The following is a 51633-nucleotide window of genomic DNA, read 5'->3' as shown; positions in this document are numbered from 1 at the left end:
GGCTCCGCGTGGGGGGTGACCCCCCACCCTTGGGGCGCCGGCGTCGCACGCGGGCCCGGGGTCTGCGCTGGTCACGGTCTGGGGTCTGCCGTGGGGGCGCCGGCGCGTCGGTGCCTATCCCCCGGGTGACCAGCTGCTCACCGTTCCGGGCCCTACCGTCACAGTGACGTATCTGTTAGGTCGTCGGGTGCACCCCTGTGACGGTGGCGTGTGAGCGTGTGAGCAGCTGGTACGGCCGTGGGTCTGCGGCGTGTGCGCTGGTCACGGCCCGGCTGGTCACGGGCCGTGACGAATTAGGTGCGCGCATCCCCTTGCGCCCTCCGGTTGCGCGCGATACCATTGGTCCATGACATTCTCCCCCGCCCCCGCCCCCGCTGGCAGTCTGTCGCGTGCCGCTGCACGTCTGGCTGCCATGCCTCACGTCTCTCTCGAGTGTGTCGCGCGTGATCCGCGTGTCACTTTCTCGCCGTGCGCTGGTGAGCGCACACCGGGTCTGCTGCCCACGGACGCACGTCGTGTCCAGTCGGTGGTCATGATCTGCCGTGCGGCGTACGGTGTCTCCGTCGTCACGGAGCGTGGTGACTACCCGCGCCGCCCCCGTCACGCCAAGCACTGACCTTCTATAGCGCGCGTCCGACATGGCGGACGGCACGCGGGTTCGACCCCCGTGGCGCGCACGACAGCTGCACATGCCCGTGCGAGCTGCATTCCCACCGAATCGGGTGATTCCCCATGGCTACCGTTGCCGTTGGCGTGTTCTTCCTGATGCTGGCTGCGATGATCGCGGCTGCATCTCAGGCGAATCGAGTGCACGCATGAAGGTCTACTACCCGCGCGTCCTGATGGATGCCACCGATACGCCATACAACAACACTGCACAGCGCCTGATCGAGGCTATCGCGTATGAGGCTGCATACGTGGATACCACGTTGTGTGAGTTGGACGACGCACTGAGCGATGTCGACGCGTCTGACGATGACTCGACGTCCACACTCGATGAGATTGAGGCCATTGCTGCCGTTGAGGGGTGGCGGATCGAGTCGGATTCCGACTATCCCGGCCTGTGGTGGATCGAACGCTACTGATCCACCAGCGCGCAACGGTTGGTCACGTGAGTTCGATTCTCACGGCGCGCACTACCGGTCTGTCGTCCGACGGCCGTTGTCCTGTCTCAGATTGGAGCCCGTCATGCCACTGAACCTCAAATTGACGCGCGAACGGTACGACGTCGAGCTTTCTCACCGTGCGCTGGTCGGTGGCGAGAAGTTCCAGACGTACGAACGCAAGTCGTGGTCGCGCCGCACGCTGCAGCGTCACGTGAACGCCTTGGCGCGTGAGGCATACGACCGTAGCGGCTATGTACGCGACACCACTCAGATCGACGGCACCGTGATCTTCGCGCGCTACTGCTCCGGCGTGGTCAACGAAACCATGCTCACCATTCACGACTTCGATTGATCCACTCGCGCGCAACGGTTCGGTTGCCACGGTTCGATTCCGTGGGCGCGCACGTTCTGACACACACCACACTCACCGATTGGGGTACAGCCATGTCCTTGCCGGCTTTCTGCATCGACGGTTCCGCGCGCACGTTCCCGTGCGCGGGTTTCGCCGAACCGTGGAATGGTTTCGCCGTCCCGCTTGTCTCGGCGCAGACGTTGTACGACTTCATCGCCGAGCTCAATACGCTGCAATCGGACGTGGTCTACGGCATCGCGCGCGCGGAAGACAGTATGACGCTGCTGGACATGGCGTCCGACGGTGGCTGCAACGACATGCTCGGATATTTCCAGCGCGTCGCACCTGACCTGTATGCCGTCGACGGCTTCCGGCTTTGGGTGGTCGACCATGAGTGAGCCGCGCCCGGTATCGCTGCAGGAGCTCGGTACCGCGTGGTGGTACTACGCCGAGTTCAGCGACGGTTCACGCCGCTCTATCAGCTATCCGGAGCTGAAGCGCCGCTACGGCATAGAGCCACGGCAGGACATGCCTGTAGCGCCGTGGGAACCACCACCACGCCGCTGAACACCGAACAACAAATTGGAGATAACAATGATTGACCTGACACCCGAAAACATCGCCAAGATCACGAACGGTAACAGAGTTATTCCGCTCGATACCCCATTTCCGCCCGCGCCCGGGGTGCGCCTGTATGGCCTCACCGACACGGATCAAATAATCCGCGTGATGACGGATAAGCACCTAAGTGATGTGCGCCTCATGTGGGTGGGCGGGGGACTCACCGAATATCTGGCATCCATCGGCTGACCACGCCGCTGACTCACCTAGCGCACAACGGTTCACCTACGGGTGACGCGGTTCGATTCCGCGTGTGCGCACGCAATTCCCCTCAATCCAATCGGAGGCAATCATGTCCATCAAGGTGATCCCCTTGCGCGCCGGACGCGCTGACGTCACGGTCGACGGGCGCCACGTCGGTTTCGTCGAGCGTCACGACGTCGACGTCTACGACCGCCCCGGTCACATCAAGACTTTGCATGGCTGGCGGTATGTTCTGCCGTCGCAGATGGCGCAGTGGTCCGCCGGCGACGCGCTGATGCTGCCGTTACCGACGCGCCGCGCCGCGGTATCCGCCCTCGCGGGAATGTGAGGAATCAAAAATGCGGGTAACCAACCGTGATCTGTACCGTGCGTTCGAGCGTTGGGTGGTCGCTGGTAGGCGTGTCGGTGCGCTGAACCCTGATACGCGATACGCGCTCGAGTTCGGTAGCAAGACGAACGGTGTCTCGTTTCATGTGGTCACGGTCGACGCGGACAACCGTCGCCACGTAGAGCGGAGCATTGTTCCGCCGCTGGGATTCACGACGCGCTCCACATTCGACGTGCTCACCGCGATGACGCACGCGTGGGGGATGATTCCGTGAGCGCCACCGTGTAGAAGCGTCTGACCCACCTAGCCCGAACGGCATACACCACGGTTCGAGTCCGTGGACGGGCGCGCGCAATTCCATCCCCGCACACAAGAGCGACTAGCAGACAGTAGGAGACATATATGTCAAACTGTGCCGACGCCTACGCGCCGATCAATCAAGCACCTGATGTATGCGATGTGGCGGTGCCACTGTGAACGTCCAAGATGCGTTGGCCGAGTTCGGCATACGCGCCGAGCTCGCCGGCGTCACTGAAGGCCCACAGGTGATCCGCTACGCGCTGAAGCTGGCACCCGGTACACGGGTGGCGGCATTCAAGGGTCTGACTGAGGATGTTCAGCGCGCGCTGGGTGTGGATTCCGTGAGGCTGCTGTCGCAGATCCCCGGCACCAGCTATGTGGGTGTCGAGGTTCCCAGGGCTGAGCGGCAGGTCATTCCACTGTCTGAGGTGGCCGTGCACGACCGATACGGCGTCACCCTGGGTGTCGGTGTGGACGTCGACGGAAACACCGTCCTGATGGACTTGGCCGACCTTCCGCACCTACTCGTGGCCGGCACCACCAACTCCGGGAAGTCGAGTTTCCTCAACTGCGCTTTGTGCCAGCTGGTGAAGCGGAAAGACGTCGCCCTATTCCTGATCGACCCCAAGCGCGTCGAGTTCGCGCCGTACCGCGAACGCGCCCACTCCGTGAGCACTGACGTGTTCGAGGCGACCGCGGCACTACGGCAGGTGACCCGGCTGATGGACCAACGGTACGAGCGGCTGGAAGCTGCTGGATACCGGAACATCTCCGAGTACAACGCTGCGCAGATCGCCAGGACTGAGCCGATCTGGCCGCGACTCGTGGTGGTGGTCGATGAGCTTGCGGACTTGATGATGGACGCGAAGAAGGTCATCGAGCCGCTGCTCGTGCGTCTGGCGCAGCTGGGACGTGCCGCCGGTGTGCATCTGATCCTGGCGACGCAGCGACCGGAAGCGAAGGTGCTGACCGGTCTGATCCGCGCGAACGTGCCGAGTCGACTCGTGTTCACCGTCGCCAACCACACCGATTCCGGTGTGGCGCTGGACCGCACCGGCGCGCAGAACCTCACCGGGAGGGGCGACGCCCTGTTTCGTCCGGTGGGATCACGTGAGCCTGTGCGGCTGCAGGTGGCGTGGGCGTCCGACGCTGATGTACGTGAGGCGGTGCGTCAGTAGCATGACCATCATGGAACTGTCCGAGTTCGCCGATCTGGGCCGAGAGCGCATCGAGGCGCAAGAGTACCTGGAGCATCTGTCCCAGCAGGTCGCGGACAAGGTGTACGAGTACGCGATCTGGTGGCGGCAGTGGAACATCGACCACGGGTTGCCGCCGCAGAAGTGCGCCAACCAGACCGAACTCGCGAAGACGCTCGGCGTCCAGAAGGCCACCATCATGCGATGGGTCGACAAGGGAGATGCCGAGCACGGCACTCAGGTCTGACCCGACATCGGTTGGCGCCCCATCTCATTCGTGAGGTGGGGCGCCTTCCGTCGTTTCAGGGATTGGTTCCGAGATTTCTCGGCAGACCGCTTGCATTCTGTCGCACTTTGCGACATACTTGATGCAGAGCGCGGGACAGGCACCAAGGCCACACCCGCCACCCACCAAAGGGGAGATCACCATGAACGCCAACACCACCGCCCAGCTTTTCCCCGTCGAGCTGCGCATCGACGACGCCGGGCACTGGGACTACCTGATCGTCGTCGGCGGCGGCAGCGAGGACAACGAGCACGCGAAGCCTGTCGCCGACGGCGCCGTGAGCGTGTGGAACGACGACACCGAGGCACTGGACCTGTGGATCGCCGTCGCACCGTCCGAGGACCGCGCACCGTACGACGACGCGCTGCGGGCCGCCGGGTTCGAGCCCGTCGGCGACGACGCCGCGCGCCGCGCATGAGCGACGACAGGCTGACGGCCGCCGAGGTCCGCGCGATCCGCGAGGGCCTCGGCGTCACCGCCGAATGGCTCGCCAACCACCTCGGCGTGCAGACCCGCACCGTGCAGCGGTGGGAGTCGGGCCAGTCGGCCGTGAAACCGTTCGCAGTCGCCGCGATTCGGCGCCTAGAAGCTCACGCGGAGGAGGAGGTTCGGCGGTTGACCGAGGCGTATCTGCGCGACGGCAGCAAACATGCCGTGCTGTTCATCGAAGCCGGCGGCGTGGATTCGGTGCAGGATGCGCCGATGAGTGGCCTGCGCGCGATGGTGGAGGACGGACCCTCTGGATGGCAGCGGATGATCGCGTTCCGCGTCCGCCAGCAGATCCCCGGCCTGCGGATCATCGACACGCCATGAGGCCGCTGCGCGCGGTCTCGATGCCCGGTGTGCGTGCTGACCTGGCCGCCGAGTTGCGCCGGGAGACGCGCGTCTACCGCGAGCACCACGGCGAGGCCCAGGTCGAGCGCATCGCCGACCTGTGGCGTCGGCAGGCTGAGGCGATGGCAACCGCGTCACTGTGGTGGGTGGCGCCGGACATGGCGACGCTCGCCGCCGATACCGGCCTCTCCGGCGACGAACTGCCCGAATGGGACCGGGACACCGAATCACGGACGGGCCTCCTCGTGTGGGACGGCGGTCTACCGATCCGCGTGCTGAACCGGACACGCCGCGGCGACGAAGCACTGGTGAGCATCGATGCGGTGTCGTGGGCGCCGATCCCGCAGTGGTCCCAGGACCCCCGCATGGGCGGTGTGCGGATCGAACTGTGGACCCGCGTCGGCGCGGGAACGACCGGTCCGCTGGAACTGATCACCGTCAGGTTCGGTGACGGTCGAGACGATACGGTGCCGGTGGGCGACGAGATGGTGTCGCCCGAGTACGCGGTCTGGCGGATTCTGTGCGCGACGATGCTGCTGTCCCATCAGCCGAAGGTCGGGTCGACGCGCCCCGCCAGCTATGCCGCCGACGGGGCAGCGAAGGACACCCGCACGCGGGAAGTGCCCGAGGTGACGGTGATCGACCTCCGCACGGTGCGCGACTGGACCATCGGCCCCGACGGCACAGCTGCCGGTGCCGGCCGCGACTACAGCCACCGGTGGATCGTGCGTGGGCACATGCGCACGTATCACGTCGGCCCACGCGGACAGCAGAGGGCCGAGAGGCGGTGGATCGCGCCGTACGTCGCCGGGCCGGAGGGAGCGCCGTTGATCCCCAGAGAGCACGTGTGGGTGTGGCGCCGATGATCCGCTGGTCGGTGCCGAGACGGCGGGTGACGGCCGATCTACCGCGCCGAGAATGCCTCCACCGGAGACGAATGGAGTGAGGCTTCTGGGACCTCACAACATGTGGAGATGCGTACCCCCGGTACACGGTCGTCCGGCCGCGTCCGAGGGCTCCGACTTCCCTAGTCTCAGCGAAAAGGGCATCGCCTAAAGTATACCACCGGTCATGATGACCTGAGCGTGGTTGCGCCACAAGGGAATACTTAGATTTCGGGAATTAGCCGGTGCGGCCTTTTCGTCATCGAGTGCACCAGCGCCACGATCGACGTCCGCTCCGACGGCGTGAGCAACTCCGCCGCCTCGGGGAGCTGCACCGCGAGCATCGACCCCCGACGCTGCACCGCACACATTTCCGTCGGTCGCTAAATCGCCGTTGCTGGCGTCTTCCAACTGAGCGGCATCGGCCCGAGCTTGTGTGCCTTGCGCACCATCTCGGGCCGATCCGTCCCGATGATCGACTGGCCGTCCTCGTGATCGACCAGGCTGGGCAACGTGTACGCCACCGGGATCTTGTGGCTCGCGAGCCATTCCCCCATGCGCTCGTCGTAGGGACGGCGGATCTCCGTAACCCCGTCGAGCATCGGCTTCACTATGTCCGCGCGCAATGCCACGCCTACACCCCACAACAGGCCGGGATTCGTCAACCAGACGTTCCCGGCCTGTTCTGCTGCCAGGAGTGCGCGGATGATTCGCCGACCGAGTGGTCGCCCCGTACCGACGTAGAAGCTCACTGCGACGCTAGGGGCGTAGGCCAGGGCGTCCGCGGCGCGGTCCAGGAAGTCCCGACATGGGACGGCATCGTCCTCCAGCACGATGAGCCAGTCTGCGTCCGAGCGGTCTGCCAGCTGGTGCCACGCAAGGTCGTGGTTGACCAGTGATCCGCGGGCGCCGGTGTCCATCGTGATCTGACCATGCACCTGTTCGCCGAGCTCCAGCGCAGCATCTGCGCGGTCGACATGGGCGCATATCTGGACGTCTACAGTTGGCCGAGTTCGATGCGTAGGTGCCATATCTGCACCATCAACTTTCGTCGCTCTGGACTACCGATGGGGTAGTTTTCAGCGTGCTCGTAAAGCCCTCGGAGTTGCCGGCGGATGGTCCAGCGCTTCCACCAGACCCGAACGGACTCTTGGATGCGTACCATTCCTTCCCCTCCCAAATAGGCTGCCGTGCGATGCCTTCGTCGCCGACGCGGCGTTCGAGTGCGGTCAGCCGGTTCTCCGCCTCGCGCAGTCGGCGCAGCACGTTCTTCATTTCATTGTTCTCGCGGCTCATGCCACCACCCCTACGATGTGTCCGATTCCGTAGCTGACGGCCATCGCCAGTGATCCGCCGAGCACGATGCGCAGCACTGCGCGCTCAGGTTTGGTGTCCGTTCCGTGCGCTGCCGCGTAGCCGGTGAGCGTCAACGCGACGAGGGCGGCCAGGAGGGTCACCCAGCCACGCAGATACGCCGGCGAGACGATCACCGACACCGCGGGCACCAGACCGCCGAGCGTGAAGCTCACCGCCGAAGACAGGGCGGCTTGCACGCCTGAGACGGTCGGAGCCTGACCGGCGGCCAGCTCCCCGTCCCGTTGGGCTGCGACGCTCACCCATTCCCCTAGCGCCATGCTCAGAGCGCCGGAGACGATCGCTGCCACCGACGCCAGCACCAGGTAGCCGCGATCACCCGTGGCTGCAGCTACACCGAGGAGTAGTCCGCTGACGCTGACGATGCCGTCGTTGGCACCGAGGATCGCGGCACGGAGTCGATTCAGGCGAGAGGTGAGAGTCACGTCACCACTCCGTCAGGTTCGGCTGGTCGTACCCGGCACGAATCCTATTGCCGCGCTTACGATTACACTCGGCGTGCACCAATCTGGTGTTCAAGGACTCCTGCCGACGCGGATCCCCCGGCGCCAGCTGCGACAACGGGATGATGTGGTCCATGTGCGGATACAGCGGACTGCGCCAATCGTCGAAGACGAACGCCTCACCGCAAAGAGGACATGGTGTTCCGGCCGCCTGAACCTGCTTCACCAGCTTCGCCCGCTGCTTCTTCCATCGGCCATCCGACCGGCCCGCGCGCTTACTCATCGACATGGGCAACCCTCCACGCCTTGTATCGAGGGTTGTCCTCGAAGATGTGCTCGCCGTACTTCTCGTTGAAGATGCGAATCTGTGCCCACATCAGATCGTCCTTATCGGATGCGTGCTGCAACGTCTGAGACCCCAGGTGCGTGACCTGCGCGAGGGGTACCAGCATCGGCTGCACGCCGATCTCCTTCAGCTGAGCGACCACGCAGTTGTCGCTGGCCCAGAACGACACGCATTCGTCCCAGCCGCCGACCTTCTCCCAGATCGCGCGCTCACTGAGGAACGCCCACCCGCTGAAGTGGCGCCCGACCTGATCGCCCCGGGTGTTGCGCCGGATCATGCGCTGACGTGGATCACGCGGGCACTTCGGTGACACCACAGGATGATTCGCCGCCAACAGACGCCTGAGCCATCCGGCGCCGAACAGGAGGTCGTTGTTGGCGACCATCACCCACGGCGCACCACCCATCCGAATCCCGCGGTTAGCCTCGCGGTTGTAGTTGAACGCCGGCAACTGAAGCACCGTGGTGGCGCGCTCGTACTCGATGTCAGGCTGGCCCTCCATCACGATCACGTTCACCCGGTCCGGCCGCGCCTGGTCTATGCAGGTGTCGATGGCCTTCTGAGTCATCGCCTGCTGCTGCTCGGTCTTGCCATTGGAGAGGATCACCACATCGGCGAGATACGGCGCCTTCGCGGCCGTCTCGCTCGTCTCGTCCGAGAAGTCGTAGTGGTACAGCACTCGGGGGATCTGGTGCTCCGTCTCCAAGAGCGGAAGCAGATTCCGGGCGTAGTCGGAATCCTCGCCGAAGCTCTTGTCCGGGAAGCCTGCCTGCATCGCGAGCTCACGCTTGACGGCCATGAGGTGATTGGGCAGCCGTAGGTATTCGGTCGCGGTGTTTCGGTCCGAGCGGAAGTCCTTGGAGTACCGGCAGACTTTCGGCTTGCCGCCGTTGAGACTGACGCTCGCGCGGTAGCAGACCACGTCCGCGTGGGACTCGATGATCCCGTCCAGGACGGACTCGAGCATATCCGGCTCGATGCGATCGTCGTCATCGACGAACATCACATACTCACCTTGCGCGATGGAGACGAGGGACTGCCGTTTCCGGCCCACCGTCATACCTTTGGCGTCGGTGAGAACCAGGATCTCCACCTCGTCGGCATCCAGCATCAGATCCCGCTGGCGGAACAACTCCTCCTCCATGCGGACGCAATGCGTGTCGTACCTGGTGTCCGTGGAGAGCATCAGGACGGAGAGCTTCATTCCTCGCACTCCTGGCAGACATGCGCGCCGCAGTGCACAAGCAGCCCGTTCGTGGCCCACGGCGACTGCTTAGTGGGTGAGAAGCGCACCGATCCGCCGCAGTTGTTGTCACCCCTGATGCCGACCAAGAGCGTCCAGGCGTCGGGCCAATGCATGCCGCCGCTCGGGCAGTCCTCCGTGGTGTAGCTGACGAGGTTGCAGATGGCGGTGTCCAACGCACTCATCAGATCCTCGAACTTCTCGTCGGTCACGACGCCTTCTCCTCCTGCGCGAGATGCGCCTTGATCCTGTGCGGCACGTTGCCGAAGAAGACACCCACCGGGTCGCCGTCGATCACCGTCACCGGCGTGGAAGGCTGCTCGCCGGGCCGGAGGGTGCGCCAGTACTCCATCACGTCCTCCAGTGCCTGCGGATCCTCCTGAACATCCCGGACCTCGTACGTGACACCGAGATTCGTCAGCAGCCGCTCCACCATCCGGCACTGCTGGCACAGCTTCTGCGCGTAAACCACCGTCATCCATGTCTCCTCTGCATATGAGGGAGGGCTGACGCCATGCCCAGCGTCAGCCCTCCGACTACCCATCCCTAGGTATCCCGCGTATCAACCGCACGGGCGCGGTGGTCTATCGAAGCTCCACATCGGGCAGGATCGACTCGGGCTTGAAGTTCACCTCGTACTGGTACTTGTTCTCCGGCACGGCTTCCAGCTGCTCCGAGAAATAGGTGACGTTGTCGCTCAAGTGCTCGATGTGCTTGAGGTACTTGTTGTCCCCGACCTTGCAGGTCACCTCGACCTTGGTGGTCTCGTCATCGGTCGAGCACAGGCCGGTGATCTCCAGGATGTACTTGTCGGTGATGCCGTTGTAGAACACGACCCTCCGCTCGATGCGGAAGTTGTCCGCGTCGTTGGAGATGTTGTGCGACACCACCTCCGCATCGCTGGCCTGCTGCCCGCAGGCGCCCAGCGTGAGGAGTCCGGCCGCGAGCGCGACAGCGGCGATGGTCTTCTTGAGGTCAGGCATGGTTCTTCGTTTTCATCTCGGCATAGATGGAGTCGGCGAGACGCTGATGCTCCGACGTGGAGAGCCCTTCGCCGCGGATCTTCGTGGTGGCCTTGTAGCAGGCCACACACCGGTTGCGCCCGTACAGGTTCCAGTCCTCGACAGCATGGCCGTACTTGCAGGAGCGCGCCGGTTCGACGGGTACCTCGACAGAATCCTCGACCTCGGACAGACCCTGCTGAATGGCCTCGTCGAGCTCGGGTGCCAGCTGGCGCCACTCCAGGTTCGCTGGTGCGCGGTTGTCCTCGTTGCCGTCGATGAAGCCGAGGATCCCATGCGGTGTACCAAGGAACGCGCGGGCGATCAGCTCGGCCACCAGGTACTCGCGGTCGTCGATGACCACCTTGCGCCCGTGGACGATACGCGCCGGAAACATGCGGCGGATGCGCCCGTCAGTCCATCGCGCCGGCACTCGTAGACGTCCGTAGGTCGACGCCTCGAAGACGCCGATGCCCACAGGCTTCCACTCCTCGGTCATTCAGCCCTCTCCTCAGGATGGATGGCCGACTCGCCGGCAGTACGGGTCTCGCGGCGTGGGCGGAGTGGGCCGATGTAGCGGTCGCCGAAGAACTCGTAGTTGCGTCGCTCGCGACGGACGAGGCGCTTCGCCATGATGATCTCCCTTGGGTTTGGGCCAGCTCGGCGCCCTATACGGTTCGCACTGCCTGAATGGAGCTGGGGGTTCTGGTCGGCTCGTCGTAGTCTGGATGTCAGGTAGCTGAGGAACCGAACGTTATTGGGCCGCTAGTGGGGTGGGTGACGGGGGGACCTAGGGCCGCCTGTAGAAAACGGGCGTCGAGGCTTCTACGGGCCGAGATGATGGGGCGTTTTCATATGGGATGCACAAACGTAATGGCCCCAGCTCGCGATCAAGGACTCGAACCTCGACTTCTGGAACCAGACCCCAGCGTCCTGCCATTGGACCAATCGCGATTGAGGGGGGGCGACCTTCGGTCGGCCTATGAGGCGTAGTGTGAACGGCCCCCAAGTTTGGCGTCCCGACGCGCGCAGCTGCACCCTCTGCCCGATTGGCGGCGTCATGGGATGCGCTTTGGCCTGTCTCAGAGCCGTTCCCGCGCGCCGGGACCAACACGGCACCATACGATGCCGTGGGTCTCAGATGCGATCCATCATCGCTTCCTCTCATCGACGAGTCCGCCCATCGCAGCGCGCTCACCGGTCGCTGCCCGGTAGCGCTGCGCTAGACGGTGATTCATCTGGAATGCCTGACCAGCCCACAGCCGATTGATATGGTCGATCCCGCGCTTCCCCGCACCGGGCCGTGCGTGCCACAGATGCAGGATGTCGGCCTGGGCCACCTCATGCTGCGCATACAAGGTGTCCAAGGATGTGAGCATCGCCAGATCCTCCACACCCCAACCCTTCATACGCGGATCGAAGCCACCCACCCGGAAGAACGCCTCAGTCGGAAGGACCATCATCATCGCGCCGTACTGGTGGCCGTAGTTCACACCGGACATCGCATCCGGCTCGATCCACTCCGGTGCCGGCGGCGAGGACGCCCAGTACGGCGCCTTCGGGTCGGTGTCCAGGATCTCCAGCGTCGCAGGCAGCGTCAGCCGGTACAGATGGTTGTACGGCATCATCCACAGCTTGCGTCCCGACTGCACGGCCGTGTCGATCTTGTCGACAGTGTCCTGCAACCGGTCTGGATCCATCCATGCATCGGCGTCCATCACCACGAAGACCCGACCGCGAGCTCGGGAAGCGCCCTCGTTCACCGCGCGTGCCTTCGAGAAGACAGGGCTGTTGTCGCGGCCGATCACGATCTCCGCGTCCGGCATGTGGGTGCGCCAGTACACCTTCAACCACTCCCACACGCGGGTGCGGTACTCGTCCTGATCCCGGAACGGAACGATGAAGCTCACCTGCGGACGCCGACGGCGACACACATGCCACCACTTCGGCTTCCACGGAGTGGGCAGTTCCTCGCGCTCCGGAGGCAGGGGTCGACCGATAGCCACCTGCAGTGCCGCCCACAGCTGCTCCTGCACACGCTCCACCACCTGCCACGGAGCGGTCCACATCTCACCGAAATGCGGGTCGCCATCCGGGTAGATCGAGGCGTAGTCGCGGAACTTGAAGTCCCGATCCTCCTGCGTATGCTGGAACTTCGGGTGCTGGTACGGACCGACCGTCAGACGCTCGGCCTGCCGCGGGATGCCGTAGGCATCAGCCACGACCAGTCCATGCAGGCTCGACGAGATGATCTGCCGGCACTGCACGATCTGCTGCACCACATCCTGCACATTCCCGGACGGGTCGATCAGCTTCCCATGCGGGAAACGCTGAGCCAGCGTGGTATCCGACCAGTGCGGGATCACACCGAGGTCGTACACCGCATCGGACTGCTGAACGAACCGGGACACCAGCAGTCCCAAGTCACCCAAGACGGCCTGTCCCTGGTAGCCGATGACACGGTTGGCCGTCAACTTCCCACGGAGTGCCAGGATGCGCGCGTTGGACAAGTCCACCCGCGTCTCAGGCAGGAGGATCCCTGCACCGCAGACAGTCCCGGCGAACCTGGTCGGTAGGTGCTCGAGGATGGAGCCGACCATGACGAGCTCGGCCGACTCGGGATCGGAATGCTCCCAGTCGTCGACACCGAGCTTGCGCAGCAGGAACTCGTTGATCTGGTCACCGAAGTTCTTGGTGCCCTTCCACCAATACGTGGATCTCACGGTCGGCTCTCCCCCTTGTGGTGGATCACGCTTCCCAGGGCCACTTCTCGGACGTGTTACCCAACAGGTCGATCAGCTTGAACGCCGAATCCGAGAGGCTGGCGATCGTGACCCGGTTCTTACCGGACGCCTGGGCGGTCGCGTAACCGCCGAGGTTGACGGTGATAAGCGGGGTCGTGTTCGGAATCACTGAGCCGGGATCAGCGATCCGGACGCCGAACAATGAAGCGCCCCCGTACTGCTCATCGGTGATGATGACAACCCGGTCGTGCCCCTTGAACCAAGCCTGCAGCGTCCCTGCGGTGTCGGTGCCACCGAGGTTCCGTGCCGACTCGACGGCGTTGATGAGGCTGGCACCGGGCTTCAGTTCGATCCGGTAGGCGTTGTTGCCGTACGCCACGAGGTCGGCGTGTTCTGCACGCTGCGCGAGGGCCGTACCGAACAGGGTGGCCTTCTCGGCGTTGGTGATCGTCTCGCTGTAGCCGAACATCGAGCCCGACCAGTCCATCAGGATCAGCGTGCGGCCCTTCAGTGACGGCACGTTCTGCAGCGTGTGATGCAGCCCGATCTCCAGCGGCTCGTGCCAGCGCACATTCGGCGCATTCTTGTACGCCGTGAGGAACCGCATCGGCAGCGCGCGGGACTTCGCGATCTCGTCAGGGTCGGACAGCTTCGCCTTGACGATGGCCACCGACTCCGGCGAGATGCCGTTCGTGTCGAAGTTGCGGAGATTACGCATGAGAGCGAAAGCTCCCATCGACGGGATGATCGCGTCCCACAGCTCACCGGTCCACGGGCCGTTGACGATGGAAGGGATGTCCTCCCAGGTCATTCCGGCATTCTTGAGGTGGTCCGACAGGGTGCCGTTCTTCGCCCAGTTGCGGATGAGGCTCGCGTCCACGCCCCGGATCCAGCGGTTCGCGCGGATCATCGGCAGGGTGCCCTGCACGACGTTGGCCTCGTGGTGCCGGTCGTCGAGGATGTACTTCGCCAGCACACCGTCCATGTCCGGGTGGGTCAACTCGATGACGTCGGCGAAGCGCAGCGCGGACTTCTGGCTGTCGTACTTGAGCCAGTTCCGTTCGGTGTACATCTTGCTCACCGCGTCGGCGACACCACGCTTCACCGGCTTCGGGATGCGGCGACCGTGCTCAGAGATCCAGTACGCCAGAAGCTCACCCGGCTCATCGGGACGCGCGAGGACCGCGCGGATGATCTCGCGGTTCCCACCCTGCTCGCCCGCGTCGAGACGTGCCTTCACCGCCTCGCAGGCGAGGATCGCCGGGCCGGTGCGGAGCATCGCGTCGTGGCGTAGCCAGTGCAGGAAGTCCCGCGTCCACTTCGGGTCCGCGACCGCGACCTCCTTCAGGAGTGCCGTCTGGCGCGTACGGAGGTTGGACGCCGACTCGTAGAACTTGTCGACGGCGAACGACGTTGCAGCTGAGACGAACAGCTCGGACTTGGCGTCGCGCTTGAACCCTTGGGCACCGTTGTGGTTGACCTGCTTGATGCCGGTCGACTGCACGGCGGAACGCTGGGGTGCGCGGACGGTGCCGGAGTTGAAGCGTGACATGGGGAGTCCTTCATGAGAGGGATGGGTGAAGCGTTGTACGCGCGAGATCAAGGGCGATGTTCCAAGACGTAGCCGCTCTGCCTGTTGAGCTACAGACCGAAGTCTGACGGGACTCGAACCCGCACCCGCTCCTTGACATGGAAGTAAGGAACACCTGCGCACCGCGCGTGAATCAGTGCAAATAAGCTGTGCTGAGATCCAGGACGATCAGATCAATTTAGGTGTCTTAGGCCGCTGGACAACCCTGCAACTCTCGTCGCAGAGCCGGGATTCGAACCCGGGTAACCCCATTGTGAGTGGAAGTAGATCGGATCTACGCACCAGCACAGCTGTTCTTAAGTTATATAGACCCGAGATCAGAGTCGCGGCGGCGTGTTTCATTATGCAAGAAGTAACGCCAATGCTTCGCACCGGAGCTGTTTAATCGGGGCCGTAGGACTGCGTCTTCGTTGGCCTCGGAGATAACTGTAGCAGCGGCATGGACGGAAACTCCGCCGCAGGTCAGAGCGCTTTCAGGTCCGCCTGCAACTGCGCCAGGTCGAAGCCTTCGACGGTCTTACCCTGACCGTTCAGGAAGTCCTGCGAGAGGAACACGAACGCCTCGTCGCAGTACTTCTCGATGGCGCCCGGCGTGATCTCCACAAGCGAACCCCAGGTGACGGCCACGAAGTTCCCGTTGGCGCGGCGGCCCACCACGACGACACAATGACCCCCCTCAATGGGTGAGTCGCAGACATCCCACACTCCACTGCCGTCCGGCTTGAATGCGTCCTGCCACGCGGAGGGAAGATTGACGCCGATGAGCGCGGTCCCGAAGTAGTAGCAGCCGTCGGCGAGCTCTGCGGGATCCTCCGCCTGCAGTCCCAGGAATGCGCCAGCCTTGTGGAGTCGGCCTGTCGCATCCTTGAAGCCGGTCGAGCAGAGATACTTGGCGGCGGTGAGCATGTCCGTGCCCTGGTCACTGTTCGGATTGCTCGGGGTGTAGCCGGTGATCGCGGAGTACAGTGCGATGGCGTCGTAGTCGGTGAACAGGGTGTGTATGGCGTGGCTGGCAGTCCATGCCATGACCTGATGACAGCTGCCAGCTTCGACACAATCGCCGAGCCGGTCGTTGGCGAGCATCCCCCAGCCGCTGATCGGGTAGAAACGCTCGAGCCCGAACGCGGTAGGTGCCGGCGCGAGACCCTTCGGCACATCTTGCCGGAGAAGCCGTCGGAGGAATGCCTCCCAGCGCGGCAGGGCTGTCTGGACGTAGTCCTTCAGCCACAGATCCGGTGTGCCTACGGGTTCGCGGCGCCCCAACTGGTATCGGCTCATCATTCCCCCCGGAATGTTCTTCGGATATGGACAAGCCCGGACGCCTCCCCCGCGTCCGGGCCGTCACAAAGGGCTACGATTCGGCCATTGCGCTGGCACCAGGAGAACCCCCAACTCCTACCTACCAGTGTATCGGGAGGGCTACGGTCAGCCCTTAGTCGCGCCGACGGCGAGCGCCAGCAGATGTACCGGATCGGCGTAGCGGACATGAAGTCTCTCCGGGAAGTTCAGGAGATGCCCTGCGAGCAGCAGAACGGCGGCATGGGTGAGGACGGGTCGCGTCTCCAACCACTCATCCACCACCTCGGACAGGAGCTTGTTCCCCGAGCGCACCGCGTACGCCTCGTAGGTGACGATGCCCAGGCCCAGCACGGCCCATGCCTGCTTGCCGGTCACGCCACCTCGTCCTCCCACCCAGGGATGCGGATCGTGGGGATACCCAACGACTCCCAGAGCTCGCAGATTTTCGGGTGGTCGTCGACGGCGGCCACGATGTCGAAATCCAGCTCCTCCGTGAGAATCCGATGGATGTCGCGCTTCACCTCCACATCCGGGCGGTAGTCGGTGTCGCCGCGCATGAACGGCCCGTGGAAGTCGCACGGCATCCAGTGCCTCAACCACGCCGTCGTCACAGCCTCCCAGCGGTACATACGAGCTGTCACCACCACGATCTCCATATCGCGGAGAGCCCAGGCGTCACACAGGTGGATCACCGGCATGTTCGGTGGACAGTCGGCGGACTCGCGGTGGAAAGCGTCGAAGTCCTTGGGGCGCTTGGCAACATGGTGACGGATCGAGGAAACGTCCACCAGTGTGCCGTCGACATCGACTATCAGCGCGTCAGTCATCGGTTATTCATCTGGTAGTCGACCATCTCGGGACCGCGAGGCCTGTTGTCGGCGGCCATCCGGGATGCCCATTCCAGAACACGCTCAGCGAAGTAAATGCGGAAGACGTTGTCTTGCATATAGTGACGCCTGGCGTAGTAGGAAGCCCAGGTCTCATTTATGGCTACGTACCAAACGAGGTCGACGCGCTTCTGCTCGCCGATCGGTTTACCTGTATCGAGGTCGGTGAGTTGGATGACGAACTCGGTATGCGCTCCACTCTCATCCACCCACGTCTCCCACGCCAATGGATACTCGACTGCCGGCAGACGCTTGCGCAGATACGAGACAGGAGGATGAGGATGGCCGTACGTCCGCTCGGCGTTCTTCTTCGAAGGGGCACCCTTAGCTCGGCGCGTTACCCGCATCGCGTGCAGTGAAACAGCGATGGCGGCCAGCCCTACGAGCATGCTCACGACGTCGATGGCGATCACTGATCGCCCTCCATTCCGGTAGTGGGCGAGACGAGCTGCCCACTGTAAGGATTGATGCAGATCGGATTGTCCAGGCCAGCGAAGGCCCCCTCGGGCAGCCCGAGGAGAGACGTCAACATCTCCATGGATTGCGTCAATGCCGAGAACATGACACCAGCCCAGAACCCCTTGTCCCACGCGCGGGCGCATTCATCACTCACCGCGCACCTCCCTATCCATACGCCTATACGCCTCGATGAGGCGGCGCCTACCGCGCTCTGACAGAAGATCATCCACACGCTCGTACACCCACGGGGAGTTGTCCTGCATCCACTCCGCGCGACCGATGGCCTGACCGCATATCACCCGTCCCAACCATGCGGACGGCCCCATGAAGACGAGGTGATTTTGACCGAGGAGTTCATGCGGAGTAGTACTCACCGGTTCCACCAGCTCTCGTGCATCTTGATGAGGAACCGGTCGATCACCGCACTGTCCGGGCGGTCCGGCAGGTCGGCGGTCTTCTCGATGGCGCGCAGCTTGTCCAGCTGCTCGTCGATCATCACGCAACACTCGGCGTACGAGATCCCGCCAGTGCGCATCGACACGAGAGTGGAGCGCCACGGCTCCGGCATCGGCAGGCTGATCCGGCCCGTCGTCAGGAACTCGATCCCCTGCACTCCCAGCCGTACCGCGTGGGCTCCGAACTTGACGTCGTAGCCGTACTTCTCGATCAACTCGGGGCGGTTCGTATGACGGCGTGCGACGGTGCCGCGTAGCTGCTCGAGCTGCGAGTTGCAGTAGCCGATGAACTTGCCCGCAGCCTGCTTCGAAGCGAACAGGTCCATGTTCCGCATGAGATGCGCACCCTCCGGTGTGGAGTAGTGGACCTTGTTCGCCGGCGCGAAGCCCAAGATCAGCACCGTAGGGTTGCCTGCGGCGGCCAGCCGTACCCACTTACGCAGCGAGTAGATGGTCTTGTCGATGTCGCCGGGGCCGGAACGCACACCCTCCGGCTGGGTGCGCCAGATGTACTGCTCGAAGCGTTCGAGTCCCATCACGCACGACTTCGGTTCGACGCACACGCCCATGAGGTCCAGGTCGTCCTGCTCGGCCACATTGATGCCGTGGAGAGTCGATCCCACTTCACCGAGAAGGATCAGGTTACCCTCGGCGATCTCGCGGTTCCGTTCGCCTCCGTGACTCATCAGTCGTCCTCGTCGTCCTCGTCGTCCTCGTCGTCATCCGGGTACGGGTTGGTGCAACAGTCACCACTGCAATACTCGCAATCGGGTGGCTCGATGTCCCGGACTAACGCCTTAAGCGCGTCGTCCCGGACGGCTGCTGCGATGGTGCGTGCCTTCTGGGCCGGAATGCCGGTGGCCTTCAGTGCCTCGACGGCGCGGTGTCGCAGCTTGAGGATGGTGTCGCGCTCAGTGGCGAGTTCTAGGACGCGCCTGAGTGCCACGAGTTCCTTCTCGACGCCGGCGAGTTCCCTCGTGCGCGTCTCGATGATGGCTGCCACCGTCGCGGGGGTGGAGGTCTCGTGGCAGATGTTCTCGTACACGCCGTGCCGGTTGTAGCCGCCGTAGTAGCCCTTGTGGATCGTGACGAAAATGTCGTTCATCACGGGGAGGATGGACATGTGTTCTCCTGTAGACGTTTGATTTTCAGTAGGCGGTCGCGGTCGAAGAACAACTTCGGCGGATCACCTTGATGGCGGGTGAGGAGCGGGTGCTTGTCGCCCCATTCGCGGAGGGCTGTGTGGCCGCGATTCGTGAGGCGCTTGGCCTCATCCAGATCCACCCACTCCACAACATCCTGGAGCGGCCAGCGACCCAGGTTGCGGCGGCGTGTGGACGTCCAGTCCTGTAGCAAGGCCTCGATCTCCGGGTCCGGGACGCGATGGGCGGCGCGCCGCAGACACTCCAACCTGTCCGCGAAGGTGCCGTTTCGGAAGCCCCACCGCTTCGACCAGTAGACGACCATCTCCCTCTCGGCGCGGACGGCGTCGACAGCGTCGATGTCCACTGGGATCTGCCACATGGTGTGCTGGCGCACGAACGCATCGCCGTTCCGCCCTCGGGCGGCGGACATGTTGGCCTCGATCCAGAGGAGGAGGTCTGGGGTCTCGGTGATGAGGGCGATGCATTCGTGGCGCGCGCTCAACTGGCGTCACCCTCCCCGGGGTATTGATCGGGGAAGACGACCTTGCAGCACTCGTCATAGAACTCGGCCGCGTTCTCACGCGGGAACAATCGAAGCCATTCCCGGATATCTTCGTATCGTCCAGCGTTCTCCTTGCGCCACTCGGCACATCGCTTCCAGTTGTCTCGATCCGAGACGATGTCAGAAACGATGTCCATCACCTCGTGGATCCCGCGCAGCGACTGGCTCGGTTCGCGCAGAGCGAGCTTCGTCAGCGCGGCGAACAGGACTGTCCAGTCGACAGTGGGTTCGCTCATTGGGCCAACGCCACAAGGTCGATGAAGTCGGCCAAGGTCATATGGACGTACTGCTGCAGCGGATCTGAAGTGCCTCGCTTCTTCGCCACCACGACACCGATCTCCGCACCGTCGTTCTCGCGCTCCGCCTGAGCCTCGCGTAGCCAGCCGGAGATGTTCATCTTAGCTACGTCCTTGCACTCCACCACCACTCGGCGCGTGCCTTTGAGGAGGACACCGGAGATGTCACCCTTGTCCTGGGCACCGGTACGGGCGCGTCGTTCGATGTTGCCCGCGAGATAGGTATCGAGGGTCTGAGCGATCAGGGACTCGAACCTCGTCCCTGCCGCCTTGGCTGATGTACGACTACGGGCCATCGGAACCTCCTTCCATGAACTCGGCGTGCTCGTGGAAGCAGTTCTCGCAGAGGTCGACCCGATAGCCACCCTCGGCTGGGCCGAAGATCTCCTCACTGCTCATACCGACATGGAGACGGCGGGTGAGCGTGACCCCGCCGCCAGGGACCGGGATGTCATCACCGCAGCGATCGCAGACGAGACGCTTCACGAGCCGGACCAGTCGACGTAGAAGTCGACAAGGATCTTGGTGATGAGCGCGATGGCGGTGATCGGCTTGCCGGCGGCGGTACGCCAGTTCATCTGCTCGTACGCGGTCGTGTGCGCACCCTGGGCGAACGCCCACATCCATCCCGCCGCAGTGAACTGGTCCTCGATCCACTCGGGGATGTCGGCCAGCTCCAGGTCGTCACCCTCAGCGTCGGCGATGATCTGCGGCAACGACTTCTGCATCGAGGCGATCCACTTCAGGAGAACCTGCGGCTGCAAGGAGAAGTTCGCGACGATGTCAGTGGCCGCCCACTTCCACGGGCTGTAGAGGGGTGCCGACGTCATCAGATCGCCGGGACTCGCGAGTTCCCAGTGCCGGAACGTGTCCTTGGAGTAGTCGTGCTGGTGCGAGTAGATGCCCGAGCCGGTGCTGACATCCCCTTTGAAGTGGTAGCTGTCCCCCTCGGCGCGAGTGGGATTCGCGAGGGAGATACGCCCCACCACCTTGGTGCCCGTGTACTGGTCGAGGAACGCGGATCCGACGATGCCGCCGAGCGAGTAATCGACCAGGACGGTGTCGTGCGGAGAACTGTCGACAGCCTCGTTCAGCCATGCCACGCCGGCGGCCACCGACTCCTCCAGTGACACTCCGAGCGGGTTCTCGGGCGCCGGGGTATCGGGGCCGATCGAGGCCGGATACGGGTTCTCCACGACCTCGAAGTGGTCGGGATCGAGACCAGCCACCGCAGGCCAGAGGAAGTTCTTCCCCATGCTCTCGCTGGCACCGCGCGTTCGTGCTACCTGAATCATGCTCAGTACCCATCGTTGTTGTCGTTGCGGTAGCCCGTGTTGGACTTGGGGTTCCGTGTTATCGAGAAAGTGGCGAAGTCACCCACCGGGTACACGGCGTCGGCGGTGACATCCAGACTCGTGCCGTCGCGGCCATCGCGGGTGGTGTAGGTCCGCGTGCGCAGTCGGCCCTCCACCTTCACGAGATCCCCCTTATGCAGAGACTCCGCCAGGTTCTCGCCGAGCCGACCCCAGACGGAGACACGCGCGAAGTCGGAGCCGTCATCCACCCACTGGTCGCCCTGCTTCTTCTGGTGATTCACGGCGACGGTGAAATTGCAGACGGACTTGCCGGACTGTGTTCGGTTCAGGGTGGGCGCCTCGGTGAGGTTGCCGCTGAAGTGCCAGTTGTTGACGTTCAAGTGAACGCTCCTTGGGAATGAGTAGCGTGTGAAACCTATTGTACTTGCCACATGGAGAGAAACTACGGCGTGCCGATGCGCACGTGGGGGCCGTCGAAGAAGTCGGTGACCACACCGGTTGGGCCGTTGCGCTGCTTGTCCACGATGATCTCGATCTGGTCCGAGTCACGGTCGGAGGGATCCCGGTGTAGCAGAATCACGATGTCACTATCCTGCTCGATCGCTCCGCATTCACGGAGCATGTCCTTGTTCGGCCGATCGTTCTTGTTCTCCGGGCGACGCAGCTGTGCGGCGACGACGACCGGTACCTTCAGCTCCATTGCCAGCCGCTTCAAGCCACCGGACAGTTCGGTGAGCGCCGCCAGCCGATCCTTCGCCGACGGTAGTCCCATTATCTGCAGGTAGTCGATGACCACCATGTCCAGTCCGACTGCGCGCTGCTGCAGCTTGGCGCGCTGCCGAACCCGCGAGAGGGTCACGCCCGGCTCATTGACGATGGTGATCGGCGCGCCGACGATCTGCTCCGAGTAGTCCTGCAGCCGTTGCGTGTAGACCTCATCGAGGTCGTTGTCCAGGATCCGTCGGAGGGGGACGTTGCCACCGCAGGCCATGACTCGCGACATGCACTCGTCCTGCGACATCTCCAGGCTGTAGTACAGCAGGTGCTGACTCCATCGCGCCGCCTGCTCCAGTAGGCCGTTGAGGAAGACCGACTTGCCCACGCCGGGTCTGGCGCCGATCGTCACGAGCTGAGAGCTACCGAAGCCGCCGCCGACCAATCGCTCGTTGAGGACGCCATAGGGTGTGGGGCTGACGACGCGCGCGGTGGGATCGCGCAACAGCTCCCACCAGTTCCGCACCGCCTCATCGAGTAAGACACCCTCCCCCGTGTCGAGCAGTGAGGTCGAGAGCGCGCCGAGTTCCTGATGGATCACATCCAGAGCCTCGGCGAACGTCCCCACCTCTCCGTCATCGGAGATGCGCTGGACTCCATGCTGAACAGCGATAAGGAGCCTTCGCCGCTGTGCCGCGTCCTTGACGAGCTCGGCCGCCCGTTTGCATTCCGAGAACACCACACGCTCACCGGTGAAGGTCTTGATCGCCGCCTCGACATTCAGCGCGCGAGACCCTGACTTCGCTGCCTCACCCCGGATGTTGTTCGGGAGACAGTACGAGTTCCGGGCTCGGAGGACGCCGGCGATGCGCCACAACTCCGCGAGGGAAGGGGTGGAGAAGTCGTCCGGCGCCACCATCGCGAGGAGGTCGTCCAGCTGACCGCGCAGTCCCACGGAAAGGACTGCGCGGGCCAGCATCTCCTCGTCGTCCCGGCGCATGGTGGCGTCGTAGGCCGAGGCGAGAAGATCAGTCATCTTCCCTCGGCACGGAGCAGCCATAGCAGGAGTGGTGTCCTGTGTCGCCGTCGGTGTACGTCCAGCCAGTGGGGACAGACAGCAGGATTTCTACAGGGTTGATGTCCACCTTGGTGACTCCGCCGCACTCATGGAACAGGATCAGGTGGATCCCGAACGGGTACTCCACTTCAGTGAGCACGCGCCGAAGATCCGTGAACAATTCGTCGTCGGCTCCGTCGTAGAACTTACGCTCCGCCTTGGATGAGATGGGGAAACTGGGGTGTCCTGGGTCGCCGGGCCAGTACCCGATGTTCAGATGGTTGCGCCAGCGCTCAACGAACCAGGCTGGCAGCTGAACCTTTACATCCTCGGATGTCACCATGCTACGAAATCCCACGATCCGGTTCCTTTCTTGGCCCATGCTCGACGTTCAATACTTTCAGCCATCGCCGTACCTCACGGTGACCCTCTCACCACGCGTTCCGATCGAGTTCGTTCGCAGCATCCAAGAGTGTCTCCCGCAGGTCCGGATCGTCCAGGAGTTCCGCACTTGCACGCAGGGCGTCAGCGCGCTCGCGGCGTTCCAGACGATCCCGCTTGGCGCGATCCTCGCAGACGATCGTCGGAATGAAGAATCCGCGTGCGCGACGCACAACGCAGGCGACGCCGATTCCCGGCAGCACGATCGGCCAGAACACCGCGGCAAACGTCGCCGGGATCACCACGTCGTTTATCATGGACATGCGTTTTTTAGACCAGAAGCGGTACTGGTGGTCGGCCACGATCCGCGCCGTGCCCAAGGCGCCCACCACGTACCCCACAATCAGAGCGATGCCCAACACTGAGCCTGTCATCCTTTCCCCCTTCCGGGGACATGCTTGTCCCTCCATGCTGGCCCGCTGTGAGGCGACGGGGCGCCCGTGGGACACCCCTCCATGCAGGAGGCCAGACGTAGGCGCGTGGAGCCGAGCTCTGTTTCCAGCCGCTTGATCCGGTCACGCTGCTCGCTGCTGATCTGCCGCCATATGGTGTCCGCGTGCCGCCACTGGGCCGCGCGCCGTGCCATCGCCCGGAGTGCGGCAGCGTAGGCGGCGACCTTGTCCTCGGCGCGGATCGCCCGCTGGCACACCGCCTCATGCCGCAGCAGCACGTCCAAGCGGTCGCCCCCGACAGCCTGTCGGGCGTCGTCGCGCTCCACGGTCAGCCGCTTGTTCTCGGCGTGCCAGTCGTTCGCGACGTCCTGCAAGACACGAACTTGCGCAGCAGACTCGGCCAGATTCTCGCTCCACCCGCGCTCCCGCTCACGCAGCTGCTCGACCTCGGCCATCAGCTCCGGGACCAGCGAACGCGACTCGATCAGGCGCACAGCATCCCGTGTCGACACCTTCGAGCCGTCGGGGTGCCGGACGATAATCGACTCGATGCCACCCGTCTCGGTGGGCACCTCGACCACGGCCCACTCGATCTGCGGGCCTTCCAGTGCCGCAGCAGCACGCGCAAGCACATCATCGGCGGTCACAGTTCCTCCTCGGAGTGATGGGCGTCGTTGTGCTCCCGCACTTCCCGTTCCATCGGTCCGGTCGGGGCGAACGGCTCGCCGCACCGGTACCAGTCGCACTCACGGCACCCGGCGTCCACACTGACACCCATGCCGATCAGCTTCGCAGTCACAGCTCCTCCTCGGGGTAGCAGAGACGCGCGGTGGCGCAGATCGGCACGCCGTCGCGGTGGTCGTGGTAGTTCACGCACTCCTCAGACTGGTAGATGTCGTCCACGCAGCACTCAGCGCACACGTCGTAGAGGCGGTCGCAGGTCCAGCCGATCTCCGCGACGTAGTGATGCTCGCCGTCCGGGTGTGTGTTCCCCACCTCGTGCGGGTCTTCGGTGATGTGGTGGTCGCATTCGTCGCCGTAGACGGTCCAGCGCTTGTGTAGCTCGCGGATCGGCGCCAGGGCCTCACGGGCGGCGGCCTCGGCGTGGTCGGTGCTCCACGGGCTGCTGTAGGCGGACTCCCACCAGCGGGACGCCTTCTCCGCCCGCTCGGCCGCTGCGACGGCGGGATCGGCGGCGGTCATAGCTCAACCCCGCAGCGTTCACATCGGATCGGGGCCGGGGCGTGCGTGTGCGCGTTACCGCTGAAGTTCGATCGGTGCAGACCGATCCAGCACAGGAGACGACTCATGCCGCACCTCGCTCGCCGTCCATCGCCGCGAGCCGTGCCCATGCCGCCTGACGCACCGACTCCGGCAGCTCCCCGTTGGTCGCCTGCGCTTCGGCCACACACCAGACGCACTCGCACTCATGCCACTGCATGTCGCCGTGCTCGCGGATCAGCCGTTCGGCTTCGCGGTAGTGATCCGGGCCGTTCATGACTCCACCGCCTCGTACTCGGGCAGCTCCACGACCGCGTAGCCCGCGTCGGTGAGCGCCTGCATCACAACCTCAGCGGTCGACGCCGGGATCTCCTGCACCTCCGACAGCGGCATGTCGGTGCGCAGAGACGCCAATGCGAGGATCAACCCCAGCTCGCCCTTGATGGCCTGCGTGACCACATCCTGCGCGCTCACGATGCACGCTCCGCAGCGCGTGCGGCGACGGCGGACAGCGCGGCAGCAGCCACCCATTCCGCATCCTCCTCGGAGTACATGCAGTTGACGGAGACCACGAGGTCGGCGCCGATGAACCCGACCGATGCCACGCCGCCCATGTCGCCGCGCCGCAGCCACACGCCGGGGCGCGTCGGCTCGACCAGCTCCACGACCGCGAGCCCGTCAGCGGATGCGATCTGCTCGGCGACGTGAGCAGCGTGGTCACGGACGAACCGCTCATCCTCACCGCACGCCCACGTGGGCTCCTCCGGCCAACGCCACGGGCACGAACACGCGAACGCGCCAGGGATCGGCTGATGCTCGGCCAGTACCCCGGCCACCCGCTCAGTCGCGCTCACTTCGCAGCCTCCCGTCCCGCACGAATGCCAGCCAGCACCAGCGCGATCCGCTTCTCCCGCACGAACTCCGCGACGTCGTCCCACGTCCGACCCGGTTCGAACGCCAGGTCCTGCGCGTCGGCTACAGCCTCCGCGTAGAGACGATCGGCGCGAAGATTGAGGTCATACGCACTGAGGGGGTAGTACGCAGACTCCGTGTCGTGACCAAGCCGGGCGATGTCCTCTGCTGCGACACGGTCCACCACCCTCGCCGCGAACCGGAGCGCCTCAGGGGAATCCGCGGCAGGCAGCACCGTACGGCTCACCACCCACGGATGCTCAGCCACCTCGGCGTCGATCAGGCCCGACACGATGGTGCCGACAGGGTCACCAGGCTTCGCCGTCGCGGCAGGATTCGGGGCGCTCACTGCGCGACCGCCTCAGCATCGGCGACGGCCACAGTCCATGCGGCGGCACGCGCGGCGAGCAACGGAATCAGTGCGGCATACTCCGCACGCCAACGCTCGATATCCGCATCCGAGCCGCACCACTCCTCAGCGCGGCGCTCCACCTCCGCGGACAGCGTCTCCACGGTGCCCGTCCAGCAGCCGACCTTGAGCACGTGGCCGGCCTTCTCGTCCCGAAACAGGGTGACGTGCACCGACTCCGAGCCGATCGGACCGAGGACGAGGATGTCCTGCCCGCCGAAGACCCGGCCGTTGCCGGAGACCCGGCCGTTGCCGAAGACCCAGCCGTTGCCGGAGACCTGGCCGTTGCCGAAGACCCGGCCGTTGCCGGAGACCTGGCCGTTGCCGAAGACCCGGCCGTTGCCGAAGACCCGGCCGTCGCCGAAGACCTGGCCGTCGCCGAAGACCTGGCCGTCGCCGAAGACCTGGCCGTTGCCGAAGACCTGGCCGTTGCCGAAGACCCAGCCGTTGCCGAAGACCCAGCCGTTGCCGGAGAGGTTGACCCAGTCGCGAATCCAGCCGCCGGGATCGCCGGCCTTCACGCAGTGCTCGGGCAGGTCGATGGTGGCGCGGATGCGGTGCAGGGTTTGGCCTGCGACGGTGATGGTTTCGTCGGTGAGTTCGTAGTGGCGGGTGGGGTTTGTGCTGGTCATGGTGGTTCCTTCTGTGGGGAGTAACTAAGGCCAGAGGGCCGGATCGAACAGGAGTTGGAGAGCGTAGAACGCCTGCTGGGGTACACATCCGTTGCCGATGATCTTCAGCTGCGCGCCGTACGGAATGGGGTGACCGGTGACGTGACCGTCCTCGAGTCCGAGCATCCACTCAGAGAACCGGGCGGCCAGTCGGGGACGGCCGTTCTTGTTGGGCTCGGTGGGGTCCGGAGCCTCACGGGTCAGCCCCTCCCATCGACGGATCGCGGATTCGTACTCGCCCCAGTCGATTCGGCGGTTGTGAACAGGAGCGCCCGATCGATCAGCTGCTGGGAGTGACCCTTCCGTTTGTCCGGGTGCTGCGCTCCCCCAGTCGCGTCCGACGCCCCAGGTGTGGGCAGCAGTCGTAGAGAGGTCTCTACCGCCCGATCCGTGCAGCCCCCCCCCCTGTTGAATCCGTGGTCCTCGGAGTCGGGAGCAACGCTAACGCAACCGCTAACGGCATCCCCATGCCGTTCCCGTTGTTCAAACGTTCCCGGACCTCCGCCCGGCGTTGTAGCCACTTCTCCACAGGTTCCCCGTTGTTCGCTGCGCTCGCATCCGGCGTCGGAAGCAACCCGGCAATCGAACTCATCCCAGGAGACTTCCGTGCCGCCTGAGAATCCGAATCCCGGTTCCTCGAATCGTTCACCGCCGGGGTCGGAAATCGTGAAAAAGAGTCTGTCACGTCGATGAGGCGCCCCGACATCGGATGCTCGAACAGAAACCCACCGGACATCCAGCCCATCTTCGGCACACTCTTGGAGTACCTGGCTGAATCCTTTGGAGCGATGTCCGGCGACATTCTCCAGCAGCGTGATTCGCGGTCGTAGGTGGCGTATGGCTTCACGGATGTAAGGCCAGAGGTATCGGGGGTCATCGGTTCCTAATCGCTTTCCGGCTTGACTGAAGGGCTGGCACGGGTATCCGCCCGTGAGGATGTCGATAGGCATCTCAGCGCGGACCTTGGCCCAGTCGATGAGCTTGAGGTCTCCCAGGTTCGGGATGCCCGGGTAGCGCTGCGCGAGAACCGTGCTCGCGTGCTTGTCCACCTCGGAGTACCAGGCGAGCTCCGCGTCGAAGAACTCCTCGACGGCCAGGTCCATCATGGCTGCTCCGGTGCAGAGCGATCCGATCCGTAGCGTCATTCTTTCACCGAAACCTGGTACAGGGCTTTGGATTCCAGCCAAAGATCCTTAAGGATCTCCTTCGCCACGATCCTCACCGCGCGGGCGTGAGCGTGGCCGTCGGCAAGAGGACTCCCCACCGGCGCCGGCCCACCCAGACCGAGGGTCGTTCCACAGCCCTTGCACTCGAGCGTGTGGCCGGCGGACGCATACTTGACCCGCGCCTGCCGGTACACCTGCTCGTAGTGGGAGCCGGGGAACTTCGGTGTGGCGGAGGCGATCACCCACACCCGCTTGCGGCACTCCTCGGACCAGTTGGACTTCTCCCCCTTGGTCCTGCGGGGTGCGCGGCCGTTCCGAACATCGAAGCCTGAGTACGACCACAGCTCGGAGACCAGCCTCGGCCGGTCGTGCAGATCGTTCCAGTACGGATCGCCGACGGTCGCCAGCAGGCGTGCCAGCTGCTTCTCGCCGATACCCTTGTGCCGCTTCTGATATTCGGCGAGAGGGTGGGCGCGCATCGCCCGCCGCAGATTCAACACAGCCTCGTGCTCGGCGCCCTCCAGAGTGTCGACCGTCTGGGCCAGGCGCTTCACGACCGGGTTGGAGAGCGGTAGACCGAAGCCGCGCTCCTCGCCGTCGGAGTCGGCCTCGTCGCGGGTCAACTGCCGCAGCCGATTAGCGTTGGCGATGCGCACCTTCTCCAGGTCGTCGACGGCATCGGCGAGGAGACCGAGGAGGGGATCCCGGAGCCAGCCCCCGGGGTGTTCGATGCAGTACCGGGTGTCGGGCGATTCAGGGTTCACCCCGGGGTCTGGGGTCTGGGACATTTTCGTCTTCTTTCAGGTTTGGGGGCACCGAGCGCTGGGACGACGGGCGTCGATGGAAGTTCGGCTCGGTGCCGTTCGCAGCGGAGGCGGAACGGGATGCGCTTGGCGTCCGGCTGTGAGAGAGGGGGCGGCGCTTGCCGGTACGGGTATCGGGGTTCGGTAGGCCGCTGGAGCGGGAGTTCCTATGGGCTACGCCTGAACTTCGGCTCCGGGTTCGTGGATGTCCAGGACGGATGCGAGCGTCGTACGCGGAAGGTCTTCGACGGTCTCGACGCCTTCGTCTGCGACGGCCTTGGCGAGGATGTCGAAGTGGTCGGCTTGATCGAGGAGTGTCCGCGACTTGTTACGCCGCGCCGCCGCTGCCTCTGCGAGGTCGTCGAGGGTCAGCTCGCCCAGCCGGCGCATCGTGCCGCCGATGGAGAGCCGCTGATCGAGCGCCGCCTGGAAGTGGTCGCGGATCCCTTCCCGCTTCTTCGATCGCGGTTGCGGGGTGACGGCGGGAAGGGGAACCTCGACGAGTTCGTCTCCGCGTAGCACTTCGGCGACGTGGCGGCCCATCAGTTGCATCAGCCATGCCTGGCGTTCTTGGGGTGTGGCGCGGCGGAGGATCTGATCGGTGATGCGTCCGGGGTCGAGTCCGGGGTTGGCGGCGGCGAATTGGGTGATGCGGGAGTCGAGGTCGCTCACTGGTGACTCCTTAGTGGCGCTGTGAGCGCCGTAGCAGTGTTGGGGGTATACGGATGGCGGGGGGAGGGTTTTCGTCGCTCTGCGTGTCACCCATGAGGCAAAGCGGGGGGTTCTGGTCGCCGCTGACCTGGTCGGGTTGCGGTGGAGCTTGGGGCGACCAGAGACTGGGAGGCCGGGCGAGAGGTGGGTATCCGGTGTACTTCGGGCCTCAAGTTTCGGAAAGTAATTAGGGCGAAGGATTACAGAGCGCGCTCAGGATCTGGTTCCGATGGTCTGCCACCCACGCCCGGTAGTGGTCTTCACGCGCTGCCGCGCGGGCCTGGACAGGAAGATCGTTGATGCCGGGAGGCAGCGGGATGTCGCTCCCCGCTCCGAGGCGCCCGATCTCTCGCCAGCTCTTGTCCTCGATGAGCTGCTGCAGCTTCTGCTCCGGAGTGACTACCGGGAAGTCCGACCATCGCTCACCGTTCAGCCATGAGGCCGGGTACGGGATGAACCGCTGCTCGGTGTCTTCGACCGACTTGGCGAACTCTGCCGTGGAGGCCAGGAGGAGATCGGGGGTGATCTTCTTCAGAGCTGTCCCGTACGCCTTCGCTGCAGATGCCTTCGCGATGTGCCGAGGGTAGGTCTGATACCACTCGGAGAAGCCGTCGATCACGCGCGCAGCGCTTCTTTTCTTACTTCCTTCGGAAGGAGAGGAAGAAGCGACGTCTTCGTCGGATGTAAAAGCGACGGACTCATCGCACGAAGCGATGTTTTCGTCGGAGGGTCTGTAGGACCACGTACGATCGTAGGGGCCGTCCTTCAGGTGGCGCTCCCGCACGAGTCGCCGCTCCGTCGCGAGGCGATCCAGCGAGGCGCGCACCGGCCGCTCAGTGAGACCGCCTAGATCCTCCTGCAGCTCCTTGATGGGGGCTCGCCACCAGACGTTCCCGTCGGTGTGCGTGTACGTGGCACGCGAGAACTCGCTGTTGCAGCGGAACGCGATCAGCTCGAACACGTACATGTCGAGGACCGCCGACGCAGTGTTGCCGTAGCCGGCGAGCCGCGCAGGGAAGAGGGTCACGAACAGATCGCTTCTCACAGCAGGTACCTCAACGCGGGCGCCGCGATGCGCTGGAGCGCGCCGTACAGGTGTGCCGGATTGGCGTTGTGTGCATCCTCCACGAGCGTTGGAATCTGCTCGATCACCGCGTTCGCGTGCTCCAGCTGCGCCTCCAGCTTCGCGATCGCACCGAGCGCGTCAGCGAGTTGGTCGACAACGACTTCGGGGACGATTAAGAGGGCGACGGTATCCCCCTCGCGCTCCATCGTGACGCGCACCCCGGAATCGCCGTCGAAGCTGTCGAGCGCTCCGACTAGTCCGCGCAGTTGCTGAACCTGGAGTCGCGTGTGAAGCTTGTCCATCAGGTCCTCCTTCGTTCGTATTTTTCGATGGCGAGCATGTACAGCTCGAACATGTCCTGGTGGAGCTGTGCGTCGCCGGCTTCAAGGGCTTCGGCCGCCACGTTCAGTGCGTCCCACGCTTCAAGGAGCGGGTTCATCAGCTGGTGGTCCATGCCCGGTATTGGTTCGGTGGATATGCGTGGGAAGATGGCGTCACCGCCCGACTGCTGCGCGCACCACCTTGGTGGCGTAGGCGTGCGCGGTCAGCCCCTGCGCCTTGGCGATCTTCAGGAGTCGGTCCATCTCCGGCTCGGGTAGGTTCACCACGATGGCCCGCATCTGCTCAGTCGCCATCGGGCTGCCGTTCGCTGAAGCCGCCCTTGTCGTCGAGGAAGACCATGCGACCTCGACGGAAGACGGGCACCTTTCGAGGGGTCTCGTGAGACCACACCCTGAACCCGAGAGTGGCTGCAGCCCTAGGGTGGTGCTCTTTCCACCCATGGCACCCCATCGTCCCGTTGCCGCATAGCGCCATGCCGTTGGAGGGTGCCCAGTCCCCGCCTTGTGAGCGGGGCTTCCGGTGGTCGTAGGTCACCCCCCACTGGCCGCATCGCTCGCAGCAACCGCCGGACCGCTCGTATACCAGCTCCCGCGCCCGTCGCTCCTCGGCGTTCACGACGTCTCCAGGTCCATGCGCTGCGCGGCGTGCGGGCCGCACAGGTAATCCGTTCCGCCGGCGGTGGTTCGGACCCACGACACCGGACGACGCGGACCCCACACACCCTGAGTCTCGACCTGCAGCTGCACACAGAGTGCACAGTGCCGGGTCTTCGCACGGGTGGCCTTGTAGGTGGCGATCCCGACAGAGAGCGGATCCTTCTGAGGTTCCGGGACGGTCGATTCAGGCTGCGGGAACAGGGCTTCGGTCTTCATGTGAGCGCCGTCTTCAAGACGCGCTCGAGTGCGACGAAGGCGTACCCCTCGGTGATGCGCCCACCGGTCAGCCGGATCGACACCGTGAACCCCACCTTGTCACCACAGACTTGGTCGTAACGGGCGTCGAAGATCGTTGCGGTCGTCAAGCTCGGCAACCCGTAGATGCGCGGCGCGTCCTGCTCCACCAGCTCCATTGCGATCTGGCTCATCCGAGAATCCTCATCTCCTGTCGCGCGTCGGCCTGCAGTGTCTGCAATGCCGACAGCTCCTTGTCGCGCGCCCGCACGCGGTCCTTCTGGTACTCGTGCGCGGCGTTGGCGACGAGCCACGCATCGAACTCGTCCTCGGTGTCCAGCACCACGTAGGCGTCCCGGTCCTCGGCGGTCAGCTTCCGCCGGCGTTCAGGGTCTTCAGGGTCGATGATCGGGGCCTTCACTCGGGATCGGGCACGAGCTCGGTCCAGGTTCTTCTGTGCCTCGTCAGCCTTCTCGCGGGTGACCTTGATCTGGTCGGGCATCGTGTGGAACTCCCTGGCTAGAGCCAATACGCGTGCGGCGACCTCGCCGCGCTCCTCCGGCTTCACGGGAGTTCCGCGTCGGGGATCTCGGCCGTGAACCGGATGACAGGCCCGAAGGGGGCGCGCTCATCGACCGTGACGGTGATGATGTCGCAATCTCGGATCGACTGGCTGCGAAGGGCTGTGGCTGCCGCCTCCAGGCTGTACATGTCGAATCCGTCGACCGGAAACTGGCATGAAATCTCGGCCATCAGCGCCACCCCCGAAGAGCAGCCAGAGGACGAACGCGAGGAAGCCCAAGTCGATTGCCATCTTGGCGACAGCGATCCATGTTGTCATGCATGGTCAGTTCTCCTGTCAGAGGGTCGCTTCGGAGTTGTCGAGGGTCTGCTGCTCCGGCTGCTGGTTGCTCATCTGGATCTGCATCAGCGCCGCCACCAACTTGTTCAGCACATCCTCGGACTGCTCGCGCACCTTGCCGCTGCCACCCACATCAGAGATGAGCTTGCGAGAAGCCTCAGCCGACACATTGTTCGCCTTGCAGAGCTCGATGGCCTGCTCGGCGAGATCCAGCCGGCGCTTCTCACCCGGATCGACCTGCTGCGCATGGGCGTTCGGTTCCGGCGGCCGATTGCCGCGCTCAACCGTGGTAGCGTCCGGATCCTCCTCACTGGTGGGAAGGTTCAGCACCTGCAACAGAGCGGTTCTGAGGGCTACGGACATCGCCTTCGCGGTTCCCTTGTCGGCGGAATCCCCTGCCTCGCCAGGGACTACGGCCTCGACCTTGTCACCCTCGGGGCCGTAGAATGTGTACATGACCTGGACCTTCACCCAGGACTGACGCTTCCCCTGGGTGGTCGTGTACTCGTCGTAGTTGACGGCCAGTAGCGACGGGACGACGACGACCTGATGTGTCGTGAACGCAGGATGTGTCGCATTGACCACACGGTCGATGCCGCGGAAGTTGAACGAGCCGCCCGGTGAGTTGTTTCGGTCGCCCTTGGAGACCGCGCCGACGTCCGTGGATACGGCGGAGAGTAGCTGGATGATGTTCGCCATCAGTCCTCGATTCGATTGGGTAGCACGGAGAGTGAGGTGGGGTCCGGCTCGAACGTCATGCGCTCGAAGTCGGGGCGATCGAAGTACTGCCGAAGCCGGCGAATGAACAAGAGCAGTAGTAGGGCGCGAGTCATCAGAGCGCCGCCGAGATGTCGACCACATCCAGCGGGTATGGGTCCCAATCGGTTCCGGTCCAATGGAAGATGTCTAGGCCCTCGACGGTCCATCCGGCATGGGCGAGAATCCGTGCGTAGAAACTGAGCTGCAGTACGAAACGACCCAGGTGTGTATGCGGCACCACGTCCACGAACGGCTCCAGGATCTTCTCCGGCTTGTGGACGTCGGTCGAAGTCTTGAAGTCCTGGACGCGCACCGACTTCTCGCCCACTCGCAACAGCCGGTCGATCAGGCCGCAGTGTTTCATCTTCGGGTCAGCGACGAACACCTCGTACTTGGCTACCTCATCCTCGCGGCCCTCGAAGAAGGACTCCACGATGGGACGCAGGATCGGGTTCTTCGTCAACGCCGACTCATAGGTGCCCTTCACCGCCTGGGAGACGGCACCGTACTTGCCGCGCAGTTCCAGAGCCGCATGGGCAGCGGAACCGACGAGGGACGACGCCTCAGCGTTCTTGTCCCACATGCCGATCACGTCCGACGGGAGAACTTGTGCCCCCTCGGTGTTCTCGCGGTTGGCCTTGTCTGCCGACTTCCCCGCGATCAAGTCCTTCGGGAACTCGGGGACGAAGCGGCTGGCGAACGTCGATCCCGACAGCCAGCCACCGGAACCGTCCGGGGAGGTGTACGTGTGGGTGATCGGATCGAAGAACACCTCGGTGCCGGAGGCCCAACACTTCAGCAGCTCCCCCTTGATGTCCGGCCGCTGGATCGCGAGATCCTTGCCGACGAGACGGTGCAGCTCCTGCATCTGCTTCAGCCAGTGGTCGCGGGCCTCCTCCAGAGTGGGGGCCGAGACGGTGAACTGGGGCTGGATGTTCCCGTACTGCATCGTCGGGATCGTGGCGCTCCCCCCGAACACCACCTCCGGCTTGAGGGCGACCACGAGGGCGTCGAGTTCATTCATTGGCGCGCCTCCGCCTCGGCCCGCGTCACGAAGAAGTGGATGCCCGACGCGCACTCGTTCCAGCGATCCGCATCGAATCCGTTGTCAGGCTTGACCGTCTTCCCTACCTCGTATCGGAAGCGCGGATCGTGCCGGCTGAATGCTTCCTCGGCCGGGGAGCCGTCCGCGTTGAAGATTGCGAGCACCTTCGCCTTTGACGCCCGGCACTTCCGCCCTGTGGCGTTGGACCTGGCGGCGTCCTTGGGGATGCGCAGATGGACGATGCGGTTGTCCAGAGCCTTCTTCCAGCCCTCTACGGACCCGGACTCGGGTGCCACCACCGTCTGAGCGGCTGCGAGCGCGGGGATCTCTTTGGCCCCGCGCAGGTCGGCCCCGTACAGGTCGGCCCCGCGCAGGTTGGCCCCGCGCAGGTCGGCCTCGCACAGGTTGGCCCCGTACAGGTTGGCCCCGTACAGGTTGGCCCCGCGCAGGTCGGCCTCGCACAGGTCGGCCCCGTACAGGTCGGCCCCGCGCAGGTTGGCCCCGCGCAGGTTGGCCCCGTACAGGTTGGCCCCGTACAGGTTGGCCCCGCGCAGGTTGGCCCCGTACAGGTCGGCCCCGCGCAGGTTGGCCCCGCGCAGGTTGGCCCCGCGCAGGTCGGCCCCGCACAGGTTGGCCCCGCGCAGGTTGGCCTCGATGACGGCGGCGCGAACGTCTGTTGCACTCTGTGCCGTATAGATAACAACGCCGGAGAGGTTCCTGATCTCGATCATTTCAAATGCCTTTCAGGGGAGGTTGATTCGGCGGACGGGTGCGATGAAGTGGTGGTCGCGCTCGCAAGTGCGGCAGAACGGTCTACCCCGGAATCCGAGACCGTTTCCGAGTTCGCGCTGGCAGCCGTAGCAACGTCCGGCGAATCCCGGATGGACCGTCTGCATCGCCTGGACCAGACGGGGATGGACCATGCAGCTGCACGAGTAGTGCTTCGGGGATCGGGGCCTAGCCACAGAACACCTCGTCTGCAGGTAGGGCCACTCCCCCACGAATGACGCCGGAGGTGGGTACGAGGTCGGGGAACGCTTCGCCGTCGAGCTGATCGCGCACCAGCTTGGCTGGATGACCGACTGCCGACACTAGCTCATCGAGGAGCCGGGACACGTTCGCGAACTGTGTTGCATCGGCAAGGCATTCGCGCTTGACGGGGCATCCTTGGCATACCTTCGGCGCGGCGGCGATGAAGCTGTCACGGTCCGGGTACGAGGATTCGAGGTACAGGTCGGGGTTTCGCCAGCGGCAGATCGCTCGCCTCTCCCAGTTAGCGGGTGAGTGCATAGCAGGCGCCTCCGATCATCGCGAGGACGAACAGGGAGTCGAGGGTGAGACGTAGCCAGTGCTGGAATCCTGGTTCGTAGTCGACGGTCATGAGCGGGCCTTCAACTCGTCCTCGGCTTCGATGATGAGGAGGTTCGCGTCGCGTCGGATTCTGTCCTCCCTGTCAGCGAGGATCCAGCCAACTAAGCAGATCACCACACCGGATGCGATGACACCACCCACGACGTAGTGGTGTTCGTAGAACATGACAGGTGCGAACGCAGCCCCGGCGAGTGCGGCGGAGACAGCCGACAAGCTCAGGATCTTCATCGGACCCACCTGCACAGGCGGTCCCAGTTGCCGGCGATGAGCACGAGAACGGCGATGTCGACGGCGATCACTTCGACACCTGGTTCGTGGTCTCCCAGCGGCCGACCACAGACTCGTCGCGGAGGAGATTCCCGGAGGGGTGGCAGGTGAGGCCGAATCCCTTGAGTTCCGCTCTGGTGAGTGGGGACTCGGGGACGGCGCACCCGTTCGCGGGTGAGCACTTCACGTACGTTCGGTCCTTGGATTCGGGCATGGCTTCGCCTTCCTTGAGCAACGGGGTTGGGGTGGGCTCGGACGCGAGCAGCTGAGGGGAACGGTCAATCCTTGGTCCGAGATGGAGGTCGGCGCGGTATCGAACCGCCAGCGGATGCTGTACCTGTAGCCGACCGAATTTGCGCCGCAGCGCGTTTGGTCTACTTGGCTGCCATGGGGGGCTAGAGGTACGTCCAGCGGCGGATGGACTCTCGGGAGACGACCACCCCGGTTCGGAGTCGGACGTAGTCGGCGATCTCCTGCCAGCTGGCCCCGTTGGAGCGGTGGTGGGAGATCAGATCCGAGAGGGATCGGCCGCCCATCCGGGCTTCGATGAGGAGCTTCTTGGGCTGCACATGAGGAATCATGCTCAGCATGAAACGTGATTGCAAGCCTTGTGCGCACTGCTGAGTCACACCTGCTGGTGGGACTGTGTTTTAACTTGCATGGAGTGCACATCGGGTGCACACTTGGAACAGGTCGGCAGCCATGACCGGCACCGACCACAACCGAAGGGATGGCCCAGGATGAGCATCGCTGCACATGAGGAAGACTGGATTCCTGGCGATTCGCTCGCCACTCGCGTCACGGTGGTGCGCGCCACGCTCGGAATCAACCGTAAGGAACTTTCTGAACGCTCCGGACTCTCGGAGAATGTCTTGCAGAGCATCGAGGACGGACGCTCCGTGCGCGACGCCCACAAGAAGGTGAGCGCCATCGCCCGCGCGACTGGCGTCAGCCGCGAGTGGCTCGCTTTCGGTGGCCCGCTCTCCGAGGACGGCCCCACGCCCGAACCTCCAGGGCGTGGGGTCTCCCAGCCCTATCGCAACAACTCCATCTCCCTCACGCTGGAGCCCGCCGCGAGCGCCTGACGCCCCCGCGCCCCGCGGAGGGCGAACATGTCGGACCGCCCCGCTAGGTTCCCAGGAGTCGGCCGGAGCGCTCGGTAGAGTCTTCCGGGAACGTGGAGAGGGAGTAGCGGTGTCGAGACGCGCGGTGGGCCTGTTCGCGGGCATCGGGGGCTTGGAGATCGGGCTCGCCGAGCACGGCTGGGACACGGAGTTGCTGTGCGAGATCGATGAGGGCGCGACAGCGGTGCTGAAGCACCGGTTCCCGAGCGTCCCCCACCACGCGGACGTCACCACGCTGCGCTCGCTACCCGGCGGCACCGAGCTGGTGATGGCCGGTTTCCCCTGCCAGGACCTCTCCCAGGCCGGCCTGACGGCGGGGATCACCGGCGACCGTTCGGGCCTGGTCGACGAGGTCTTCCGACTCGTCCGCCGCAAGGCCGGGCCGCGGTGGCTGCTGCTCGAGAACGTCCCGTTCATGCTGCGCCTGGACCGCGGAGCGGCGATGCGCCACGTCACCGGCGCCCTCGATGCGCTGGGCTACACATGGGCCTATCGCGTCGTCGACGCTCGCGCGTTCGGGCTGCCCCAGCGGAGACAGCGGGTGCTCATGCTCGCGTCCCGCACCGAGGACCCGCGGGAGGTACTGTTCGCGGACGACGCGGGCGCCCGGCCCGACGGTGACCCCGCACATCACCCGTGCGGCTTCTACTGGACCGAGGGCACGCGCGGCCTGGGCTGGGCGGTCAACGCCATTCCCACGCTCAAGGGCGGTTCCACCCTCGGCATCGCGAGCCCGCCTGCCGTCCGGACGCTCGACGGGCGCGGCATCGTGACCCCCGGCATCGTCGACGCCGAGCGGCTGCAGGGCTTCGACCCCGACTGGACCACCCCCGCGCTGACGGTGCCGGGCATCCGGTCCGGGCACCGCTGGAAGCTCGTCGGTAACGCGGTCAGCACCCGGATGTCGTCGTGGGTGGGACACCGCCTCGACGCGCCGCTCCCCTACGACGGTCGCGCCGACACGCCGCTCGCTCCGAGCGACCCGTGGCCCGTCGCCGCATGGGGCCGCGCAGGCGCCGCGCACCGCGTCGACGCGTCGACGTGGCCGGTGCACCACGAGTACGAGGATCTGGGTGGCTTCCTCGACGACGCCCGCCCGCTGTCTGCGCGCGCCACGGCCGGCTTCCTCAAGCGCGCCGAGGCCGGATCGCTGCGGTTCGTGCCGGGCTTCCTCGATGACGTGGCCGCGCACCTGGACCGGATGCGCGGTGCCGATCCCGAACGGGCCGCGTGAGCGAGCTCTGGCAGCCGCTGCTGCTCGCGCTGGACGCGGCTGATCCGAAGCCCGCTGTCGACGCCGACCGCGCCGACAAGAAGAACTACGCGCAGGCGCTGTCGAACGCCCTGGCGCAGACCGTCGCCGACGCATTGCGCCCCCTCTACCCGGACGTGACGCCCACCGCGGCGGGCGTCGGGCAGGAGGCGCAGGTCGACGTGGTCAAGGGGCGCAAGAAGCTCGACGTGAAGTCGGTAGACCCCAACCTCGGGCTGGTGTTGTGCGTGTCGATCAAGACGTACAGCTTCCAGGACTTCAATGCGCGGACCGGGCGCGCCGGGCGGTACACCAAGAACATCGTCCGCAACGACCACGAGCTGCGCGGCGAGGCCATGGTTCTGCACCAGCGCCAGCCGTACAGCGTGCTGATCGCGGTCATGTTCGAGCCCTACGAGACGTGCGACGACGGTAACCCGCGCACCCGGGGGCAGGCCGGCCAGAGCTCGTTCGCGAAGCACGTCGAGACCCTGGCCAAGCGGGCCGGCCGGGGCAAGCGCCCCGTGATGGGCGGCGCCGAGGGCCTATACGTGGACCTGGGTGCGGAGGACACGCGCCACGACCTGTTCGAGCGCGTGTTCATCGGGCTCTACGAGCTACACGGGCCCGACCGCGGCGCGGTGCGGTTCTTCGACGTCGAGCAGGCGCCTCCGCGGTGCGGCCGACCGGCCGAGGACAAGACGCTCTCGTTCGAGCAGTTCATCGCCGAGGTGCACCGGGAGGTCGAACACCGCAACCGCTTCGCCCCCACCTGGTCCGACGACGACGCCGACTTCGACTAGAACGGCCTTAGGGCAACGCCGCGATCAGCTCCCCGACCTCGGTGCGGGGACCCGTGAAGAACGGCGTCTCCTCGCGCGTGTGCCGCCGCGCGTCGGTGGCCCGCAGGTCGCGCATCAGGTCGACGATGCGGTGTAGCTCGGGTGCCTCGAAGGCGAGCAGCCACTCGTAGTCGCCGAGGGCGAACGCGGGGACGGTGTTGGCACGCACGTCCGCGTAGCCGCGCGCGGCCATGCCGTGCTCGGCGAGCATGCGGCGGCGATCGTCGTCGGGCAGCAGGTACCACTCGTAGCTGCGGACGAACGGGTACACGCACACATAGGCGCCGGGGGCCTCGCCCGCGAGGAATGCGGGGATGTGGCTCTTGTTGAACTCGGCGGGCCGGTGCACGGCCGTCGACGACCAGACCGGCGCGCTCGCCTGCCCCAGCAGCGTGGTGCGGCGGAAGTCGTTGTAGGCGGCCTGCAGATCCTCGATGCGCTCCGCGTGCCACCAGATCATGTAGTCGGCGTCGGCCCGCATGCCGGACACGGTGTACACGCCGCGCACCTGCAGATCGCCGTCCTGGACCTCCTCGAAGAACCGCTCGGCGTCGGCGGTCGCCTGCTTGCGCTGGGTGTCGTCGCCCAGCCTGCCGGGGATCACCGCGAACACCGAGAACATCAGGTAGCGGACTGTCGAGTTGAGCGCGGAGTAGTCGAGGCGAGCCATACCGCCATCCTGCCACTGGCGGGTCGGCAGCTACCCGGCCGCCTGCCGCTCGAGCACCCGCTCCGCGGCGGCCTCCGCGTGCGCGATGCACGCGGCCACCCCGACACCGTCGAAGTACGCGCCGGTCAGCACCAGCCCGGGTGGCGTGGCGGCCTCGATCTCGGCGAGCCGGTCGAGGTGGCCGGGTGTGTAGACGGGGATCCCCTCGTACCAGCGCTGCACGGCCGCCGACACCGGCACCGCGGTCACCCCGAGCGCCGTCTCGAGGTCGGCGCGGGCCACGTCGATGATGCTCTGGTCGTCCTCGTCGAGGATCCGGCTCACGCCGAGGCGGCCCAACGAGACCCGCACCGTCGGGCCCGGTCGGGTGTCCGCGCCCCACTTCTGGGTCGACAGCGTGAACGCCTTGGCAGTGAGGACCTGCCGGGACGCGACCAGCACGCCCGAGTAGTCCGGGAGCGCGACGGTGTCGGGCAGCACCAGGGTGACGATCGCCGAGTTCGCAGCCGGGATGGCGCCGACGGCGCGCGCAAGCTGCGGAAAGGACGTGCGCGTGATCCGAGCGACCTGCTGCGGCGGCGCCGCAAGGACCACTTTGTCGAACCACCAGCCGCGCAGCATCCACCCGGGCCGCAGCTCAGGGACGGGCGCGTTGAGCAGGATGGCGCCTTCCAGCTGCGCCGCGAGGGCGTCCAGCAGCTCCTGGTAACCGCTGCGGAACGCACCGAACACCGGCCCCGTCGCCGTCGAACGCGCCAGCACGGCACCGACCGCGGCCGTGAGGCTGGTGGCGCCGGCGTCCAGTTCGGCAGCGAGTGCCGGCAGCGCCGCGCGCAGCGAGACGTCGTCGGCATGTGCGGAGTACACCCCGCCGAGCATCGGATCGACGCACCGACCGACCACTTCGTCGCCGAGGCGCTCGCGGACGAGTGCCCCCAGCGACACGTCCGAGCCCGGGGCCCAGGCCAGTGGGACCGACACCTCGTGCGCGTCGGCGGGGATACCCATGAGCTGGCGCGCCGGGAACGGGTACAGCCCACCGTCGGCGTACACCGCGGGGCGGCGACCGACCGGCGACACGATGTCGTCTGCCAACCCCAGCTCCGCCGCCAGATCCATGACCTCCGGGCGGCGACGGACGAACGCCTCCGCGCCCATGTCCACCGTCATCCCGTCGAGTCGGGCCGAGCGGAGTTTGCCGCCCACCCGGTCGGACGACTCGAACACGGTCACGCGGCAGCCGGCCTGCTTCAAACGCAGCGCCGTCACCAGGCCTGAGATGCCGGCGCCGATAACCGCGACCGTCATCATAGGCCGTGCACCAGCTCCACGACTCGGGTGAGCACCCTCGGGTCGGTCGCGGGGAGTACCCCGTGCCCGAGGTTGAACACGTGGCCCGTGGCGCCCACGGCCAGCGCCGCGTCGGCGTCCGCGCACACCCGGCGGACATGCGTCTCGATCGCGTCCCACGGCCCCAGCAGCACAGCCGGGTCGAGGTTGCCCTGCAGCGCCCTACCCGGCCCGACGCGGCGGGCGGCCTCGTCGAGCGGGACCCGCCAGTCGACACCGACGACGTCGGCGCCGGCCTCGCCCATCGCGCCCAGCAGCTCGCCCGTACCCACACCGAAGTGCAGCCGAGGCACGCCGGCGTCCTCGAACGCCGCGAACACCCGCGCCGAGTGCGGCTGCACGTACTCGCGGTAGTCGGCCAGGGACAGTGCGCCGGCCCACGAGTCGAACAGCTGGAACGCCTGCGCGCCCGCATCGACCTGCGCACGCAGGAACACGATCGCCAGGTCGGCGAGCTTGCCGAGCAGCGTGTGCCAGGTGTCGGGATCGGAGTACATGAGCGCCTTGGTGCGCTCGTGACTTCGGCTCGGCCCGCCCTCCACCAGGTACGACGCGAGGGTGAACGGCGCGCCGGCGAAGCCGATCAGGGCGGTGCCACCGAGCTCGCCGCGCAGCAGGCGCACCGCCTCGGCGACGGGCTCGACCTGCGCGGGGTCCAGCGCGCGCAGGTCGGCCACGGCCTGCGCGTCGCGGATGGGCCGTTCGATGACGGGGCCGACCCCACTGACGATGTCGAGGTCGACACCCGCAGCCCGCAGCGGCACGACGATGTCGGAGAACAGGATCGCGGCGTCGGTGTGGTGCCGACGCACGGGCTGCAGCGTGATCTCGCAGACCAGATCGGGCCGGAAGCAGGAGTCGAGCATCCCGATCCCTGCGCGCACCTTGCGATACTCGGGCAGCGACCGACCGGCCTGCCTCATGAACCACACCGGGCGTCGGGACGGCCGGGTCCCCTGCGCAGCGGCGAGCAGCGGGTTGACGGCGGTTGTGTTGCTCATCATCCCCATCCTGTCACGAGTGTCGCCGGGGACAGCGGCGCGCCTCCCTCGCCGACCCAGCCTCCACGACTACCGTCCGGACCTGTGAGTCATCCTGGAGCGGGTTCCGACCCGGAGCCCTTTCGCGAGGCCATCGATTCGATGCATGCCGCGACCGTGCGCTCCGAGATCGAGATCGGCGCCATCCGGCCGCCGCAGCGCCTGGCCCCGTACAGCTACGCGATCGGTGCCGAGGTGCGTAGCCCCGAGACCGACATCGTGGCCGAGGACTCCGACGGCGAGACCTTCGGCCGCCTGATCCTGCTGTACGACCCCAACGGCCACGAGGCCTGGAACGGCCTCATGCGCCTCGTCGCCTACGTGCAGTCCGATGTCGACGAGGAGCTGGCGGCGGACCCGCTGCTGCCCGAGGTCGCATGGAGCTGGTTGACGGACTCCCTGGCCGAGCGCGGCGGCCAGGTGACGGCCCTCGGGGGCACGGTGACCGCCACATCGTCGGTGCGGTTCGGTGACATCGCGGGTCCCCCCCGCGCGCATCAGCTCGAACTGCGCGCCTCGTGGACCGCGACCGACCCCGACCTGTCGGGCCACGTCGAATCGTTCGCCGCGGTGCTGGCGATGGCCGCCGGGCTGCCGCCGGTCGGGGTGGCGCAACTCGGCCGGTCGTCGTAGGGGCGACGGGGCCGGGCAGGGTGCACGAGACGGGTATCGAACTCAACGAGCCGCTGGCGGGCGTCCCGGCGCCGCTGACCACCGCGGACGAGTTCCTCCGATGCGCCGAGGCCCTTGCCGCCGGCACCGGGCCCGTAGCGCTGGACACCGAACGCGCGTCGGGCTTCACCTACTCGAACCGCGCGTTCCTCATCCAGATCAAGCGGACCGGTTCGGGCCTGTTCCTCATCGACCCGATCCACGAACCGGACGCACTCGACCCCGTCGCGAAGGCACTGCGCGGCGTCGAGTGGGTGCTGCACGCCGCCGACCAGGACCTTCCGTGCCTGCGGGACGCCGGCTTCGTCTGCGACGAGCTGTTCGACACCGAGCTCGCCGGCCGGCTGCTGGGTGAGCCGCGGGTCAACCTCGCCGCGATGACTCTCGAGCACACCGGTTACGTCCTGGCGAAGGGCCACGGCGCCGCGGACTGGAGTAAGCGCCCCCTGCCCTACGACTGGCTGACGTATGCCGCCCTCGACGTGGAACTGCTCGTCGATCTGCGCGACGAGATCGAGGAGCGGCTTGCCGATGCGGGCAAGCTCGAGTGGGCGCGCGAGGAGTTCGAGGCGGAGCGGCTACGGCCGGACCCGCCGCCGCGCGTCGACCCGTGGCGCCGGACCACCGGGATCGCCGGCCTGCGCAACCGGCGGCAGCTGGGCCGCGCCCGCGAGCTGTGGCTCGCCCGCGACGAGCTGGCGCGCAAGCGCGATGTGGCACCCGGCCGGACGCTGCCGGACGCGGCGATCGTCAACGCCGCCACCGTCAACCCCGTGACCGAGGCGGAGCTCACCGCCCTGCCCGTGTTCGGGGGGCCACGCATGCGCCGCACCGCCCGACGGTGGCTGGCTGCGATCGAGCGCGCCAACGCCCTGCCCGACACCAGACTTCCGTCGCTGCACGGGCCACGCCCCGCGGTACCTGCCGGAAACCGTTGGGGCCGTAGCAATCCCGAGGCGGCGGACCGCCTCGCCCGGGTGCGCGCCGCGCTGACCACGATCGCCGAGACGAACAACCTGCCCGTCGAGAACCTGCTTCCGCCGGACGCAGTACGTCAGCTGTGCTGGTCCTGGCAGCCACAGCTCGACGGTGACCCCGCCGCCACCGTCGACGCGGTGCTCGCGGACGCCGGCGCGCGGAGCTGGCAGCGGAGACTGACCGTGGCAGCCCTGGCGGAGGTCCTCACCGCAGCGTGACCGCCGCTGTGCCCACGTCCGGAATCACCCGGTATCCGGCGCAGACGGTTGCAAATGCGATCGCCGCAACTAGTATCGGAATGCACATGGTCGTGTGACGGAGGACTGCGTGATGACCGGTGTTTCCGACGAGCCCGAGATCGACCTCGCAGCCCACGAGGCCACAGTGCACGAGGTCGCAGCCGGCGATCCGGAGGCGTTCTGCGCGCGGCGGGAGGAACTCGCCCGGATCGCGCTGGCGGGTCTGGCGGAACTCGGCTACGCGCGCGCATCACGACGGGCGATCGCCGAGCAGTGCCACATACCGTACGCGGAGATGTGCCGTTACTTCGCGGACACGATCGACCTGATGAAGCACTGCGTATCGGTCTTCAAATCCAGGTGCGCGCACCGATACGACGAGGTGATCGCGTACGCGACGGGCCCGCGCGACTTCGAGTCGGGCTTCGCGGCCGCGATGGCGGTGACGCTGCGTGACGAGGCCGGCATGCACCGGCTCTGGTACGACCTGCGCTGCCAATCGATGTTCGAGCGCTCGTTCTCCGCCACCGTCGACGACATCGACCTCAGCCTGCAACAGATGATCTGGCGGGCCGTGACCCGGTATGCGACGCTCCGCGGAACGGCCCCGGTGGTACCGCCGGCGATGGGCTACGCGCTGTTCGACGGCCTGTTCCAGCAGGCACTACTGCGGTATCTCGACGGCGACGAGGGCGCGCCCGAGGCCCTGGCCTGCGACGTCGCCGACCTGTTGGTCCTCGTCGTCCCAGCCTGAGCCCGCACCCGCCGAGTGGCGGGCGGTCACCGCGCCCCGACGATGTGCAGGCATGCGCGGAGGACCGGGAGATCCCACGGCCGCCGACGGTGACTGTCGACCCGCGTGGGCAGGTACACGCGCCGGCGCTCGGATACGGACACCGGAGAGGTGAACTCCCGCAGCCCCTCCGCACCGTGGATCCTGCCGAAGCCCGAGCCGCCCCGCCCACCGAACGGAAGGCCGGGGACCGCCCCGAAGCTCACGACGTCGTTGATGCTCACCATGCCCACGTCCAGCCGCCGGGCGATCTCTCTGCCTCGGCGTCGACTGAACACCGCCGCGCCGAGCCCGTAGTCCACGGCGTTCGCGCGGGAGATCGCCGTCTCGATGTCGGGCACCACGGTGATCGTCACGGTAGGCCCGAAGGTCTCCTCGGTCACTGCGGTCGACATCTCCGGCACGTCCAGAAGGACCACCGGATCGATATAGGGCGGCCGCACCGAATGCGGCCCGCCGACCACCGCGACGCCGCCGTCGGCGATCGCCGCGTGGATGTGCCGCCGCACGATCTCGACCTGCGCGGGCACCGTCATCTGCCCGTAGTCCACCCCCGCGCGCAGCCGCCCGGCACGCTCGGCCATGATCGCCGTGAACGGCTCCGCCACGTCGTCGACCACGTAGACGCGCTCGATGCCGGCGCACGACTGGCCCGAGTTCATCGTGGCGCCCCACATGATCGCGTCGGCCGCGCTCGACAGGTCCGCGTCGGCGGCGACGATGGCCGCATCCTTGCCGCCCAGTTCCATGACGACCGGGGTGAGGTGGGCGGCGCACGTCGCCATCACGCGCGCACCGGTCCGTGCGGAACCGGTGAAGGCGAGTTTGTCGACGCCGGCCTCGCACAACGCCTCTCCCGCCTCCGGCCCGCCGGGTATCGCCTGTAGCACCGCGTCCAGCCCGCTCGCGTCCCGGAACGTGTCGGCGAGCCACCGCCCGGCGCGCGGCGCGTGCTCGCTCGGCTTGAGCACCACCACGTTGCCCGCCGCGAGCGCATAGGACACCGACCCCATCGGTGTGTAGATCGGGTAGTTCCACGGCCCGATCACCCCCACGACGCCGAACGGTCGGCGTTCGACCGACGCGCGGTGGTCGAGCATCAGCATCCCGGGGGCGACACGGCGCGGGCGGAGGACTCGATGCGCGTGGTGTGCAGCCCAGTCCAGATGGTGCAGCGTCATGGTCAGCTCGATCTGTGCGTCGGCACCGACCTTCCCCGTCTCGTCCTGAAGCACCTGCAGTATCTCGCCGCGCCGTCGATACATCGCCTGTTTCCACCTCAGGAGGTGATGCCGGCGCTCAGCTCCCGTCATGGCGGACCACTCCGCCGCGCCGCGTCGGGCTGCTCGGACGGCGTCGTGCACGGCGGCTTGGTCTGTCCCTCTGCTCATCATGGCACGACCGTAACGTCGAATGTCGAGAAACACAACGCACCGTTGCGTTGTATTCTGGTGCCGGCATCGAAAGGACCAGAACAGTGAACGCACCGCGACGCGCCGCCGCGATCTACGCCGCGACATTGGACCTGCTCACAGAGCGCGGCTATGCCGCGCTCACCATCGAGGGGGTCGCGGAGCGGGCAGGGGTCAACAAGACCACGCTGTACCGCTGGTGGCCCGGCAAGGACGCACTGCTCAGCGCGGCCGTGCGGGAGTCCCGCCAGACGAGATTCACCGCCCCCGACACCGGCAGCCTTCGCGGCGACATCGTGGCCGCACTCACCGAGGTCGCCGAACTCCTCAGCGCTCCCGTGGGCCGCTACCTCGCCGCCGCGGCGATCAGCGGAGAGAACCCCGAGATCGATTCTCTTACACGGGAGTTCGCTGCCGATCGCACCGGACGCGAACAGATCCTGCTGGATCGCGCACGCGATCGGGGCGAGCTCACCGAGCAGGTCGACGCCCGATCGGTCTTCGACCCGGCCATCGGTGCGCTGTGGCTTCGCATCCTGCTGCTTCGGGAGGAGGCCACCTCAGGCGCCATCGCCGCACTGACCGACCGGATCATCCTCGGCCTCCCTCGCACGGAACCCGCTCGACGCGACTGACCGCGCACGGCGCTCACTGCGGCAGGACGCTGCTCCGATCCGCGGTATCGGCGGCATCGACATCGACCCGACCGACGATGTGATCGACCGTCTTCCCGTGTGCGGCGAGCCGCTCGGTGATCGCGACGGCCACGTCGGCGGCGGTCAGGCCCAGCTCGCCGAGCAGTTCCCCGCGCGAGCCTTGGTCGAGGAACTCCTGCGGCACGCCGAACACCCGCACCGGCGTGTCCACGTCCGCACGCTGCAGTGCACCGGTCACCGCGGTGCCGATACCGCCGGCCACGCCGGAGTCCTCGAGCGTCACGACCAGGCTGTGGGCACGCGCCAGCCGCACGATCGACGCCGGCACCGGTAGCACCCAGCGGGGGTCGACCACGGTCGCCCCGATCCCCTGCCCGCGCAACCGCTCCGCCACGTCGACGGCGGCGTGCGCGAACGGGCCCACCGCGACGATCAACACATCGGTCGCCGCGCCGTCGAGTCCGTCGACCTCGCCGACGTGCAGGACGTCCACGCCGTCGTCCAGCCGCCGCACAGCCTGGAGGTCCACGGGCACAGCGCCCTTCGGATACCGGATCAGGGTGGGACCGTCGTCCACCGCGAGGGCCTCGGCGAACTCCTCGCGCAGCCGGGACTCGTCACGGGGTACGGCGACACGCAGGCCTGGAACCAGCGCCGCCAGCGACAGATCCCACATGCCGTGGTGGGAGGCGCCGTCGGGCCCGGTGACGCCGGACCGGTCCAGCACCAACGTCACCGGCTGCCGCAGCAGCGCGACATCCATCAGCAACTGGTCGAACGCCCGGTTGAGGAATGTGGAGTACAGCGCCACGACCGGGTGCATCCCGCCCAATGCCAGCCCGGCGGCCGAGGTGACCGCGTGCTGCTCGGCGATGCCCACGTCGTAGATGCGGTCGGGGAACTTGCGCCCGAACGGCGCGACGCCGGTGGGCTCGGCCATGGCGCCGGTGATGGCGACGATGTCGGGCCGCTGCTCGCCGTGGGCGATCAGTTCCTCGGCGAACACCGACGTCCAGTCGCGACCGCCCGGGGCGCCCCGCGACAGGCCGGTTGCGGGGTCGATGACCCCGATGCCGTGCATCTGGTCGGCCTCGTGGTTCTCAGCGTGCTCGTACCCCATGCCCTTGCGGGTGATCGCGTGCACCACCACCGGACCGCCGAAGTCCTTGGCGCGCCGAAGCGCCGACTCGAGCATCGCCTCGTCGTGCCCGTCGACGGGACCCACGTACTTCAGGCCCAGGTCGGCGAACATCGCCTGCGGGCTCAGCCAGTCCTTGATCCCCGCCTTCATGCCGTGCAGGAACGAGTACGCCGACTCGCCCACCACCGGCAGATTGCGGACGCGTCGTCGCCCCGCCTCGAGGAACTGCTCGTACCCGGGCTGGGTGCGCAGGCCCGAGAGGTGTGTGGCGAGACCACCGATCGTGGGAGCGTACGAGCGACCGTTGTCGTTGACCACCACGACCACGGAGCGATCGGACGCCGCGATGTTGTTGAGCGCCTCCCAGCACATGCCGCCGGTGAGGGCGCCGTCCCCGACCACGGCGACGACGGTGCGCTGCTCGCCCTTGAGCGCGAAGGCCTTCGCGAGCCCGTCGGCGTAGCTGAGCGCGGCGCTCGCGTGCGACGACTCGACCCAGTCGTGTTCGGACTCGGCGCGGCAGGGGTACCCGGACAAGCCGTGGCGCTGACGTAGCGAGTCGAACGAGTCGCGCCGGCCGGTGAGGATCTTGTGCACGTAGGACTGGTGCCCGGTGTCGAACAGGATGGCGTCGACCGGCGAGTTGAACACGCGATGCAGGGCGAGCGTGAGCTCGACGACGCCGAGGTTGGGGCCGAGATGACCGCCGGTCGCCGAGACCTTCTCCACGAGGAAGTCGCGGATCTCCGCGGCCAACGACGTCATCGCGACCTGATCGAGCTTCCGCAGGTCACCGGGGGAATCGATGTGTTCCAGCACTCCCATGCGCGCCGTGCTCTCCTCTCGCCACCTACGTGTCCGGACGCCCGGTCGCGGTGCTTCCGTCGTGTCTACACCTTCCCCGTTCTCCCCCGCCACTCTACGGTGACGCCTCCCCCGGCTCGAGCAGCGCGAGGCATTCGAAGTGGTGCGTGCCGGGAAAGGCGTCCAGCGCGACCATCTCACGCACGCCGTACCCGTGCTCGCGCAGCAGCTGCAGGTCGCGGGCGAACGATGCCGGGTCGCAGCCGATGTGCACGATCGTCGCGGGCGTCGCATCCGCGATCGCGCGGATCACCTTTGCCCCGGCACCCGCGCGCGGCGGGTCGAGGATCACGGCGTCGGGCCGCTGCAGCGAGGCCACGACCTTGTCCACGGGGCGCCGGTGGAAGGTCACCGGCGTGCCGCGCAGCGCCTTCCGGCCCGCGCGGACGGCGTCGGCAGCGGTCTCGACCACGTCGACCCGCGTCCCGCGCTCGGCGAGCACCGCCCCGAACACGCCCGCGCCGCCGTACAGGTCCCAGGCGTGGCCGCTGCCGTCGGGCACCCAGCGGGCGATCAGCTCCGAGTACCGGGCCACGGCGTCGCGGTGCGCCTGCCAGAAGGCGGTGACCGGCATCTCGTAGTCGTGGCCGCCGGCGTGCTGGCGGGCGATCCCGCTGCCGTCGAGCACCTGCTCGGCGGCCCACCCGCCCTGCTTCGAGCCCACGGCGAGGACTGCGTGCCGAGTGCCGGCGTCGTCGAGCGCCACCACGACCTCGTGCAGGCCGCCCGACGCATCGACCCGGGCAGGCAGGCCCGCGATCAGCGCCGCGGGCAGCTGCCGGCAATCCAGCGAGGGGATGACGGTGGCGCTGCGCGCAGCATGCCAGCCCAGCCTGCCGTCATCGGAGAGCGCGAGGCGCGTGCGGTGCCGCCACCCGGCAACGAGGCCATCGGTCACCTCCGCGACGGTGCCGTCGAACCCGCCCGGCGGCTCGGCGAAGCGGCCGATGCGGCGTAAAGCGTCGGCCAGAACATCGGACTTGAGCCGCCGGGCGTAGGCGGGCTCGGCATGGGTCAGGTCGCAGCAGCCCGCACCCGCGGCGGCAGCGGCGCACGCCTGCGGGACGCGCTGCGGCGACGGGTCGAGCACGTCGACGGTCACTGCCCGCGCGAACGAGCTCTTGACCTCGGTGACGGTGGCGCGCACGGTCTCCCCGGGCAGCGCCCCGGACACGAACACCACGCGACCGTCCACCCGACCGATCACGAAGCCGCCGTGCGCGGGGGCGCCGACGGTGACGTCCAGTGCCTCGCCGGCGATCACGGGCGCCGCTCCTCGGCCGGGCCCGAGACACCGTCGGGCGCGGGGTGCCGGGTCCCGGCCGCCCACCGCGCGCCGAGGTAGGTCGCACCCACGCACACCGCGAGGAGCGGCCAGCCCATCGCGATGCGGGTCACGCCGAGCCACCCGGTGCGGCCCTGCGAGTAGAGCAGCCCCTGCACCACGAACCGCGCACCGAACATCAGCGACCACAGCACCGTCAGCGCGTCGAAGGTGTAGAGCTCCCGCTTGATGCTGCGCCAGTCGCGGCCGGCGCGCGAGCCGCCCTCGTCCTCGGCGCCCTCGTCCTCGGCGCCCTCGTCCTCGGCGCCCTCGTCTTTGGCGCTCTCGTCCCTGGCGCCCTCGTCTTTGACGCCCAAGCCGAACGTGTGCCACAGCACCCCCACCAGTGGCCGGCGCACCAGCAGAGACACCACGAATGCGACCAGCATCAGCGCCTGCACCACGATGCCGTACAGGAAGTAGCCCTTGCCGCTGCCCACGGCGAACGCGATCAGCACACAGACACCGACCCCGAGGAAACCCGAGATCGCGGGCTGCACCGACGTGCGGGTGGCGAGCCGGATCACGAGGATCACGGCCGCGACGATCAGCGCGGCCACCGCGCCCCACGTCAGGCCCCACAGGGCGTTGGCGGGCACGAACGCGATCACGGGCAGCGACGAGTAGACCATGCCGGTCCAGCCGCCCATCTGGGCGAGGATCTGGTCCCGGAGCGGCGGTTCGACCGGCTCGTCCCGGTGGTCGCCGGGCTGGGGGTCCGCGTCAGTCACAGGCGCCTACAGTAGCCGCTCATGGACCCGACCAGAGATCTCGACCTCGCCGCGGCCGGCCCCGATCCGGCAGCCGCGACGGCGGTGCTGCTCCCGGGCTCGGGGTCCGACGGTGACTTCGTGCGCCGTGCGTTCGCGCCCGTCGCCGAGCGGTGCGCGCGGGTGATCGCGGTG

Annotated in this window: 80 protein-coding genes and 1 tRNA gene; 19 read left to right on the top strand and 62 right to left on the bottom strand. The window is 66.4% G+C overall.

Going from position 1 to position 51633, the window contains the following annotated elements:
* Window positions 1-815 precede the first annotated feature (815 nt).
* The 12 genes from ABD908_RS10570 (at window position 816) to ABD908_RS10515 (ending at window position 6093) form a co-directional block, all read left to right on the top strand.
* Window positions 816-1085 (top strand): hypothetical protein, encoded by a 270-nt coding sequence (locus tag ABD908_RS10570; RefSeq protein ID WP_344994875.1) that lies wholly within the window; start codon window positions 816-818, stop codon window positions 1083-1085.
* A 103-nt stretch (window positions 1086-1188) separates the two neighbouring features.
* Entirely contained in the window at window positions 1189-1458 is a 270-nt protein-coding gene (locus tag ABD908_RS10565) for a hypothetical protein (RefSeq protein ID WP_344994872.1), read from the top strand.
* 41 nt (window positions 1459-1499) lie between these two features.
* Window positions 1500-1856, top strand: coding sequence for a hypothetical protein (locus ABD908_RS10560; protein ID WP_344994869.1), 357 nt, complete (start codon window positions 1500-1502; stop codon window positions 1854-1856).
* Window positions 1849-2025, top strand: a complete 177-nt coding sequence (locus tag ABD908_RS10555; protein WP_344994866.1) for a hypothetical protein — start codon at window positions 1849-1851, stop codon at window positions 2023-2025. Before ABD908_RS10560 ends, ABD908_RS10555 begins: the two co-directional genes overlap by 8 nt.
* Window positions 2026-2052: 27 nt before the next feature.
* The gene (locus tag ABD908_RS10550) at window positions 2053-2268 is read left to right on the top strand and encodes a hypothetical protein (protein WP_344994863.1); all 216 of its coding nucleotides are present in this window, start codon (window positions 2053-2055) and stop codon (window positions 2266-2268) included.
* Between the two features lie 103 nt (window positions 2269-2371).
* Entirely contained in the window at window positions 2372-2611 is a 240-nt protein-coding gene (locus ABD908_RS10545) for a hypothetical protein (protein ID WP_344994861.1), read from the top strand.
* A gap of 10 nt (window positions 2612-2621) precedes the next feature.
* Window positions 2622-2885 (top strand): hypothetical protein, encoded by a 264-nt coding sequence (locus ABD908_RS10540; RefSeq protein ID WP_344994858.1) that lies wholly within the window; start codon window positions 2622-2624, stop codon window positions 2883-2885.
* A gap of 199 nt (window positions 2886-3084) precedes the next feature.
* Window positions 3085-4089, top strand: a complete 1005-nt coding sequence (locus ABD908_RS10535) for a DNA translocase FtsK (RefSeq protein ID WP_344994856.1) — start codon at window positions 3085-3087, stop codon at window positions 4087-4089.
* A 10-nt stretch (window positions 4090-4099) separates the two neighbouring features.
* Window positions 4100-4354 (top strand): hypothetical protein, encoded by a 255-nt coding sequence (locus tag ABD908_RS10530; RefSeq protein WP_344994854.1) that lies wholly within the window; start codon window positions 4100-4102, stop codon window positions 4352-4354.
* 181 nt (window positions 4355-4535) lie between these two features.
* Window positions 4536-4811 (top strand): hypothetical protein, encoded by a 276-nt coding sequence (locus ABD908_RS10525; RefSeq protein ID WP_344994852.1) that lies wholly within the window; start codon window positions 4536-4538, stop codon window positions 4809-4811.
* Entirely contained in the window at window positions 4808-5206 is a 399-nt protein-coding gene (locus ABD908_RS10520) for a helix-turn-helix domain-containing protein (RefSeq protein ID WP_344994850.1), read from the top strand. The genes ABD908_RS10525 and ABD908_RS10520 overlap by 4 nt, the downstream gene beginning before the upstream one ends.
* Entirely contained in the window at window positions 5203-6093 is an 891-nt protein-coding gene (locus ABD908_RS10515) for a hypothetical protein (protein ID WP_344994849.1), read from the top strand. The genes ABD908_RS10520 and ABD908_RS10515 overlap by 4 nt, the downstream gene beginning before the upstream one ends.
* Before the next feature lie 401 nt (window positions 6094-6494).
* Here the strand turns inward: ABD908_RS10515 and ABD908_RS10510 are convergent, their stop codons facing one another.
* From ABD908_RS10510 to ABD908_RS10240, 55 genes are all read right to left on the bottom strand, one after another.
* Complete coding sequence (locus ABD908_RS10510; protein ID WP_344994847.1) at window positions 6495-7049, bottom strand: hypothetical protein; 555 nt, start codon at window positions 7047-7049, stop codon at window positions 6495-6497.
* Between the two features lie 103 nt (window positions 7050-7152).
* Window positions 7153-7407: a hypothetical protein gene (locus ABD908_RS10505; protein WP_344994845.1), complete on the bottom strand. Its 255-nt coding sequence runs from the start codon at window positions 7405-7407 to the stop codon at window positions 7153-7155.
* Window positions 7404-7910: a VIT1/CCC1 transporter family protein gene (locus ABD908_RS10500; protein WP_344994842.1), complete on the bottom strand. Its 507-nt coding sequence runs from the start codon at window positions 7908-7910 to the stop codon at window positions 7404-7406. The genes ABD908_RS10505 and ABD908_RS10500 overlap by 4 nt, the downstream gene beginning before the upstream one ends.
* Before the next feature lies 1 nt (window position 7911).
* Window positions 7912-8217 (bottom strand): HNH endonuclease, encoded by a 306-nt coding sequence (locus ABD908_RS10495; protein ID WP_344994839.1) that lies wholly within the window; start codon window positions 8215-8217, stop codon window positions 7912-7914.
* Window positions 8204-9478, bottom strand: a complete 1275-nt coding sequence (locus ABD908_RS10490) for a glycosyltransferase (RefSeq protein WP_344994836.1) — start codon at window positions 9476-9478, stop codon at window positions 8204-8206. The genes ABD908_RS10495 and ABD908_RS10490 overlap by 14 nt, the downstream gene beginning before the upstream one ends.
* Entirely contained in the window at window positions 9475-9729 is a 255-nt protein-coding gene (locus ABD908_RS10485; protein WP_344994833.1) for a hypothetical protein, read from the bottom strand. Before ABD908_RS10485 ends, ABD908_RS10490 begins: the two co-directional genes overlap by 4 nt.
* Window positions 9726-9995, bottom strand: coding sequence for a glutaredoxin family protein (locus tag ABD908_RS10480; RefSeq protein WP_344994830.1), 270 nt, complete (start codon window positions 9993-9995; stop codon window positions 9726-9728). Before ABD908_RS10480 ends, ABD908_RS10485 begins: the two co-directional genes overlap by 4 nt.
* Before the next feature lie 106 nt (window positions 9996-10101).
* A complete protein-coding gene (locus ABD908_RS10475; RefSeq protein ID WP_344994827.1) occupies window positions 10102-10500 on the bottom strand; it encodes a beta-sandwich lipoprotein in 399 nt (132 codons plus the stop codon).
* Complete coding sequence (locus ABD908_RS10470; RefSeq protein WP_344994825.1) at window positions 10493-11017, bottom strand: hypothetical protein; 525 nt, start codon at window positions 11015-11017, stop codon at window positions 10493-10495. Before ABD908_RS10470 ends, ABD908_RS10475 begins: the two co-directional genes overlap by 8 nt.
* On the bottom strand, window positions 11014-11151 hold the full coding sequence (locus tag ABD908_RS10465) for a hypothetical protein (protein WP_344994822.1): 138 nt from the start codon (window positions 11149-11151) through the stop codon (window positions 11014-11016). Before ABD908_RS10465 ends, ABD908_RS10470 begins: the two co-directional genes overlap by 4 nt.
* 250 nt (window positions 11152-11401) lie before the next feature.
* Window positions 11402-11472, bottom strand: a tRNA-Gln gene (locus ABD908_RS10460).
* 197 nt (window positions 11473-11669) lie between these two features.
* Window positions 11670-13241 carry a glycosyltransferase gene (locus ABD908_RS10455; protein WP_344994819.1) on the bottom strand — a complete coding sequence of 524 codons (1572 nt, stop codon included), beginning with the start codon at window positions 13239-13241 and terminating at the stop codon, window positions 11670-11672.
* Between the two features lie 25 nt (window positions 13242-13266).
* The gene (locus tag ABD908_RS10450) at window positions 13267-14814 is read right to left on the bottom strand and encodes a TROVE domain-containing protein (protein ID WP_344994816.1); all 1548 of its coding nucleotides are present in this window, start codon (window positions 14812-14814) and stop codon (window positions 13267-13269) included.
* 501 nt (window positions 14815-15315) lie between these two features.
* Window positions 15316-16116: a hypothetical protein gene (locus tag ABD908_RS10445; RefSeq protein WP_344994813.1), complete on the bottom strand. Its 801-nt coding sequence runs from the start codon at window positions 16114-16116 to the stop codon at window positions 15316-15318.
* Between the two features lie 162 nt (window positions 16117-16278).
* Entirely contained in the window at window positions 16279-16527 is a 249-nt protein-coding gene (locus ABD908_RS10440) for a DUF7427 family protein (RefSeq protein WP_344994810.1), read from the bottom strand.
* A complete protein-coding gene (locus ABD908_RS10435; protein ID WP_344994807.1) occupies window positions 16524-16979 on the bottom strand; it encodes a phosphatase domain-containing protein in 456 nt (151 codons plus the stop codon). The genes ABD908_RS10440 and ABD908_RS10435 overlap by 4 nt, the downstream gene beginning before the upstream one ends.
* Window positions 16976-17452, bottom strand: a complete 477-nt coding sequence (locus tag ABD908_RS10430; protein WP_344994805.1) for a hypothetical protein — start codon at window positions 17450-17452, stop codon at window positions 16976-16978. The genes ABD908_RS10435 and ABD908_RS10430 overlap by 4 nt, the downstream gene beginning before the upstream one ends.
* Entirely contained in the window at window positions 17449-17652 is a 204-nt protein-coding gene (locus tag ABD908_RS10425) for a hypothetical protein (RefSeq protein WP_344994803.1), read from the bottom strand. Before ABD908_RS10425 ends, ABD908_RS10430 begins: the two co-directional genes overlap by 4 nt.
* 216 nt (window positions 17653-17868) lie before the next feature.
* Window positions 17869-18639 (bottom strand): nucleotidyltransferase domain-containing protein, encoded by a 771-nt coding sequence (locus tag ABD908_RS10420; RefSeq protein WP_344994800.1) that lies wholly within the window; start codon window positions 18637-18639, stop codon window positions 17869-17871.
* Entirely contained in the window at window positions 18639-19076 is a 438-nt protein-coding gene (locus ABD908_RS10415) for a hypothetical protein (RefSeq protein WP_344994797.1), read from the bottom strand. Before ABD908_RS10415 ends, ABD908_RS10420 begins: the two co-directional genes overlap by 1 nt.
* Window positions 19058-19600 (bottom strand): hypothetical protein, encoded by a 543-nt coding sequence (locus ABD908_RS10410; RefSeq protein ID WP_344994795.1) that lies wholly within the window; start codon window positions 19598-19600, stop codon window positions 19058-19060. The genes ABD908_RS10415 and ABD908_RS10410 overlap by 19 nt, the downstream gene beginning before the upstream one ends.
* Window positions 19597-19896 carry a hypothetical protein gene (locus tag ABD908_RS10405; protein ID WP_344994792.1) on the bottom strand — a complete coding sequence of 100 codons (300 nt, stop codon included), beginning with the start codon at window positions 19894-19896 and terminating at the stop codon, window positions 19597-19599. Before ABD908_RS10405 ends, ABD908_RS10410 begins: the two co-directional genes overlap by 4 nt.
* Complete coding sequence (locus ABD908_RS10400; RefSeq protein ID WP_344994789.1) at window positions 19893-20252, bottom strand: hypothetical protein; 360 nt, start codon at window positions 20250-20252, stop codon at window positions 19893-19895. The genes ABD908_RS10405 and ABD908_RS10400 overlap by 4 nt, the downstream gene beginning before the upstream one ends.
* Before the next feature lie 186 nt (window positions 20253-20438).
* On the bottom strand, window positions 20439-21212 hold the full coding sequence (locus ABD908_RS10395) for a hypothetical protein (protein ID WP_344994786.1): 774 nt from the start codon (window positions 21210-21212) through the stop codon (window positions 20439-20441).
* A 41-nt stretch (window positions 21213-21253) separates the two neighbouring features.
* Window positions 21254-21652, bottom strand: coding sequence for a single-stranded DNA-binding protein (locus ABD908_RS10390; RefSeq protein ID WP_344994783.1), 399 nt, complete (start codon window positions 21650-21652; stop codon window positions 21254-21256).
* 62 nt (window positions 21653-21714) lie between these two features.
* Complete coding sequence (locus tag ABD908_RS10385) at window positions 21715-23022, bottom strand: replicative DNA helicase (protein WP_344994780.1); 1308 nt, start codon at window positions 23020-23022, stop codon at window positions 21715-21717.
* The gene (locus tag ABD908_RS10380; protein WP_344994777.1) at window positions 23015-23401 is read right to left on the bottom strand and encodes a hypothetical protein; all 387 of its coding nucleotides are present in this window, start codon (window positions 23399-23401) and stop codon (window positions 23015-23017) included. Before ABD908_RS10380 ends, ABD908_RS10385 begins: the two co-directional genes overlap by 8 nt.
* Before the next feature lie 73 nt (window positions 23402-23474).
* Window positions 23475-23846, bottom strand: a complete 372-nt coding sequence (locus tag ABD908_RS10375) for a hypothetical protein (RefSeq protein ID WP_344994774.1) — start codon at window positions 23844-23846, stop codon at window positions 23475-23477.
* Window positions 23847-23854: 8 nt separating this feature from the next.
* Window positions 23855-24523 carry a hypothetical protein gene (locus tag ABD908_RS10370; RefSeq protein ID WP_344994771.1) on the bottom strand — a complete coding sequence of 223 codons (669 nt, stop codon included), beginning with the start codon at window positions 24521-24523 and terminating at the stop codon, window positions 23855-23857.
* The gene (locus ABD908_RS10365; RefSeq protein WP_344994769.1) at window positions 24520-24675 is read right to left on the bottom strand and encodes a hypothetical protein; all 156 of its coding nucleotides are present in this window, start codon (window positions 24673-24675) and stop codon (window positions 24520-24522) included. Before ABD908_RS10365 ends, ABD908_RS10370 begins: the two co-directional genes overlap by 4 nt.
* Window positions 24672-25079: a hypothetical protein gene (locus ABD908_RS10360; RefSeq protein WP_344994767.1), complete on the bottom strand. Its 408-nt coding sequence runs from the start codon at window positions 25077-25079 to the stop codon at window positions 24672-24674. The genes ABD908_RS10365 and ABD908_RS10360 overlap by 4 nt, the downstream gene beginning before the upstream one ends.
* Before the next feature lie 103 nt (window positions 25080-25182).
* A complete protein-coding gene (locus tag ABD908_RS10355; protein WP_344994764.1) occupies window positions 25183-25374 on the bottom strand; it encodes a hypothetical protein in 192 nt (63 codons plus the stop codon).
* The gene (locus ABD908_RS10350) at window positions 25371-25571 is read right to left on the bottom strand and encodes a hypothetical protein (RefSeq protein ID WP_344994762.1); all 201 of its coding nucleotides are present in this window, start codon (window positions 25569-25571) and stop codon (window positions 25371-25373) included. Before ABD908_RS10350 ends, ABD908_RS10355 begins: the two co-directional genes overlap by 4 nt.
* Window positions 25568-25951, bottom strand: coding sequence for a hypothetical protein (locus ABD908_RS10345; RefSeq protein ID WP_344994759.1), 384 nt, complete (start codon window positions 25949-25951; stop codon window positions 25568-25570). Before ABD908_RS10345 ends, ABD908_RS10350 begins: the two co-directional genes overlap by 4 nt.
* Window positions 25948-26358 (bottom strand): hypothetical protein, encoded by a 411-nt coding sequence (locus tag ABD908_RS10340; RefSeq protein WP_344994756.1) that lies wholly within the window; start codon window positions 26356-26358, stop codon window positions 25948-25950. Before ABD908_RS10340 ends, ABD908_RS10345 begins: the two co-directional genes overlap by 4 nt.
* A complete protein-coding gene (locus ABD908_RS10335) occupies window positions 26355-27050 on the bottom strand; it encodes a hypothetical protein (protein ID WP_344994753.1) in 696 nt (231 codons plus the stop codon). The genes ABD908_RS10340 and ABD908_RS10335 overlap by 4 nt, the downstream gene beginning before the upstream one ends.
* Before the next feature lie 24 nt (window positions 27051-27074).
* Entirely contained in the window at window positions 27075-27215 is a 141-nt protein-coding gene (locus ABD908_RS10330; protein ID WP_344994750.1) for a hypothetical protein, read from the bottom strand.
* Between the two features lie 74 nt (window positions 27216-27289).
* Window positions 27290-28234 (bottom strand): DNA cytosine methyltransferase, encoded by a 945-nt coding sequence (locus ABD908_RS10325; protein ID WP_425584366.1) that lies wholly within the window; start codon window positions 28232-28234, stop codon window positions 27290-27292.
* Window positions 28231-29043, bottom strand: coding sequence for a TIGR-Tas system RNA-guided endonuclease (gene tas / locus ABD908_RS10320; protein ID WP_344994747.1), 813 nt, complete (start codon window positions 29041-29043; stop codon window positions 28231-28233). The genes ABD908_RS10325 and tas overlap by 4 nt, the downstream gene beginning before the upstream one ends.
* A gap of 189 nt (window positions 29044-29232) precedes the next feature.
* Window positions 29233-29730 carry a hypothetical protein gene (locus tag ABD908_RS10315; RefSeq protein ID WP_344994744.1) on the bottom strand — a complete coding sequence of 166 codons (498 nt, stop codon included), beginning with the start codon at window positions 29728-29730 and terminating at the stop codon, window positions 29233-29235.
* Window positions 29731-29956: 226 nt separating this feature from the next.
* Window positions 29957-30814, bottom strand: coding sequence for a hypothetical protein (locus ABD908_RS10310; RefSeq protein WP_344994741.1), 858 nt, complete (start codon window positions 30812-30814; stop codon window positions 29957-29959).
* Complete coding sequence (locus tag ABD908_RS10305; protein ID WP_344994739.1) at window positions 30811-31137, bottom strand: hypothetical protein; 327 nt, start codon at window positions 31135-31137, stop codon at window positions 30811-30813. Before ABD908_RS10305 ends, ABD908_RS10310 begins: the two co-directional genes overlap by 4 nt.
* Window positions 31137-31289, bottom strand: coding sequence for a hypothetical protein (locus tag ABD908_RS10300; RefSeq protein WP_344994736.1), 153 nt, complete (start codon window positions 31287-31289; stop codon window positions 31137-31139). Before ABD908_RS10300 ends, ABD908_RS10305 begins: the two co-directional genes overlap by 1 nt.
* 40 nt (window positions 31290-31329) lie before the next feature.
* Window positions 31330-31470 carry a hypothetical protein gene (locus tag ABD908_RS10295; protein ID WP_344994733.1) on the bottom strand — a complete coding sequence of 47 codons (141 nt, stop codon included), beginning with the start codon at window positions 31468-31470 and terminating at the stop codon, window positions 31330-31332.
* A 318-nt stretch (window positions 31471-31788) separates the two neighbouring features.
* Window positions 31789-32049, bottom strand: a complete 261-nt coding sequence (locus ABD908_RS10290; RefSeq protein ID WP_344994730.1) for a hypothetical protein — start codon at window positions 32047-32049, stop codon at window positions 31789-31791.
* Window positions 32046-32261, bottom strand: coding sequence for a hypothetical protein (locus ABD908_RS10285; protein WP_344994727.1), 216 nt, complete (start codon window positions 32259-32261; stop codon window positions 32046-32048). Before ABD908_RS10285 ends, ABD908_RS10290 begins: the two co-directional genes overlap by 4 nt.
* Window positions 32258-32635 carry a hypothetical protein gene (locus ABD908_RS10280; protein WP_344994724.1) on the bottom strand — a complete coding sequence of 126 codons (378 nt, stop codon included), beginning with the start codon at window positions 32633-32635 and terminating at the stop codon, window positions 32258-32260. Before ABD908_RS10280 ends, ABD908_RS10285 begins: the two co-directional genes overlap by 4 nt.
* Window positions 32632-32829, bottom strand: a complete 198-nt coding sequence (locus tag ABD908_RS10275; protein ID WP_344994721.1) for a hypothetical protein — start codon at window positions 32827-32829, stop codon at window positions 32632-32634. Before ABD908_RS10275 ends, ABD908_RS10280 begins: the two co-directional genes overlap by 4 nt.
* 97 nt (window positions 32830-32926) lie before the next feature.
* Entirely contained in the window at window positions 32927-33628 is a 702-nt protein-coding gene (locus tag ABD908_RS10270; protein ID WP_344994718.1) for an ERF family protein, read from the bottom strand.
* A 133-nt stretch (window positions 33629-33761) separates the two neighbouring features.
* A complete protein-coding gene (locus ABD908_RS10265; protein WP_344994715.1) occupies window positions 33762-34712 on the bottom strand; it encodes a PD-(D/E)XK nuclease family protein in 951 nt (316 codons plus the stop codon).
* Complete coding sequence (locus ABD908_RS10260; RefSeq protein ID WP_344994712.1) at window positions 34709-35464, bottom strand: pentapeptide repeat-containing protein; 756 nt, start codon at window positions 35462-35464, stop codon at window positions 34709-34711. Before ABD908_RS10260 ends, ABD908_RS10265 begins: the two co-directional genes overlap by 4 nt.
* 226 nt (window positions 35465-35690) lie before the next feature.
* Window positions 35691-36023, bottom strand: coding sequence for a WhiB family transcriptional regulator (locus ABD908_RS10255; protein ID WP_344994709.1), 333 nt, complete (start codon window positions 36021-36023; stop codon window positions 35691-35693).
* 87 nt (window positions 36024-36110) lie between these two features.
* Window positions 36111-36332 (bottom strand): hypothetical protein, encoded by a 222-nt coding sequence (locus tag ABD908_RS10250; protein ID WP_344994706.1) that lies wholly within the window; start codon window positions 36330-36332, stop codon window positions 36111-36113.
* A gap of 67 nt (window positions 36333-36399) precedes the next feature.
* On the bottom strand, window positions 36400-36585 hold the full coding sequence (locus ABD908_RS10245; RefSeq protein WP_344994704.1) for a hypothetical protein: 186 nt from the start codon (window positions 36583-36585) through the stop codon (window positions 36400-36402).
* 181 nt (window positions 36586-36766) lie between these two features.
* The gene (locus ABD908_RS10240) at window positions 36767-36940 is read right to left on the bottom strand and encodes a hypothetical protein (RefSeq protein WP_344994700.1); all 174 of its coding nucleotides are present in this window, start codon (window positions 36938-36940) and stop codon (window positions 36767-36769) included.
* 171 nt (window positions 36941-37111) lie between these two features.
* Here ABD908_RS10240 and ABD908_RS10235 point away from each other — a divergent pair, with 171 nt between their 5' ends.
* From ABD908_RS10235 to ABD908_RS10225, 3 genes are all read left to right on the top strand, one after another.
* On the top strand, window positions 37112-37456 hold the full coding sequence (locus tag ABD908_RS10235) for a helix-turn-helix domain-containing protein (protein ID WP_344994697.1): 345 nt from the start codon (window positions 37112-37114) through the stop codon (window positions 37454-37456).
* 109 nt (window positions 37457-37565) lie between these two features.
* Window positions 37566-38729, top strand: a complete 1164-nt coding sequence (locus tag ABD908_RS10230) for a DNA cytosine methyltransferase (RefSeq protein ID WP_344994694.1) — start codon at window positions 37566-37568, stop codon at window positions 38727-38729.
* Window positions 38726-39550 carry a hypothetical protein gene (locus ABD908_RS10225; RefSeq protein ID WP_344994691.1) on the top strand — a complete coding sequence of 275 codons (825 nt, stop codon included), beginning with the start codon at window positions 38726-38728 and terminating at the stop codon, window positions 39548-39550. The genes ABD908_RS10230 and ABD908_RS10225 overlap by 4 nt, the downstream gene beginning before the upstream one ends.
* 7 nt (window positions 39551-39557) lie before the next feature.
* Here ABD908_RS10225 and hemQ read toward each other — a convergent pair whose 3' ends face one another.
* The 3 genes from hemQ to hemE are packed head-to-tail and all read right to left on the bottom strand — an operon-like array spanning window position 39558 to window position 42610.
* Window positions 39558-40259: a hydrogen peroxide-dependent heme synthase gene (gene hemQ, locus ABD908_RS10220; RefSeq protein ID WP_344994688.1), complete on the bottom strand. Its 702-nt coding sequence runs from the start codon at window positions 40257-40259 to the stop codon at window positions 39558-39560.
* Between the two features lie 30 nt (window positions 40260-40289).
* Window positions 40290-41567, bottom strand: a complete 1278-nt coding sequence (locus ABD908_RS10215; protein ID WP_344994685.1) for an FAD-dependent oxidoreductase — start codon at window positions 41565-41567, stop codon at window positions 40290-40292.
* Window positions 41567-42610: a uroporphyrinogen decarboxylase gene (hemE, locus tag ABD908_RS10210; protein ID WP_344994682.1), complete on the bottom strand. Its 1044-nt coding sequence runs from the start codon at window positions 42608-42610 to the stop codon at window positions 41567-41569. The genes ABD908_RS10215 and hemE overlap by 1 nt, the downstream gene beginning before the upstream one ends.
* A 141-nt stretch (window positions 42611-42751) precedes the next feature.
* Here hemE and ABD908_RS10205 point away from each other — a divergent pair, with 141 nt between their 5' ends.
* The 3 genes from ABD908_RS10205 (at window position 42752) to ABD908_RS10195 (ending at window position 45292) form a co-directional block, all read left to right on the top strand.
* Window positions 42752-43282 carry a DUF3000 domain-containing protein gene (locus tag ABD908_RS10205; RefSeq protein WP_425584367.1) on the top strand — a complete coding sequence of 177 codons (531 nt, stop codon included), beginning with the start codon at window positions 42752-42754 and terminating at the stop codon, window positions 43280-43282.
* A 20-nt stretch (window positions 43283-43302) separates the two neighbouring features.
* Window positions 43303-44517: an HRDC domain-containing protein gene (locus ABD908_RS10200; RefSeq protein WP_344994676.1), complete on the top strand. Its 1215-nt coding sequence runs from the start codon at window positions 43303-43305 to the stop codon at window positions 44515-44517.
* A gap of 112 nt (window positions 44518-44629) precedes the next feature.
* Complete coding sequence (locus ABD908_RS10195; RefSeq protein ID WP_344994673.1) at window positions 44630-45292, top strand: TetR/AcrR family transcriptional regulator; 663 nt, start codon at window positions 44630-44632, stop codon at window positions 45290-45292.
* 26 nt (window positions 45293-45318) lie between these two features.
* On the opposite strand, the gene ABD908_RS10190 is transcribed toward ABD908_RS10195, so the two are convergent.
* Entirely contained in the window at window positions 45319-46722 is a 1404-nt protein-coding gene (locus ABD908_RS10190) for an aldehyde dehydrogenase family protein (RefSeq protein ID WP_344994669.1), read from the bottom strand.
* A gap of 86 nt (window positions 46723-46808) precedes the next feature.
* Between ABD908_RS10190 and ABD908_RS10185 the strand changes: the two genes are divergently transcribed.
* Window positions 46809-47378 carry a TetR/AcrR family transcriptional regulator gene (locus tag ABD908_RS10185; RefSeq protein WP_344994667.1) on the top strand — a complete coding sequence of 190 codons (570 nt, stop codon included), beginning with the start codon at window positions 46809-46811 and terminating at the stop codon, window positions 47376-47378.
* A gap of 13 nt (window positions 47379-47391) precedes the next feature.
* On the opposite strand, the gene dxs is transcribed toward ABD908_RS10185, so the two are convergent.
* The 3 genes from dxs to ABD908_RS10170 all read right to left on the bottom strand — a co-directional run bounded on the left by dxs (window position 47392) and on the right by ABD908_RS10170 (window position 51459).
* Entirely contained in the window at window positions 47392-49365 is a 1974-nt protein-coding gene (gene dxs / locus ABD908_RS10180) for a 1-deoxy-D-xylulose-5-phosphate synthase (protein ID WP_344994665.1), read from the bottom strand.
* A gap of 94 nt (window positions 49366-49459) precedes the next feature.
* On the bottom strand, window positions 49460-50668 hold the full coding sequence (locus ABD908_RS10175; RefSeq protein WP_344994662.1) for a class I SAM-dependent RNA methyltransferase: 1209 nt from the start codon (window positions 50666-50668) through the stop codon (window positions 49460-49462).
* Window positions 50665-51459: a DUF3159 domain-containing protein gene (locus tag ABD908_RS10170; protein WP_344994659.1), complete on the bottom strand. Its 795-nt coding sequence runs from the start codon at window positions 51457-51459 to the stop codon at window positions 50665-50667. The genes ABD908_RS10175 and ABD908_RS10170 overlap by 4 nt, the downstream gene beginning before the upstream one ends.
* Window positions 51460-51633 lie beyond the last annotated feature (174 nt).

The sequence above is a fragment of the Tsukamurella soli genome (genome assembly GCF_039541155.1).
In the GTDB taxonomy this organism is placed as follows: Bacteria; Actinomycetota; Actinomycetes; order Mycobacteriales; family Mycobacteriaceae; genus Tsukamurella; species Tsukamurella soli.
The sequence above is the reverse complement of the archived record's forward strand: the minus strand, read 5'-3'. Positions and strand labels throughout refer to the sequence as shown.

Bases quoted from the DNA above. Each gene is read 5' to 3' on its own strand.
- dxs (WP_344994665.1), bottom strand. From the start codon at position 49,365: ATGGGAGTGCTGGAACACATCGATTCCCCCGGTGACCTGCGGAAGCTC.
- ABD908_RS10195 (WP_344994673.1), top strand. From the start codon at position 44,630: ATGACCGGTGTTTCCGACGAGCCCGAGATCGACCTCGCAGCCCACGAG.
- ABD908_RS10235 (WP_344994697.1), top strand. From the start codon at position 37,112: ATGAGCATCGCTGCACATGAGGAAGACTGGATTCCTGGCGATTCGCTC.
- ABD908_RS10305 (WP_344994739.1), bottom strand. From the start codon at position 31,137: ATGGACAAGCTTCACACGCGACTCCAGGTTCAGCAACTGCGCGGACTA.
- ABD908_RS10295 (WP_344994733.1), bottom strand. From the start codon at position 31,470: ATGGCGACTGAGCAGATGCGGGCCATCGTGGTGAACCTACCCGAGCCG.
- ABD908_RS10245 (WP_344994704.1), bottom strand. From the start codon at position 36,585: ATGCCCGAATCCAAGGACCGAACGTACGTGAAGTGCTCACCCGCGAAC.
- ABD908_RS10545 (WP_344994861.1), top strand. From the start codon at position 2,372: ATGTCCATCAAGGTGATCCCCTTGCGCGCCGGACGCGCTGACGTCACG.
- tas (WP_344994747.1), bottom strand. From the start codon at position 29,043: ATGTCCCAGACCCCAGACCCCGGGGTGAACCCTGAATCGCCCGACACC.
- ABD908_RS10570 (WP_344994875.1), top strand. From the start codon at position 816: ATGAAGGTCTACTACCCGCGCGTCCTGATGGATGCCACCGATACGCCA.
- ABD908_RS10355 (WP_344994764.1), bottom strand. From the start codon at position 25,374: ATGAACGGCCCGGATCACTACCGCGAAGCCGAACGGCTGATCCGCGAG.
- ABD908_RS10260 (WP_344994712.1), bottom strand. From the start codon at position 35,464: ATGATCGAGATCAGGAACCTCTCCGGCGTTGTTATCTATACGGCACAG.
- ABD908_RS10215 (WP_344994685.1), bottom strand. From the start codon at position 41,567: ATGACGGTCGCGGTTATCGGCGCCGGCATCTCAGGCCTGGTGACGGCG.
- ABD908_RS10555 (WP_344994866.1), top strand. From the start codon at position 1,849: ATGAGTGAGCCGCGCCCGGTATCGCTGCAGGAGCTCGGTACCGCGTGG.
- ABD908_RS10475 (WP_344994827.1), bottom strand. From the start codon at position 10,500: ATGCCTGACCTCAAGAAGACCATCGCCGCTGTCGCGCTCGCGGCCGGA.
- ABD908_RS10335 (WP_344994753.1), bottom strand. From the start codon at position 27,050: ATGACCAGCACAAACCCCACCCGCCACTACGAACTCACCGACGAAACC.
- ABD908_RS10415 (WP_344994797.1), bottom strand. From the start codon at position 19,076: ATGTCCATCCTCCCCGTGATGAACGACATTTTCGTCACGATCCACAAG.
- ABD908_RS10190 (WP_344994669.1), bottom strand. From the start codon at position 46,722: ATGAGCAGAGGGACAGACCAAGCCGCCGTGCACGACGCCGTCCGAGCA.
- ABD908_RS10330 (WP_344994750.1), bottom strand. From the start codon at position 27,215: ATGCTCGGACTCGAGGACGGTCACGTCACCGGTCACCCCATTCCGTAC.
- ABD908_RS10525 (WP_344994852.1), top strand. From the start codon at position 4,536: ATGAACGCCAACACCACCGCCCAGCTTTTCCCCGTCGAGCTGCGCATC.
- ABD908_RS10480 (WP_344994830.1), bottom strand. From the start codon at position 9,995: ATGACGGTGGTTTACGCGCAGAAGCTGTGCCAGCAGTGCCGGATGGTG.
- ABD908_RS10270 (WP_344994718.1), bottom strand. From the start codon at position 33,628: ATGGCGAACATCATCCAGCTACTCTCCGCCGTATCCACGGACGTCGGC.
- ABD908_RS10505 (WP_344994845.1), bottom strand. From the start codon at position 7,407: ATGAGCCGCGAGAACAATGAAATGAAGAACGTGCTGCGCCGACTGCGC.
- ABD908_RS10540 (WP_344994858.1), top strand. From the start codon at position 2,622: ATGCGGGTAACCAACCGTGATCTGTACCGTGCGTTCGAGCGTTGGGTG.
- ABD908_RS10495 (WP_344994839.1), bottom strand. From the start codon at position 8,217: ATGTCGATGAGTAAGCGCGCGGGCCGGTCGGATGGCCGATGGAAGAAG.
- ABD908_RS10285 (WP_344994727.1), bottom strand. From the start codon at position 32,261: ATGAGCCAGATCGCAATGGAGCTGGTGGAGCAGGACGCGCCGCGCATC.
- ABD908_RS10405 (WP_344994792.1), bottom strand. From the start codon at position 19,896: ATGAGCGAACCCACTGTCGACTGGACAGTCCTGTTCGCCGCGCTGACG.
- ABD908_RS10360 (WP_344994767.1), bottom strand. From the start codon at position 25,079: ATGACCGCCGCCGATCCCGCCGTCGCAGCGGCCGAGCGGGCGGAGAAG.
- ABD908_RS10470 (WP_344994825.1), bottom strand. From the start codon at position 11,017: ATGACCGAGGAGTGGAAGCCTGTGGGCATCGGCGTCTTCGAGGCGTCG.
- ABD908_RS10250 (WP_344994706.1), bottom strand. From the start codon at position 36,332: ATGAAGATCCTGAGCTTGTCGGCTGTCTCCGCCGCACTCGCCGGGGCT.
- ABD908_RS10565 (WP_344994872.1), top strand. From the start codon at position 1,189: ATGCCACTGAACCTCAAATTGACGCGCGAACGGTACGACGTCGAGCTT.
- ABD908_RS10300 (WP_344994736.1), bottom strand. From the start codon at position 31,289: ATGGACCACCAGCTGATGAACCCGCTCCTTGAAGCGTGGGACGCACTG.
- ABD908_RS10435 (WP_344994807.1), bottom strand. From the start codon at position 16,979: ATGACTGACGCGCTGATAGTCGATGTCGACGGCACACTGGTGGACGTT.
- ABD908_RS10395 (WP_344994786.1), bottom strand. From the start codon at position 21,212: ATGGGGAAGAACTTCCTCTGGCCTGCGGTGGCTGGTCTCGATCCCGAC.
- ABD908_RS10450 (WP_344994816.1), bottom strand. From the start codon at position 14,814: ATGTCACGCTTCAACTCCGGCACCGTCCGCGCACCCCAGCGTTCCGCC.
- ABD908_RS10255 (WP_344994709.1), bottom strand. From the start codon at position 36,023: ATGCACTCACCCGCTAACTGGGAGAGGCGAGCGATCTGCCGCTGGCGA.
- ABD908_RS10515 (WP_344994849.1), top strand. From the start codon at position 5,203: ATGAGGCCGCTGCGCGCGGTCTCGATGCCCGGTGTGCGTGCTGACCTG.
- hemE (WP_344994682.1), bottom strand. From the start codon at position 42,610: ATGAGCAACACAACCGCCGTCAACCCGCTGCTCGCCGCTGCGCAGGGG.
- ABD908_RS10520 (WP_344994850.1), top strand. From the start codon at position 4,808: ATGAGCGACGACAGGCTGACGGCCGCCGAGGTCCGCGCGATCCGCGAG.
- hemQ (WP_344994688.1), bottom strand. From the start codon at position 40,259: ATGGCTCGCCTCGACTACTCCGCGCTCAACTCGACAGTCCGCTACCTG.
- ABD908_RS10420 (WP_344994800.1), bottom strand. From the start codon at position 18,639: ATGAGTCACGGAGGCGAACGGAACCGCGAGATCGCCGAGGGTAACCTG.
- ABD908_RS10400 (WP_344994789.1), bottom strand. From the start codon at position 20,252: ATGGCCCGTAGTCGTACATCAGCCAAGGCGGCAGGGACGAGGTTCGAG.
- ABD908_RS10325 (WP_425584366.1), bottom strand. From the start codon at position 28,234: ATGACGCTACGGATCGGATCGCTCTGCACCGGAGCAGCCATGATGGAC.
- ABD908_RS10490 (WP_344994836.1), bottom strand. From the start codon at position 9,478: ATGAAGCTCTCCGTCCTGATGCTCTCCACGGACACCAGGTACGACACG.
- ABD908_RS10290 (WP_344994730.1), bottom strand. From the start codon at position 32,049: ATGAAGACCGAAGCCCTGTTCCCGCAGCCTGAATCGACCGTCCCGGAA.
- ABD908_RS10530 (WP_344994854.1), top strand. From the start codon at position 4,100: ATGGAACTGTCCGAGTTCGCCGATCTGGGCCGAGAGCGCATCGAGGCG.
- ABD908_RS10550 (WP_344994863.1), top strand. From the start codon at position 2,053: ATGATTGACCTGACACCCGAAAACATCGCCAAGATCACGAACGGTAAC.
- ABD908_RS10265 (WP_344994715.1), bottom strand. From the start codon at position 34,712: ATGAATGAACTCGACGCCCTCGTGGTCGCCCTCAAGCCGGAGGTGGTG.
- ABD908_RS10385 (WP_344994780.1), bottom strand. From the start codon at position 23,022: ATGACTGATCTTCTCGCCTCGGCCTACGACGCCACCATGCGCCGGGAC.
- ABD908_RS10465 (WP_344994822.1), bottom strand. From the start codon at position 11,151: ATGGCGAAGCGCCTCGTCCGTCGCGAGCGACGCAACTACGAGTTCTTC.
- ABD908_RS10205 (WP_425584367.1), top strand. From the start codon at position 42,752: ATGCATGCCGCGACCGTGCGCTCCGAGATCGAGATCGGCGCCATCCGG.